The sequence below is a fragment of the Metabacillus lacus genome, from assembly GCF_009674805.1.
In the GTDB taxonomy this organism is placed as follows: domain Bacteria; phylum Bacillota; class Bacilli; order Bacillales; family Bacillaceae; genus Metabacillus_C; species Metabacillus_C lacus.
The window spans coordinates 114,216-171,155 of the sequence record NZ_WKKI01000001.1 but is presented as its reverse complement, the minus strand read 5'-3'; the positions used below and the strand labels follow the sequence as shown (position 1 = coordinate 171,155).

Sequence of the window (56,940 nt, the reverse complement as noted above, 5' to 3'; positions counted from 1 at the left end):
GCAAATCAGGAAACAATGATAGGGGGAAAAGAGCTTGGCTTATCTTCTTATCCGTCCTTTAACAGCCCTGTCGAAATTGCAGAAAATTTGCAGTCAGCAGGGATTGATATTGCAGGAGTAGCCAACAATCATACTCTTGACCGCGGAGAAAAAGCCGTGCAGGCTGGTTTGGCACATTATGATCGTATTGGGCTGCCATATGTAGGAGCCTATAAAAACGAAATCGATGCAAACACAAGTAGAATCATAGGGGCAAATGGCATAGATTTTGGATTTTTGTCATATACCTATGGCACGAATGGCATTCCGGTTCCTGCCGGAAAAGAGTACTTGGTGAATATCATTTCCTTTGAAAAGATGAGAAGAGATATAGAAAATATAAGAAAAGAAGCAGATGTCACTGTTGTCAGCATGCACTGGGGAGTTGAGTATGAGCGTCTGCCTAACGAAGAGCAGAAAAAACTCGCCTCTTTTGCCGCTGCACAAGGTGCAGATATAATCATTGGCCACCATCCTCATGTTCTTCAGCCAATAGAATGGATAGAACAAAAGAATGGACGGAAGAGCCTGGTCATTTATTCTCTTGGAAACTTTCTATCAGGACAAAAAGGGTTATATAAGAATATAGGAGGGATCTTTTCCTTATCAGTTACTAAAAATGAAACTGGACGCACTCAGAATATTACCATTCACAGCCCCCGCTTTCTGCCGACAATCGTTACTAATCAAAATGGAGCAGATTTTAAAGTCCTCCCGCTGAGAGAAGTGGATTTGATAAGAAATGACGAAATTCTTTCCCACATGTATCAATGGCTAAAAAAGTAGAAAGGACACTGCTTGAACAGTGTCCTTTCTGATTAAAGCCCTAAAGATATATACTTTACTTCCAAGTATTCATCCATTCCCTGTGTACCGCCTTCTCTCCCCAGTCCGCTTTCCTTCATTCCCCCAAATGGAGCCTGAGGTGTTGACGGCATTCCATCGTTCAATCCGACAATGCCATACTCCAGCTTTTCAACCAGCTGAATTCCTTGCGTAATGTTTTCAGTATACACATAGGCTGCCAGGCCATATGGAGAGTTGTTGGCACGTTCTACTGCCTCCTCCATGGTATGAAAACGAGTAAGCGGTGCCAGGGGTCCAAACGTTTCTTCATTCATGCACAGCATATCATCTTTTGCTCCATCAACAATCACAGGGTTGATATAATAGCCCTGTAAATGATCAGGAACGCTTGGACCTTCAATGATCTTTGCACCCTTTTCCTTTGCATCAGCAATGTGTTCCTGTACCTTTTTAAGCGCATCTTCATCAATAAGAGGGCCAATTGTCACATCTTCTTCAAGCCCATTTCCTATCTTTAATTTTTGAAACTCATTCATGAACTTCTCCAGAAACTGGTCATATACGGAATCATGGATATAAGCTCTGTTTGTACAAACACAAGTCTGCCCCGCGTTTCTAAATTTAGATGCCGCAAGCCCCTTTGCTGCCTTATCAAGATCTGCATCTTTCCATACAATAAAAGGAGCATGCCCGCCTAGTTCAAGCGACAATTTTTTCATCGTTTCCGCTGAGCCTTCCATCAGCTTTTTGCCAACTTCTGTTGATCCTGTAAATGACAATTTCTTCACTCTGGCATCCTTTAGCCAAGTCTTGCTGATATCGCTTGAAGATCCGGCGATGATATTTATAACGCCTTTTGGTATACCCGCTTTTTCTGCAAGCTCTGCCAGCTTCAATGCAGTTAATGGCGTAGAAGATGCCGGTTTAATGACTACTGTACAGCCTGCTGCAAGCGCTGGACCCACTTTTCTTGTTATCATGGCTGCAGGAAAGTTCCAAGGAGTAATGGCCGCCACTACACCCACTGGCTGTTTTATAACAAAGAGGCGTTTATCAGCAGAAGACGCCGGGATAGTTTCACCGTATATTCTTTTTCCTTCTTCTGCATACCATTTAATAAATCCATTGGCATATGTTACTTCTCCCACAGCCTCTTTTAATGGTTTTCCCTGTTCCTCTGTCATAAGACGACCGATATCTTCTGTATGTGCTTTGATTAATTCATGCCACTTTTCAAGATATTCAGCTCTTTCATAAGCTGTAAGCGAAGACCATTTTGAAAGGGCCTGATAAGCAGCATCAACAGCAGCTTGTGCTTCTTTGGTCCCTCCCTTAGAAACTTCCGCAATCACCTCTTTTGTAGCAGGATTTTCAACGTTTATTTTTTCTTCTGATTCTACCCAATCACCGTTTATATAGTTATTCCATGTTTTCAAATTCTTCGCCTCCCTATCCATTACATTCACCTCCTGAGAGTGTAATAAACTTCTTGAGATAAATCGTTTATTCCTTCTCAACAGAGGGAAATCCCTTTAATAAGCTACGAAAAGGAGCTGAATACTATGAATAAAAAATTTCTGCTGAGTTCAGGTATTACAATCGCAGGACTGCTGGCAATATCTGAATTTATTAAATTTAAAAAAGCTGTTCAAAAGACAGAGCAGGAAGATGAAAAGTATTGGTGAAAAGGGCTGTCTAAGCCCTTTTTTATATTGCGAGGAAATGTTAATCAATTCGTGACACGTCGTTAGTTGAAGTGTAATGGTTCACAAATTTATTTTATAGGACTTGTAACACTCTAAATAATTCAATAGTATCTTTGATTAAGTCTGACTACTTTCCATGCAGACGACGACCTTCCCATTGGCGTTTCCTTCACCAAGATAACGAATCGCTTCCTCCGTTTAATTTAACGAGAAAGATTTACCAATAAAAGGTGCACATTTTCCAGCAATGAAAAGTTCTTTTAAAAAGTTTTGATCCTTTTTGTTTGGTTTATGAATAAGGATTGTCATTTTCTTATTTTCTGTTTTTGAAATCATCGGTCCGAGAAGCACTAACTGCAGAATGAGGGACGTAGTGCCTCCAATCATCACATATATTCCTTTTGGATTTAGTGCCCGTTTGTAATCAAAGATTGACCGGCTACCTGCCACATCAAGTATTAAATCATAGGACTGTCCTTTTTTGGTAAAATCCTCTTCGCTGTAATCAATCACATAATCAGCACCGAGAAATGTGAGTGTATCTAATTTTTCTTACTGTCCACACAAGTGACTTCGGCGCCGTGTAATTTGGCAATTTGCAACGCAAAAGTTTCAACGCCGCCTCCTGCAACATTAATTAACACCGACTTAGCTTTGTGAATCAGTCCTTTATCGCAAAGTCCCTGCAGTGCGAGAACTCCCCAGTGAACTACTCACTATTTTATTTTAACGGATTTTGTAGCGGGAGCTGTTTAGTTCCTTGATGAAAGCAACTCTTTTACGGGGTCTGCAAAAGATACAATATAATGAGAAATAACAAAAGAGCATTTGAAATCAAATGCTCTTTTTAGTGTTATTTCATCCATTATTTATAAAGTATAAGGTTTGAAAATGTTTTAAACCAACTGTCCTAAGAATTCGGAAATGTCAATATTCAAAGCCTTGGCTACTCTTTGGCCGTATTCTGCATCTGCTCTAAAGAAGTTGCAAATGACAAGCAGCTGTGTACGCTCATTAACATCTTTTAAGTCAGCAGCAAGATTGCTGATTAGATTGTCTTTTTCCTCTTGTGAGAATGAGCGGTAGCGTTCACCCGCTTGTTTAAAATCATTTGGCTTTTCAATCTTTTCTCTTGTAATAAAGCCTTGAGGCAAAGGCTGCACACTGTCACGGTATTGAGGAGCAGGTGCCGGCTCAGCGGCATGGCGGCTAGGCTCATAATTGATTGTTGAAGGCTGCTGCTTAGTCTGCATCAAGCCGTCTCTCTGGTTATTACGTACAGGCGCAAATGGACAATTAACCGGAATCTGCAGATAATTGGCACCTAAACGGTGACGCTGTGTATCTGGGTAAGAAAACAATCTTCCCTGAAGCAGCTTATCTTCTGAAGCTTCAATTCCAGGCACGAGGGCACTTGGAGAGAAAGCAGATTGCTCTACTTCTGCGAAAAAGTTTTCCGGGTTGCGGTTCAGCGACATTGTTCCTGCTTTTTGCAGCGGATACACATCTTCAGGCCACACTTTGGTAGGATCACAAGGATCAAAATCAAGGGAATCATACTCTTGGAGCGGCATAATTTGAACAAAAAGCTCCCATTGCGGAAAGTTTTCTTTATCGATCGCTTCCCTTAAATCTTTTGTTGCATGGTTAAATTCGTCTTTTTGAATCTCAGCAGCCTGAGCTGCAGTCAAGTTTCTTACACCTTGAACAGGTTTCCAATGATACTTCACGTAAACAACTTCATTGTACTCATTTACCCACTTAAAGGTATGTACTCCAGAACCATCCATTTCACGGTAGTTGGCAGGTGTGCCATAATCACTGAACAGCCAAGTCAGCATATGAGTGGATTCTGGTGTTAAAGACATAAAGTCCCAGTATCTATCAGGATCTTGAGCATTTGTATCTGGTGCAGGTTTTAAAGAATGAACCATATCTGGAAACTTCATAGCATCTCTTATAAAGAATACAGGAAGATTGTTGCCGACCAAATCATAATTTCCTTCTTGTGTATAAAACTTTACAGCAAAACCGCGAGGATCACGAAGAGTTTCTGGAGATCCTGATGCGTTGATAACAGTGGAAAACCTGACAAACACAGGTGTTTCTTTCCCTGCTTCACTTAAAAATTCAGCTTTGGTAAATTGACTCATGGAATTTTCGGTTCTAAACACACCGTATGCTCCCGCTCCTCGCGCGTGAACGACTCTTTCGGGAATTCGCTCTCTGTCAAAATGAGCAAGTTTCTCAAGTAAATGATAATCTTCCAGGAGAGTCGGTCCTCTCTGGCCGGCAGTTCTGGAATTTTGGTTATCCCCTACTGGTACTCCTTGATTCGTAGTTAAATGATGATGTTTGATGTTATGGTCCATTTTATCTCCCCCTATTTCTATGTAAAAAGCTTATATTGATAATTATATTCAATTCAACTTTATAGTCAATACTTATTTATAATAATTATTAATAAATAATTTGTATCCTTTTTTATAACAGGAACCATTTATCATTCTTGTACACCTATACTGTATTCTAAAAAAAAGAGACCGAATCGGTCCCTTTTATAAGATGCAGCAGTGTTTTTTGATTGAAGAATTTTTAAAAAGCAAAATAAAAAGGCACCTGTATAAAACAGGTGCCTTGCGTATTGAGGCGAAAAACCGTACGCCACATTCGTACGTGCCATAAGGCATGTTTTCCGGCTTACACAATTCAGCTCATCGCTTAATTACTATACCACAAAAGAAAATTTAAGGCAACCTTTTTATATAGTATCATGAAAAGACTATCATAACGCCTTACCCTCTGTTTATGAAATGCTGCTGTCGGGAATAGAGCTGTAATTTATTGTGATGAAGAAACGGGGTGCATTACATGTATACAGAAGAAATAGCAGACATTCTTGCTGCGATCGAAAAAGTTGAAAATCGTATACTCTATTTGAGTTCAGAAGATGAAGAAATTCAGACACTTGCTATACAGCTTTTTGACATAGACTCTATTGATAAAGGCCAGGTAGGCTGCAGAGTCAGCAAAGATGGTACTCTTTTATTTGGGAAAGAGGACGGAGAATGGCAGGAAAGCTGGTTTGTAATTGGAACAGTATTGGGTTCTGATTCGCAAGAAGATGAACCTATCTTCGCAGACGTGACTGATCCTCAGTATCCAATTTTTAATGGAATAAAAACTGCAGAAAAATGGGAAGGGTTTTTGCTATTTTCCTCCCTTGAAGAATTTTTAGGCAGCCTGGAATAGGAATAAAAGGGGCTGCTGTCGATATGCAGATATCAATATTTCACTGGTGAAACGCTCCCATCCTTAATGAGTTTCATCTCTCAGTTAGCGCACTCTTAATCAGTTAATTGCCTAATAAGCAGGGGGATATACCCTATAGAAAAGGTTACACTATAAATGCTCTTCTATAAAAAAAGAGCTACTAACGCGAACCAGGGGGACTGATGATGAATACAATGCGTGAAGGTTTTATTCCTACTGCGCTTGGTACTGCAGTTACGGCTGCCGGTTATGCAATGAAGCAGAACAGGGGCTCTAACAAAATGATCGCAAACACAATCTTTGGATTTGGTTTAGCACATGTAGTACTAGGAGTTATCGACCTGGTTGAGCATCGCCGTTAGTAAGCACAAAGGGAAAGTCTACAGCAAGTAAAAGCAATTTCCCCTAAGGCGATTGCCCGGGGGAATTGCTATAGACTTTTCAGTGTAAATCAATTATGTTTACTGAATAAAGGGATACTTTTCCACCCATAAGCGCTCCACCAGTTTTTGCCTTCCTATTACCACTTCTTCCTCAGTGATTAGCTCGGCACCATGTGATATATAAAAATTTTTACCAGGGTTTTCCTTGAACACCCATACAAACATATTGGGCACTTCTGCATTTTTTAGAAAAGTGCACAATTCAAAAAGTAATTTCTTACCTACTCCCTTTCTCTGAAAATGCTCTAAAAGGTAAATTGCATATAATTCACCTTTATATGTTAGTATGTTATCATCTCGAGAAACACCGCCGCTAATATAGCCTATAATTCCTTCTGACTCATCTTCAGCAACAAACGTCCGGGAATTTGCACTTGAAGCTGACAGTATTTTATTCCATTTCTCTTCCTGTTGCTGCTGATTCATAGTCTCCAGAAACTCTTTAGAAATTAGTCCTTTATAAGATGATTGCCAGCTTACAATATTAACTCTTGCTATGCTGCAGGCATCCTTTACTTCAGCAGCTCTTATCAACAATTTTTTTCCCTCTTTCTATATTTAGTGTCCCGCTTCTTTTGCAGAAAAAATGATTTTAAGCCTGTCTAATTTAATTCTACTTACAATAGTAAGGTTTATTTTCAAGGTTGATATTTAAATTCAGTGTTCACGAATGGTTTTTCATTTCGTCTACCTTTATAATGAAATTAGTATGTAAAAGGAGCTGAGAACATGGATATCTTAGTCGACCAGAAAGCAGCACAGTGGTATAAGAAGGAAATGCACCTGAAGGAACGTGCCCATCTGCGTTTTTTTGCAAGATATGGGGGCTGCAGCACAGTACAGCAAGGCTTTTCACTTGGAGTGCAAAATGAAAATCCAGTAAATGCTGGTGTAAGCAGGGAGCAGCACGGCATTACATTTTTTATAGAAGAAAGTGACTTGTGGTATTTTGATAACAATGACTTGGTTGTGAATTTCGATGAAGAGGCTGACGAGCCCAGCTTTTCCTATCAACATCCCGCTTCTTAGATAATAAATTTCCACCGGGAACACTTTCCAGCTTGGAAGGCAATCCCGGTGCTTTGCAATTCAGCCGGCCGGTCATTAATTAATTCGAAATCTTTTCATCATTTCTTCCTTTTTATAAGCAGACAATATCTCCAGCTGTTTTTCCCCGAACAAATCAAAATGCGGATATTCAGGATGATTATCAATCCATTTTGGGTCCAAGCCAAAGCGTGTGCCCCATTCCTCCAGCTTTTCAACATCACAGCAACCTACTTTTGTCACACAGTGAGCATCAGGGAACCTTTCATCTAACCAGTAATGAGTGAGAATTGCTATTTCACCTTTTTTGGCTGTTTTCTTCCACTTTTTTAATTCTGTTCTATTAATGCCGAAAGCCATTAATTTTCCTTCTTTTTGGCATCTTCATAAGCTTTATGCCATTGAGGATAGTGTCTGCGGAACTGTATCGGTTTAAAGTTATCTTTTTTCACACATACATGAACAGAAGTTCCAGCAGCTGCAATTTCGCCATTTTCTTTCATTATTTCATATCCATAGACAACCTTGAAACCATTATAGCTTTCCACCCATGTATGTACCAGCCCGGTATCACCATAAGTTAGCGGTTTTTTATAGCTGATTTGAAGATCTACTACCGGGGAGATGATCCCTTCTTTTTCCATTTCTGCGTAGGAAAATCCAAGCTCCTGAATCAGAGCCGTTCTGCCAACTTCCATCCAAACCAGATAGTTAGCGTGATAGACAACTCCCATTTGATCTGTTTCTGCATATCTTACTTCAATTTCCTTTTTTGAAATCAGCATAGCTGCTCTCCTTTCTTACAACTTCTCATATCTATATTAGCATATGAAGATGTTGAGCGCCCCCTGCAGCGCCCAGCTGACAAATTGAAGGCTGTTGAACAGAATCCCTTTATATTCACCACTAAGAACGATATAGTTTGCATGCTGATATAACATTCTTACAACAAAAAAAACCAGGAAATCTCCTGGTTTATTGATATCCATTTTCTCTTGCAGCTGCTTCATCCCTTATTTCATTCCTCATTGACTGGATGGACTCTTCTCTTCTGCGATTTTTTGACTGTATTTGTTCCCGTTCTTCAGCAGAAGCAAATTGAAGGGTTTCATGCGATTCTTCAATATTTTCAATGGTGTTTTGAACCATATCCTGAAGTTTTTCGACATTATCAGAACGATCATCAGGTTTAGGCTGGCTGTATTTTTGGCTGCTCATGACAAATTCCCTCCTGCAATGTTTTCTCTGCTTATAGAAAGTTAAAGTAGACCTGCTGTCTTGTTGAACATGAAACAGCTTTACTCTCCTTTAGTCTGGAGAACCTGAGGCTGTTGGTTACTTTTAGTTTGCATTTGCTTACCTTTATTTCCGCCAAAACCGCGCGGCTTTGTGCCGATATGGTTAGGTGCAAAATGACTTTGTTTATTATTGGAATTAGTCACTTTCATCCCCTCCTCAACTCATAGGTTAGCCCTTTTTGGCAGTTATCATAAGAGAAAGAATATGGGAGAATTAAGAGAGCTTTTCTATCAGCTTTTCCTCCAGTCTCTCTTCCAGCCTGTTCAAAAAGTCTTCATCTTTCATCAATTCTTTCTTGTTTTCCAAAACAAGCTCTTCAAATGTTCGTTTTTTTATTTTTCTCATGCCCGCACCTCCTTATCTCTTCTATTAATGTCCAAATTTAGTGAAAATTATTACAAAGGGCAAAAGTTTTGTTTCATTTAATGGCTATAAAAAAAAGAGCCATGATCACTCTGGCTCTTACAGCTGCAGTAAATTTTTCATGATGTCGTATGTCATTCCCCCAACATATTTACTTTCTATAATCCCATCTTCATTAAGGACATATGTAGTCGGGTAATTGAAAATTTGATAATCTGCATTAATCCCTTCATTATCCAGTACAACCGGAAAAGTTAGCTCCAGGTCGTTCACAAACTGAGATACGTTTTCTCTGCTGGATTCACTGCTGGTAAAGTTAACAGCGAGAACAACGACAGATTCTCCGTAACCTTCATGAATTTTCTCCATGGCAGGCATTTCCTCCCTGCACGGCGGACACCATGTAGCCCAAAAATTTAACAGCACTTTTTTTCCCTTCAAGTCAGAAAGGGTGACAGTCTCACCCCTAATGGTTTCCAATGTGAAATCAGGAGCTGCATTTCCGCTTTCAAGTCCAATAACCGGTTCTTTAAACTGAAACTCCCATACAGCATAACCCAGTAAAAAAACAAGCAATGAAATCGCAAGTACTTTTTTCATATTTCCTCCAAGAAAGTAAATTACTACAGCATATGTTTCAGTACCATACAATAGGACAGCTTTTGCTTGTTTCATTGTACAAAATTCCGCCGCAAATGAACAGACATCATATAAAAGAGGGATGCATGTGCATCCCTCTTCGTCATTAAGACTGCAGTTTGTTACGAATAACCATAGGCAGAATACCACCATGACGGTAGTAGTCAATTTCCACTTCACTGTCAAAGCGGACAAGCACTTCAAACTCAGTGATTGTTCCATCTTCTGCTGTTGCACGGACCTTCACAAAATCACGCGGCTTGACAGATTCGTCAACCTGAACTTCAAGGCGCTCTTTTCCATTCAAACCGAAAGTATCAGCATTTTCTCCTTGTTTAAACTGCAGCGGCAATACGCCCATGAGTACAAGGTTACTTCTGTGAATACGCTCAAAGCTTTCTGCAATAACAGTTTTAATGCCAAGAAGGTTTGTTCCCTTTGCTGCCCAGTCACGCGAGCTTCCCATACCGTAATCTTTCCCGGCAAGAATTGCAAGGCCGGTACCCTGCTCTTTGTACTTCATACAAGCATCAAAAATGCTTGTTACTTCACCAGTCGGCCAGAAAGTCGTATAGCCGCCTTCTGTTCCTGGAGCAATCTGATTGCGAATCCGGATGTTTGCAAAAGTTCCGCGCATCATAACTTCATGATTACCGCGGCGGGATCCGTAAGAGTTGAACTCCCTTGGTGTAACACCCTTCTCCTGAAGATACAGGCCTGCAGGTGTATCTTTACCAATTGAGCCTGCAGGAGAAATATGGTCTGTTGTAACAGAGTCACCGAATTTCCCAACTACTCTTAAGCCTGCCAGCGGTTCAACTGTTCCCGGCTCAGGAGAAAGGCCCTCAAAATAAGGCGGGCTTTGAATATAGGTAGAGTCATTGTCCCACACATACAGCGCTTCATCAGTTGTTTCAATCGCATTCCATTTTTCATTATCATCAAAAACAGTATCGTACTCTTTTCTGAACAATTCTGGAGTAACCGTTTGTTTCACTACTTTAAGAATCTCTTCTCTTTCAGGCCAGATATCCTTGAAGTACACGTCATTTCCTTCGCTGTCTTTGCCAAGAGAATCGTTTGCAAGATCAATGTCAACTGTACCGGCCAATGCATAAGCAACCACTAGAGGAGGTGAAGCAAGATAGTTACCCTTTACAAGCGGGTGAATCCGCCCCTCAAAGTTTCTGTTTCCTGAAAGAACAGATGTGACCAGCAGATCTGCTTCAGCTACTGCCTTTTCAATTTCCTCTGCCAAAGGGCCGGAATTTCCGATACATGTTGTACAACCGTAACCAACTGTATTGAAACCGAGTTTTTCAAGATAAGGCATTAATCCTGAGTTGTTCAGGTAGCCTGTAACTACTTTAGAGCCAGGAGCAAGTGAAGTTTTTACATAGCCTGGAACTTGAAGGCCCTTTTCAACTGCTTTTTTAGCTACAAGCCCTGCTCCTACAAGTACATAAGGATTTGAAGTATTTGTGCAGCTTGTAATCGCTGCAATGGCGATAGCCCCTGTTTTCATTTTCACTGATTTGCCGTCTGCAAAATCAACGGCAATTTCCTTATTTATATCCGTTGGATCAAGTCCGAAGCCTTGATTGCCAAAAGGAGCAGAAAGGTGTTTATGGAAAGATTCTTTCATCATTGAAAGCGGAATCAAATCCTGAGGTCTTTTTGGACCGGAAAGATTTGGTTCGATTTCTGCCAAATCCAGTTCTACCACGTCAGTAAAAACAGGATCTTGAGAACCGGCAGTATAGAAAAGGCTGTTTTCTTTGCTGTAAGATTCTACAAGAGAAATCAAGTCTTCAGAACGTCCGGTTAAACGCATGTAATCCAACGTTTCTTCATCAACTGGGAAGAACCCGCAGGTTGCTCCATATTCCGGAGCCATGTTTGCAATTGTTGCACGATCAGCAAGCGGCAGCTCTGAAATACCAGGTCCGAAAAATTCTACAAACTTTCCTACCACACCTTTTTGGCGGAGCACTTGAGTTACTTTCAGGGCAAGGTCAGTAGCGGTTGTACCTTTGGCAAGGCTTCCAGTCAGTTTAACACCTACTACTTCAGGCACAGGGAAATATGACGGCTGGCCAAGCATCCCGGCTTCTGCTTCAATACCTCCGACACCCCAGCCCAGAACGCCTATTCCATTAATCATAGTAGTATGAGAATCTGTTCCTACTAGTGAATCAGGATAAGCAAGCAGCTCTCCATCTTTTTCTGCAGCATGAACTACATCAGCCAGATATTCAAGGTTTACCTGATGAACGATTCCTGTAGCCGGCGGGACAGCGCGGTAATTATCAAACGCTTTCTTTGCCCAGTTTAAAAATTTGTACCTTTCTGCGTTTCTTTCAAATTCAAGTTCCATATTAAATTGCAGTGCATCCTGAGTCCCAGCTCTGTCAACCTGAACGGAGTGATCAATAACCAAATCAACGGGAATTTCAGGATTAATTTTATCCGGGTCTCCTCCCATTTCAGACATTGCCTGACGGAGCGAAGCTAAATCAACAACCGCTGGTACACCTGTGAAATCCTGCAGGATAACACGGGAAGGCTTGAAAGGAACATCAATTTCTTTTACTTCTTTCGTGCCCCATTTAGCAAGATTTTCAACATGTTCCTTTTTAATCACAAACCCGTCCAATTGACGCAGGACAGATTCTAAAAGAACTTTAATGGAATAAGGCAAGCGTGTCACTTGGCCGATTCCTGCATCTTCTAATGCTTTTAATGAATAATAATTATAAGTTTTGCCGTTCAGCTCAAATTGCTTTCGAGCTTGAAACACATCATGGTCTTTCACCTGTTGATTGGACATTTTAATTTCCCCCTTAAACATTCTAACGGACATAGCCGGAAGACGGGTTTCTCCCACCATAAATTCTACACAATTTAATCTTAATACAACTTTATACATAAGTAAATATCAATGATGTTATTAAAGTTCATAAGTTTCCCTTATAGATTTAAACATTTAATATTTTTTTAAAATACAAAAATCTTTGACAACTCCAAAGAAATGCTTCACATGAAATAAAGTGAACCTGCAGACACTATAGACTGTGGGAGAAAATGAAACAAAAGCGTAGCTGACCACTTACTTTAGAGATAAACAAAAACGCTGAAGTTACAAAACAACATTGAGTTGTAAACAATTAATAAAAACCAACCATCAAACTATAGAGGTGATACATCATGACTAACAAGAACACAGGCAAGGACATGAGAAAGAATGCACCAAAGGGAAACCAGGGAAGCCAGCCTGAACCTCTCAGCGGATCAAAAAAAGTAAAAAACAGAAACCACTCCCGTCAAAAGCAGCACTCGGGCCATGACCTATAGAAAAGCGGAAGGCGCCCGTTCAGCCCTGACAAGCATAAGACGAGCCGGAATGAAGGTTGTTCTTTAACCTTCAGGCCGGATTGACTTATGACCTCGAAGGGCTGGCGCCTGGAGCTGGACAACCCGAAAAGCGGAAGGCGCCCATTCAGCTGCGACAAGCATAAGACGAGCATCTCTAAAAGGCGCTCTTTGCCTTTTTGAGAGGATTGGCTTATGACCTCGAGCAGCTGGCGCCTGCAGCTGGACAATGTAGAAAAGCGGAACCGGCCTGCTCAGCCGCGACAAGCATAAGATGGCTTGGCCGTAAGGGCGCTCTTTGCCCTTATGGCCAAGACAGCTTATGACCTCGAGCGGCTGGCCGGTGGAGCTGGACAATGTAGAAAACACAATCCAAGGAAGTCATGCAAAGAGCGCACCATATCCCGTGCTAATACATGCCTATCCGCCGTCCTGTCCTGTTTCTAGGAGTACAAGACATCTAGTGAATAAAGTGCTGTTTTTATTTTTCGGCACAAGTAACAGCTCTGCAGGTTTGTGATATTTTGATCCTTTTTCACAATACCCTTTTTCTGTGCATAATATAGCTTAGAATTGGTAAATGGGGGATCATCTTGGACAAACGGAAATATTCCATGCCATCTGATCTTGAATGCTTTGAGGAATGGGTTGAACAGTTTTTTGAAGACCCTTTTACAAGTGCACTGGATGAGTATTCTTTTCGAATTGATTTATTTGAAACGAGCACGACTTATATTATTGAAGCAGAAATTTCATCTGCCAAACTTTGTGACATACAGGTAAGGCAAAAGGGAAAACAGCTTTTTATTCTAGTGAACCAAAATCAGCACTTGTCAGAAAGATATGTTGAATTGCCATTCACATTAAGCAGCAAGCATATTTATGGAACATACCAAAATGGAATACTAGAAATTGTAATCGACAAGGAAAACGATGTAGGAAGTACACCTGAAACAATAACTATAGATGCAGCAGAACAAGGATGAGCATTTCGCTCATCCTTGTTTATAGTATCTACCCAAATAGGAAGCTGTTTAAAAACCGTGAATTGTCATCCCGCCATCAACAAACAGCGTTTGTCCTGTAATATAGCTTGCTGCATCAGAAGCCAAAAATACTGCCGGACCGACAAGCTCAGGCAGCCGGCCAATTCTCTTCAGAGGCGTGACAGATAAAATTTCATCTACATATTCTGAATTTGATAGCAGCTCTTTCGTTAAAGGAGTTTCAAAATACCAAGGTCCGATTGAATTCACCTGAATCTTATGTACTCCCCATTCAAATGCGAGAACCTTAGTCATTTGAATCATCGCAGCTTTTGCGGAGGCATATACAACTCCAGTCCGCAGAGCAGTATGTCCTGCTACGGAAGAAATATTAATAATTCTTCCACCCTCCCCTTTTCCTTTCATCACTGTACCAGCTGCCTGTGAAACCATAAACGCAGATTTGATGTTTGTCTGCATAATCGTATCCCATTCGGCTTCCGTAACATGAAAAGCTGGTGTCCTGATATTTATACCGGCATTATTAACGAGTATGTCAATGGTTCCAGCTTGTTGATGCAAAGTGTTTATAGCAGAATCAATATCTTCTTTTTTTGTAACATCTCCAGGAAGAATATATGCCTTTTGTCCTTTTTCTTCAATGACAGCGGCGACCTCTAATAAATCCTTTTCTGTTCTAGACATCAAGCCCACGTCTGCCCCTGCTTCTGCAAAGCCAATCGCAAGCGCCCTTCCAATTCCTCTTCCTGCACCTGTAATACAAGCTACTTTTCCTTTTAAGCTGAAAGACGGCAGCAGCATTGTTGTTCCCCCTTTTCTCCATTCAATCTATTTTCATCTTACCATAACCATTGTTAGTGATGGTTTAAGAGAGCTTAGAACGGGTAGCGTAACTTTGAAAGGGGGATCCTCGATGGAATGGTACACACTGGTCTACGCACTGGGATTTATTTTTGTACATTTGTATTCAAAGTACCTTACTTTTCTTCATACAATTCCACGCAGCAAGCTGTTATCCATTGCAGGCGGGATTTCTGTAGCTTATGTGTTCATTCACTTGCTGCCTGAACTGAATATGCATCAGCAGCAGATTGATGACAGACTGAACGATGGATGGATGAACTTTCTCAATCATCATATTTACATCGTAGCAATGGCTGGGCTTGCCTCCTTTTACGGACTGGAAAGAATGGTGAAGGTTTCTAAGAAAATCAGTAAGAACAGTGACGAATACGCACGGGTATTCTGGATACATATTATTTCATTTACGATTTATAATGCTTTGATAGGCTATCTCCTTGTACGTGGAGAAAATGAAGGTTTTTTTGAAATGGCTCTTTATTTTATTGCATTGTCAGTTCATTTTCTTTCAAATGACAACAGTCTAAGAGAATCACATGAACATGTGTACGACCATAAGGGCAGATGGATTTTAGCTGGTGCCATATTGTTCGGCTGGCTGATTGGCGTTACAGTAGAAGTGAATGAACTAATATTATCTTTTCTATTTGCCTTTCTCGCAGGAGGTATCGTTCTGAATGTGTTGAAAGAAGAACTGCCTGAGGAAAAAGAAAGCCATTTCGGTGCTTTTTTCCTTGGATCAGCTGCCTATTCAATTATTCTTATCCTTCTATAAATAGGAAAACAGCTTATACACCATAGTTATCCTGTACATAAGATATGAAGAGAATCTTATTGTGAGGGGATTACATTTGGGAGTTTACATTAAGAGTTTATTCATCAATCACATATCCGGCGGTGTCGTTCATTTTGGAAATGCTGTAAGAGTAGGAAATATAGAAACTTCAAAATCTGCTTCAGCCTTTGAAGAAAACGGCGGTACACCTGCAATTGAAAATCCCACTGGAGAAATAGAATTATCAATCAATATTCCAGCTGCTGATACAGCATTGAATCAATAAAAGAAAACCGGCAAGCAAGTTTTGCCGGTTATTTTGTTTTATCAGCCTTGTGAGTTTGTACACTAATTGTTATTTTTTTCATTTCTTTGTTCCCGCAATTTTTGCATGTTCCGTTCTCTGTCTCTAGATTCATACAATAATCGCAGTAATAATGAAGTATTGACATTCTTAAACACCCTTTTCCTTCTCATTTCCGGGACTTCAGTTATATGGTGAAATTTAACAGAATTTTGGCAAGATAAAAATGCATCATTAGCTAAAGCTATTAATGAGGTGAGAATCTTGCTGAATGTCATGATGTTTTTTCTTCTTTTTATTTGGGGTCCTATTTTTCTGTTAATGATTTATATGCATTATATTCCGGTAGATGAGGTTTGTTTCCTAGAAAAGGACAATGGGTTAACAAATTTAGAAAAGAAGGTTTATAACTACTTACTATTCAAAGGTCATTATGTAGAAACATCCATATACTGTGATTTCTACAGAATACCTGTAGCGCTGCCCTTCCAGAAAATTGCAGTCATGTCTTTTACTATTCATCCAGATGCAGAAAGAGAGCGTAAAGCTAAAGCTAAAGCGGTTAGAAGAAACGGCTGGACTTTATTCTTAATTCCAGACATCAAGAATAATAAGTTCCCAAGACTTTTGAAAGAACTGGACAGCATCATATTCCAAAAAACAATTAGGTAACTGTCATACCCTCTTATTTGAAGTCATATGATTTCATACAAATAGAGAGGAGAATGACAATGGCGTACTATGGAACGAAGGGCTGGTATATTCAGGAATTGAAGAAGCAGGGCATAAGCAAACACCCTGTCGAGAGACGAAAGCTGGAACTGTACAAAACTTATATCCTGCGAAATTTACTACATCAAAACACAAAGAAAAATAACGATTAACTGCCTCAAGAACAGCTTCTAACAGCTGTTCTTTTTTAAAACTGTAATATGTCACTCACTTATTTTTTTTGAGCAAAATTAGCATTTATATACGAAATGTGTCGGACTGAACTCGATATATGATTATTAGGAAGTGCTAAGCTGCAATCAGCTATTTTCAACTTTTTATCGCTGCTGTATAATAATGGGTAGATTGTAGTTGGGGGGATCATCATGCTATCAGGATGGTTTTTATGGTTTATCCTTTTCTGGGTAGTTTTTTTAGCAGCGATGCTGGGAATAGGAGGCTTTTTTATGTTCCGCAAATTTTTGAAAAGGCTGCCAAAAGAGGATGGCAGGTCTGATTTGGATTGGCAGGATCACTATATTCAGCTTACACTGCACTTATGGAATAATGAGGAGAAACAGCTGCTGAATGAACTGGTATCACCTGTTCCGGAGCTTTTCAGAGATGTAGCAAAAGCTAAGATTGCTGGTAAAATAGGTGAACTTGCATATGTTGAAAATGCCAAAAATATTACTCAGGATCTGGTTATCAGAGGCTATATTATGGCAACACCAAAACGAGATCACAAATTTCTGATTAAACGGCTAAAAGAAAAAAATATAGACTACTCACAATATCATGCGCTTTTTTAGATTGGTATTTTTAATTAAGGCTCATAGCAAATGTTATGCAGATAAGTATAACCTTTACAATTATAAAAAAGGCTCAGGACTAAATCCTGAACCTTTTTTTATATAGTTCTTCTCAGTACATTACTACGTTGCCTGAATATGAGGCGGCTTAATCTGGTGATGAAGCTTTCGAAAGGATAGGTACATGGCAATTCTCCACGGAACAATCATGCCAAAGGCCAGTATCCAAAACATCCCGCTCAGTACTCCAACATCTATGGATTCACTAAGATAAAACTTTCCAATAACTCTGACTGCCAGCAGCCCTATAAGTATAAATGCAAATGCCTTTGACCTTTTGAGATAAATCTCTTCACCTTTGATTTCAAATTTGGAAGTTTTAATAAGCAGAATAGAGAATATCATGCCGACTGTAATGGCTTCCAAAAATTCTAAAGGCGTAACACGAAACATTGGATGAAAAAACATCAACGCTCCTGTACTCATAAAGATAGGCGGCAATATGATCTTTTTTGCAGTTGCAGGCTTCCTCGAAGCCTTCATTCTTACAAACAAAGCTAAAGACCCCATGAGTACCGCCATGAAAGAAGTGGCAATGACCATCATTTTATCTTCACCCTCTTGCTTTTAGGATCTCTCTATATTATATACTAATTACAGCATACAAAAAACCATTTAAAAAATTTTTCCAAATGGTCTTTACGAATAGCTCAACACTCTTTGAACTGCTTCTATTACTCTGTCCTCTTCAAAAGGCTTCATGATAAAATCTTTGGCTCCTGCTTCTATAGCTTCAACAACAACTTTCTGCTGTCCGAGCGCTGAGCACATAATGATTTTAGCAGTAGAATGCACTTTTTTAATTTCCCGCAATGCTTCTAAGCCGTTCTTTTCAGGCATGGTGATATCCATAGTAACAAGGTCAGGCAGTAACGTATTGAACAGGTGGACAGCCTCATTACCATTTTCAGCTTCTCCTACTACCTCGTATCCAGCAGCGGTTAGTATATTAGTTAACGTCATTCTCATAAATTTAGCATCGTCTACAATTAAAATTCTTGCCATGAGAATTCCTCCCCCGAATCACTCAGACCAAATTATTAATTTTATTATACCAAATATCCCAACAAAGAATAGTCCTTTTGACTCAAATATTCAAATCAAATGTGCTTTTAGAACTAAAATCCTGTAAATCCGCCGAAAAGATCGGAAAAGATGATAATGAATTTTGTCATCCAGTCAAAAAACAATACAATACCCATAAAGATCATCAGGGTACCGCCTGCTTTCATTATAAAAGCACTGTTTCTTTTAATCCATTGAAGACTTCCAAGAAAGAAGGAAAGGATAAAAAATGGAATAGAAAAGCCAAGAGAATATGCTACCATATACAGCATACCTGAACCAGGATTAACAGCGGCCATGCTAATGACTGCGGCGAGAATTGGCCCTGTACAAGGGGTCCATCCTGCTGCGAAAGCCATTCCAATGAGTACAGATCCTGCAATGCCTGATGGCCGGCTTTTAATATCAATTCTTCTTTCTTTCATGAAGAAGGAGGGCTGGAATACGCCAAGTACCATGAAACCAAAAAAGATAATGAATATAGCTCCGAGCTGCCGAATCAAATCCTGATATTGAATAAAAAACTGCCCGATAAAAGAAGCTCCAAAGCCCATTGCTATGAAGATGATCGAAAATCCTGCTAGAAAGAATGCAGTATGAAGAAGGCTTCTCTTTTTCAACATTGCATTTTCATTTTTTATTTCACTTACCGAAACCCCTGTTATATAGGATAAAAAGGCAGGGTAAAGCGGCAGGCAGCAAGGTGAAATAAATGATAAAAACCCCGCACCAAATGCCAAGAAGATATTCAAATCTGCCATGGGTCTTCCTCCTAAAAATCCAAAATCCAATTCTATTATAGTTTATCAAAGCTATTATAAATATTGTGTCTAAAATATGTCTTTTCTCTAACAATATGACTAATTGTATGCTCTATTTAGAAAAAACATTTATAATGATTATACAAAAATAGTAAATTAATTTGTCATCAAATGGATTTTTTTTCAAAATCATGATAGTATTTAGGTACATCTTTTCACTATCTTAACAGGAAAGGACAAATGGCCGTGTCTAACTCAAAACAAGAGCTCATAAAAAGAATTGAATGCAAAAGAGCACAGCTTATTGAAACAGTTGGAAAAAATGGTTTGTCCTCTTCCATTACCATTCAATACAGCCAAGAGCTTGATTGCTTAATAAATGAATATCAAACCTCATTTAATACATCGAAATTGTTCACTGTTGCTGGATCTCTATCCAGTTAAAAGAGCCCTTTACTGAGGCTCTTCTTTATTTTCAACTCAATCTTCTCTCATTGCTTGCGAACTGTCATTTGAATATAATCACAAAAATAAAAAAGATATTCTATGTGAGATAATGTATCGTTTTGAAAAAAATTATTTAATGAAAAAACCACCTTCCTGCTAATCTTGCTGCAGTAAAAGTGGTTTTTAAGCACATTGTAAAAAGGTTAAGCAATCCAGCACAAGTAAGTGATAAGTGATGGGAAGTAACCTCAATACCAGTTATATACCCTTTTAAGAAACAATCAAGATCCATAGGATAAAACCCTCTTGCAAGGGCTTTTGGATGAAGCTTACTTAACTTGTTTGTTCATTGCACTCATCATTTGGTTGATTTTCTTTTGTGACGGTTTCATGCCCATTTGCATCATCATCATTTTTAACATTTGTTCGTTAATTGGCGGATTTTTCTTTAGGTAACTCATCATATATTTGCGAGCTATGAAAAATCCTAGCGCCACACCAGCGAGTAAAGCCAGAATGCCAACTAGAATAACAATCCATGTATCCATGTTACTTCCTCCTTCGGGTTGTCTATACTACAGTGTACTAAACCAAAGGATATTATACAACATTTGCTTTGTATTTTCCTATATTTCAGACAAAATTTCTTTCCTTTAAAGGCTTCAGCCATCCATAGCGGTTATTTTGAAAATCCATTGCCAGAAAACAAGAATCAAATTTTCTAAGCAGCTCAAAAAAGATGGTTTCAGCTTCATAGCTGCCATTTGTGGACAACTCTATATGTCTGTCTTTTAGTATGAGTGTAGAACTGCCCCGATTGCCGGGGAGTACAAGTTTATGAACGTTGTTTACACAGCTGTATTCCTTTCGAAAGGACAATTGCATAGTCAGCAATTGTTTTAGCTGATTTTCAGGAATGGGTTTTGTAATATAGTACACCTGCCGCTCTATCAGTTGAAAAAAATTAAAGAGATTGTTTTTCCAAAGATAATCTTTAAAAAGCTGATACATTTTAGATTCTCTTCCATAATAGTGTGTTGCAAATTCCTCTTCTATTAAATATATATAATACGTTCTATTCATGAGTTTGCCTCCAGAAGGTCATATTTTTCATTATTATATCGAATTGGCAGAAAAAGAATTGTCTGAAGGCGGAAAAATGAAACACTAATTTTGTCGAAATTCCATAATAATTTTTTGCAAAAAAAAGAGAGAACCTGCCCGGTTCTCTCGAAAACATCTTATTTAGAAAGCATAGCTTTTACTTTAGCTGCAACATTGTCAGCTGTGAAGCCGTACTCTTTCATAATTTTTTCCCCAGGTGCAGACGCTCCGAAAGTTCTAATGCCAAGAACCTCTCCTTCATCACCTGTATAACGCTCCCAGCCAAGCGGGGAAGCCATTTCAATGCCTAAGCGTTTTTTAACTGATTTAGGAAGAACACTATCTTTGTATTCTTGAGACTGCTTTTCAAAACGATCCCATGCCGGCATACTTACAACCGCAACATGGATGTCTTCTGCAGCCAGCTGAGCCTGTGCTTCAATAGCCAGTCCAACTTCAGAACCAGTTGCAAGCAGCAATGCATCAGCAGTTTCTTTTCCAGCTGCTGAAACAATATAAGCTCCTTTTTCCACTCCTTCACGAACAGTCTCAGGAGAGTTATTAATTGTTTTAAGATTTTGTCTTGTAAGCACAAGAGCAGTCGGGTTGGATCGTGAAGTAACCGCTAGTCTCCAGGCTTCAGCAGTTTCGTTCCCGTCAGCAGGTCTGATAACAGACAAATTCGGCATAGAACGAAGGGATGGAAGCTGCTCAACCGGCTCGTGAGTCGGTCCGTCTTCACCTACTGCAATGCTGTCATGAGTAAATACATAGGTGACCGGCAGATTCATAAGTGCCGCAAGACGGATAGCAGGACGCAAGTAATCAGAGAAAACAAAGAATGTACCTGCAAATACTTTCAATCCGCCATGAAGAGCCATACCGTTTAATGCTGCCCCCATTGCAAATTCGCGGACACCAAACCAGATATTGCGCTGGCTGTAATCATTTCTGGTGAAGTCTCCAGATCCTTTAATCGTTGTTTTGTTAGAGCCTGCAAGATCAGCAGATCCACCAAAGAAATAAGGAACTTTGTTTGCGATTGCATTTAAGACTTCTCCTGAAGAAGCACGTGTAGCAAGGCTCTTGCCTTCTTCATATACAGGAATCTCAGCATCCCAATCAGCAGGAAGTTCTCCATCTATAGCCAATGTAAGCTGCTTAGCAAGATCTGGATATTCTTTTTCATATTCTGCAAAGAGAGAATTCCATTCTTGTTCCTTCTTCTCTCCTGCTTCTTTAATTGTTTCTTGAAAATGGCTGTACACTTCATCAGGTACATGAAAGTCTTTATCAAAAGTCCACTTGTAAGCTTCCTTTGTCAGCTTAATCTCATCGATTCCAAGCGGAGCTCCGTGAACATCAGACTTACCTGCGAGATTCGGTGATCCAAAGCCGATTGTTGTTTTCACTTCTATTAAAGTTGGTCTTTCATCCTGTTTTGCAGCTTCAAGAGCAGCGGCAATTTCTTCAAGGTTGTTTCCGTCCTCTACACGGATGACCTGCCAGTTCATAGCTGTGAAACGGTCCTCAACATTCTCAGAAAAGGACTGATGAAGCTCACCGTCAAGTGAAATATCATTAGAATCATACAGGACAACTAAACGGCCAAGCTGCAAATGCCCAGCAAGAGAAGCTGCTTCTGATGAAATACCTTCCATTAAGTCACCGTCACCGCAGATTGCATAAGTAAAATGGTCAACAACATTAAAATTTTCTTTATTATATGTATCTGCAAGATGACGCTCAGCCATTGCCATACCAACAGCCATAGCAACTCCCTGACCAAGCGGACCTGTAGTAGCATCTACTCCTGCTGTATGTCCATATTCAGGGTGACCAGGTGTTTTGCTTCCCCACTGTCTGAATGATTTAAGATCCTCCATTGAAAGATCGTAGCCGGAAAGATGAAGCAAACTATACAAAAGCATAGATCCATGACCTGCAGATAATACAAATCTGTCTCTATTGAACCAGTTAGGATTGGATGGATTATGATTCATAAACTTTGTCCAAAGCTTATAAGCCATAGGAGCAGATCCCATCGGCATCCCAGGATGGCCGGAATTAGCTTTTTCAATAGCATCAATAGATAATGTTCTTATGGTAGCAATGGATAAATCTTCAATTGTATGTGACATATAAATATACCACCTTTCTCATATATTATTACTTCCTTATAATATCTTTCCATTGAGATAAGTACAACCATTTTGGCTTTAGATCGCCTTAATTTTCTTCTTTCTGCCTCTTTTACTATCCCCATACTAATGGCAATAATCCATAAAAGCTGCTAGAATCCAGAGAAGTGATATGCATGATCATACAGAAGCACACCTTTTTATGCATCAACTGCACTCAAGTGAAAAAAAGATACTCTCAGGCAGAAAGTATCTTAATTAATGAAGATTATTCTTTTTATCATCTTTTAATTTTTGAGGAGTAACATCATTTCCTTCTGGATCAACGACAGTGACTCCACGGAGAGTGTTTTTCATAGAACCCCTGAAAGCTTTTAAATACTCCTGCCTAAGCTGCTGCTGCTCGGCTTTTTCCCTTGCCGAAAGCCCTTCAGATCTGGCCTTTTTACTCAAGATGTTTATTCTGTTGATTTTTTCTTTAGGAAGCATATATGCCCGGCCCCTTCTCAGTGTTTGAAGCTATGGTACTAAAAATTAAAGTGAAACGCAAACAATACACCTATGCGTCCACCTTCTGCACATCAACATACTCTTTATATCTTCTGTGCACTGTGGCCTTAGAAACATCATAACCAAAACCCCTTAATGTTGCAGCAATCTCAGCGAAAGTTAATTTGTTTCCTCTGAGCCGGACAATTTCTTCAATTGGAACAGTCTTTTTCTCTTTTCCGCTGTTAATATGCTGCCTGCTCAAATTTTTCTGAGGCCTGAACCCTTTAGAAACGGCCCTCTTCATGCCTCTTTTAATTTTAAGATTATGTATTTTCCGCTGATACTCTTCTACAATGCTGACGATATCAAGCACCATAGTGTCCGCTTCAGACAGTGAGAGTTCACCGCTTTGGGCTACAGTGTAAATTTTGACATCTTCTTTTATAATACAGTGGAGAATGGCTATTCTTGCATTTCCTCTTCCAAGCCTCGTTTCATCCTGAATCAGGACTGCATCAATATCTCTTTTCTTAATGATATCCAGGAGCTTCATCATTCCTTCGCGGTCTATCTCATAGCCGCTCGCCTGTTCAGATATAACTTCCTCTACCTTCATTCCCCAGATTTCTGCAAGCTTCTTCAGTTCCTCTTCCTGCCTTGCAAGGGAGGTTTTTTGTTCTGTTTTTGCAGTACTTACCCTGCAATATATAATAGCTTTCACATTCAGTTCCCCTGTTCCTCTCCTGCCAGGTACTGGTGAATGTCTGATTTTTCTACAGGAATAAACACTTTGTCACCAGGCTTGATGGCAGGCGATTGCAAATTGTTCTTGCTTTGTACCCATGCAACAAAATCTACGGTTGACAGCCTGTGCTCGCCCTCATATTTTTTTGAAAGTTTCCAAAGTGAATCCCCCTCAGATATCTCCACCTCAACATAGCGGTCTATATTTTCTGAAGCTCCGGTATAGGCTAAAGCAAAAACACCCGAAATTGCAAGCATAATGAACATAAAGCTGAAAACTGCTGTTTCTTTCTTCATTGTTTACACCCCACAGAATATTTGTTCGCATTTAATAATCTGATTATAGGGCGAACAAATGTTTTCTGTCAACTTGTTTTTTCGAACTTATGTTTGTATCTGCAGGAAAATCATGCTATAATACTCTTAAATTACTTGTTTCGAGGTGCAGAGCATGATAAAACTTTCTAAAAGACAGCAGGATATCCTGAATTTTATTAAAGAAGAAGTAAAAGGCAAAGGCTATCCCCCATCTGTTCGTGAAATTGGGGAAGCAGTCGGACTAGCTTCAAGTTCAACTGTGCATGGTCATCTCGCCCGCCTGGAGAGCAAAGGCCTTATTCGAAGAGATCCAACAAAACCAAGAGCAATTGAAATTCTTGAACAAGAGTCTGGCTCTTCTATTCCAAAAAGCAATGTGATTAACATTCCCCTAATAGGTAAGGTAACTGCCGGGGTTCCGATTACAGCCGTTGAAAACATTGAGGAATATTTTCCCCTTCCGGACCGCTATGGAGCTTCTGAGGAAAATATTTTCATGCTTGAGATTATGGGAGACAGTATGATAGAGGCGGGAATTCTTAACGGAGACCTTGTTATTGTTAAACAGCAGCAGACTGCAAATAATGGAGACATCATTGTGGCCATGACGGAAGACGATGAAGCAACTGTTAAAAGATTTTTCAAGGAAAAAGATTTTATCAGGCTGCAGCCTGAAAACTCTACAATGGAACCTATTATCCTGCGGAATGTCAGTATCCTTGGCAAGGTGATCGGTGTATACAGAGCTATTCACTAAAGAGCTGATTGTGTCAGCTCTTTTTTATTTTGGTTATACACTTCTAAAAAATGGGTATTGTAGTCTCAAAAACTGAGAGGACTTAGTCTATGAACCTATCTCATCAGATATCTAATGATCTGCAGATTACTGAAGTACACAGCCAGTTTGTCTTTCCTTTCTCGCTTCAGTTGAATAAACACGAAAAGGCAGCTGAAAGCCTGCAGCAGAATGGTTTTGAGTTTTTTAAACTGAGTAAAGAAGAACATGAAGACAAATTCTATCCTGATGATATCAGAGTCTCCCATACACATATAGAACAATATTTCCTCCCTCATATTGAAAGAATACTTTTTCCGAAATTATATCAGCTAAACAGCATTAACAGATATTCCAAAGAATTCAAAGAGCCTGTTACCCTCATGACCAATAAGAACAGAAATCTGATCTACGAACTCACGCTCGACTCTATCGATCTGCTGTTGTGCCCTTTTGAGGTAGGCTTTATTACATTAAAAACGTCTATGAAGGTTCAGGATCACAAGCTGATACACGCACTGGACTTTTTAGACCATTTCCGGGTACTGGAGCCAAAGGTAGCCGAAGAGAAAGGAATAGAACTTCAATACTGCGGCAAAACGTTTGAGACACTCCAGGACTTTATTTTCGGGGAGCTTTGCCCTTTCATTGTTCCTTACATGCTGAAGGACAGGCACAGTTCACCTTACTTTGGAAGCCTGCCTTATTTTATTGACGAACGCATGTATACGATCAATTATATAAAAGTACCTAAGGATACAATTGTAGAAAATTCCCATCTGTTCAGAATTGGCCAAATTAACGGGTTTGATAAAGAAGGAAGGCTGTTAATTGCCGCTAACAATCCACACTACATAAAAAAGTATGTAGAAAAACATCTTTACGAAAGATGGGCACCTTATACTCATTATATAATTAGTGATCATACCTTTACTTGTCTAAGTCAAGATGCAGAGCGGAGCAGTCTGCTGGTTTCTGAGATGTACGGGCAGCATTATTATAAGCTGATACTTCATCTCTTTTATAAAGTTGTCTTACTCAAGTTATCTTTTGAATATTCCAAGCTGTATATTGAAAAAAAGAGGACAGATATTGAGCCGTTAATCTCCTCAATTACCAACTTCTCTGCTAAATATTTCTTTTACGAAATCAGCAGCAAAACAGAGGGACATGAAATTGCAAGAATGCTTGCACACACTTTCAATATTCAACCTATCTATGAAGAAGTAAAAAAAACTTTGCAGTCACTATATCAGAATCAGAGGAATTTAGGAGATCAGAAGAACAATAATCTACTGTTTATCCTAACGATATATACAGTTATATCTGGCATATATGGAATGAATCTGGTGATTGAGGAATGGAGCGGAAACATTAACTGGAGAAATGTGCTAACCTACTCTATATTTGAATACATCGCCTTGATTGTAGCCATTTCAGGAATTGTGGTCAGCGGTATCCTTGGCATAACAGCTTTGACAAAAATGTATAAAGAAAAAGTTAAAAACAAATTTAAAGGTTTCGAATAGCTGCATCCTTGTACCAAATGCATAAATCCTCCTTTCAAATTTGTCCTTCATCGACTTTATGATAAACGACGAAACTCCGCTTATTCAGAAAAAACGACGAAAATGGACTGAAATAAACGAAGGGTTTCCGACTATGCAGCCAAAAAATCCTTAAATGTAGGACTTTCAGCAGCTTAAGCGGAATTCGCCCCCTTATTTTCCCTATAAAAAGGCCTATTCTAAATTTATTCGGAATTTTTTTGATAGGGTGGGAGCTGCCTTATAAGTGGCACTATACAGATAAACTGCATCAAAATTTCTACAAGAAAAATGCCTCGGCTCTAGAATGATAGAGCCAAGGCCGTTTTCTTGTTTTTCTGGCAGTTCATAACTGATCCAGAATATACTTTCTCAATACATTGTCATGTACTGCTCGCGTTCCCATGGGTGAACCTGTGTGCGGAACATATCCCATTCGATTTCTTTTGCTTCCACAAAGTGTTCGAATAAGTGTTCGCCAAGCGCATTTACAATGACTTCATCAGCTTTTAGTTTTTCTAAAGCCCCTGCAAGTGTTGCTGGAAGATCTTCAATGCCTGCTTCTTCACGCTCTTCTTTTGACATCACATAAATGTTGCGGTCAATTGGCTTAGGTGCAGACAGTTTGTTTTTCACTCCGTCAAGCCCTGCAGCAAGAAGCACTGACATTGCAAGATAAGGATTTGCTGCTGGATCCACACTTCTTACCTCTACACGTGTGCTGATGCCGCGGGAAGCCGGAATACGGATAAGCGGGCTGCGGTTTCTTGCAGACCAGGCAACATAGCAAGGTGCTTCGTAACCGGGAACAAGACGCTTGTAAGAGTTTACTGTAGGATTTGTTACTGCAGTAAATGCTGAAGCATGCTTAATGATGCCAGCGATGAAATGTCTTGCTGTTTCGCTTAACTCAAGGTCTCCGCTCTCATCGTAGAATGAATTTTTCCCATCAGCAAATAATGACAAGTTACAGTGCATACCGGAACCATTCACGCCGAACAAAGGTTTTGGCATGAAAGTTGCATGAAGTCCGTGTTTGCGGGCAATTGTTTTTACAACAAGCTTGAAAGTTTGAATATCATCACAAGCTCTGATTGCACTAGCATACTTAAAGTCTATTTCATGCTGTCCTGGTGCAACCTCATGGTGAGATGCCTCAATTTCAAAGCCCATCTCCTCAAGTTCAAGCACAATGTCGCGGCGGCAGTTTTCACCAAGATCAGTCGGAGCAAGGTCGAAATATCCGCCCTTATCATTCAGCTCAAGGGTAGGTTCTCCGGCGGAATCCAGTTTAAACAAGAAGAATTCAGGCTCTGGACCTACATTGAAATCTGAGAAGCCCAGGTCTTCCATTTCTTTCAGCATGCGTTTTAAATTATTTCGAGGGTCACCATTAAATGGTGTGCCGTCTGGATTATAAATGTCACAGATAAATCGGGCTACTCTCCCTTTTTCAGAAGTCCAAGGGAAGATAACAAATGTATTAATATCAGGGAACAGATACATATCAGATTCTTCAATGCGTACAAATCCTTCAATTGAAGATCCGTCAAACATCATTTTATTATCCAATGCTTTTTCCAGCTGACTCACAGGAATCTCAACGTTTTTAATTGTACCCAGGATGTCTGTGAACTGAAGGCGGATATATTTCACATTTTCTTCTTCTACCAAGCGTCGAATATCGTCTTTTGTGTATTTAGCCATTTTGTTTTTCCTCCCAAAAGTTTTGTATATAGACTAGTGAAAAAACCTAGACATATCTCCTTGTCTCAAAGTAGCGCGCTGAAACTTTCCTGCTTGCTGAAGCTCTGCTTTCAGCAGTTTTCTTAATTGCTCATCAGTTAAATCAGGCTTATTTGCAGATGTTTCTTTTACAGAATCCGCCACTTTTTGAATCAGCTGATTTCGGTCAAAAATCTGACGTATTCCTGCAAGGTTAACTCCTTGTTCAATCAGGCTTTTAATTTCCAGTAACTTATCAACATCGTTAAAACTGAACATTCTCCGATTGCCTTCTGTTCTGGCAGGGGTAATCAGATTGTTTTCTTCATAATATCGGATTTGCCTTGCAGTAAGCTCTGTCAGCTGCATGACTATTCCGATCGGGAAAAGAGGCATTGAGCGTCGAATATTATCACTCATCATTTTCCCTCCTTAGTTTGATAATTCTATTATATTCTATGTAAGAAAAAGTGTCAAACAAATGTTAGGAAAGTTAACAATAAATTTATTTGTTGAGATACTCTCCTTATCTTTGGATGTATTCCCCAAGAAGACACCATATCAGCCATAGAAAAAAGGGAGGATTTCCTCCCTTTCTTATATATTTAACAATTTTCTCTGAAGTAAAACATCTAAAGCAGAACAAACAGCAATCTTTACATGTGTATAAGTTAATCCGCCTTGTACATATGCAGTATAAGGAGGACGAAGAGGACCGTCAGCTGTTAGTTCAATGCTTGCACCCTGAATAAACGTACCTGCGGCCATTATGACATCATCTTCATATCCAGGCATGTAACTCGGGTAAGGCGTTACATAAGAATTGATTGGAGAAAAAGCTTGAATTCCCTGGCAGAAAGCAATCATACGTTCTGGATCGTCAAACTGAACTGACTGAATCAAATCTGTTCTTTCGCTGTTCCACGAGGGCTGGGCATTTAATCCTGCTTCTTCAAGAAGCGCTGCAGTAAAAACAGCACCTTTTAAGGCTTCACTCACAACGTGCGGAGCCAGGAAAAACCCTTGGTACATTTCGAGCAGGCTGTACAGGGAGGCTCCAGCTTCTGAGCCGATACCAGGAGAAGTCATTCTGTAGGAGCATGCTTCAACAAGCTCTTTTCTTCCTACAATGTAGCCTCCAGTTTTCGCCAGTCCGCCTCCGGGATTTTTAATAAGCGAACCTGCCATTAAGTCTGCTCCTGCATGGCATGGTTCTCTTTCTTCAACAAACTCGCCGTAGCAGTTGTCCACAAAAACGACAACATCTTCCTTGATTTCTTTCACAAACTTCACCATGTCTTCTATTTCCGACACAGTAAATGATGGTCTTTCTGCATAACCCTTGGAACGCTGAATGCCAATCATTTTTGTTTTAGGCGAAATTGCTTTTCTGATTTCTTCAAAATCAGGTCTTCCTTCCGGAGTTAAGTCTACAGTCCGGTAACCAATCTGAAACTCTTTCAGGGAACCAACACCGTTTCCTCTAATTCCTACAATCTCCTCCAGCGTGTCATATGGTTTTCCGGTAATGTAAATCAATTCATCGCCGGGTCTCAGCACGCCAAAAAGAGCAATTGATATCGCATGTGTTCCTGAGATAATCTGCGGCCTGACGAGCCCTGCTTCTCCTCCGAATACTTCAGCATAGATGCTTTCAAGTGTATCTCTGCCGGCATCGTCATAACCGTATCCCGTAGACGGCAGCAGATGAGTATCACTGACTTTATGCTTTCTGTAACTCTTTAAAACTCTTGAGGTGTTTATTTCTGCTGTTGCATTCACCTTTTGATGAAGACTTGCAATTTTACTTTCTGCTTTCTCGGCAAGTGCAGCAATTTCTTCACAGTTGTGCAATTCTGTATACATGTTATTTCCCTTTCTGGCTGTATTTCTCAATGTCTCCTGCTATTGAATGGGATGAGAAGACGCTCCCACGTACATTGTAGACATCCTCTTCTTCTACAAATTTCAGTTCTTCAACAATTGTATCTGTTCTTAACTGTGAAAGAAGCTTTCCTTCTGCAGGAGGAATTTTTACTGAGTAGTTTTCCATTTCTTTTTTGAGATAGTACTGAATTTTCCCCTTCAGACGGTCTACATCCTCTTTTTGGTAAGCACTGATTTGGATGAACTCGCTTCTCGGTGACGGCACAAAATTCAGGGATTGCTCATCTTGTTTATTATAAACAGTCAAAATTGGAATAGAGGCTGCATCCAATTCTTCCAAAAGAGTATAAACAGTTTTTTCATGATTTTCATAATCTTCATTAGAGCTGTCTACTATATGCAGAATAAAGTCAGCTTCTTTCACTTCCTCCAAAGTGGATCTGAAAGCTGCTACCAGCGTAGTTGGGAGGTCCTGAATAAACCCTACGGTATCTGTCAGCAGCGCTTGATATCCTGATGGAAGAATTGTCTTTCTTGTCATCGGGTCCAATGTAGCAAACAGCAGATTTTCTTCAAAGCTCTCCGCTTCTGTCAGCCTGTTGAACAGCGTAGATTTTCCGGCATTTGTATATCCCACCAAAGCAATTTGAAAAGCTCTGTTCCTTTTTCTCCGCTCTCTGTATCTTGTGCGGTGATTCACAATTTGAAGAAGCTGCTGATGTATTTCGTACACTCTCGTTCTGATGTGTCTTCTGTCAGTCTCCAGCTGCGTTTCCCCTGGGCCTCTCGTTCCAATACCCGCACCCTGCCGGGATAAATTAATTCCCTGCCCGGAAAGGCGGGGCAGCAGGTAATTCAGCTGTGCAAGCTCTACCTGCAGCTTCCCTTCTTTCGTTCTGGCACGCTGTGCAAAAATGTCCAGAATCAGCTGAGTCCGATCGATAATCCGGGCATCCAGTTCAGAAGATAAATTTCTAAGCTGGCTGGGAGATAGTTCATCATTGAAAATGATGACATCTGCTTCTGTTTCTTCCAACACATTACAGAGCTCTTCCAGTTTTCCTTTTCCTATGTATGTGGCTGAATGAACTCTATCCCTTTTTTGCGAAAAAACCATTCGTACCGTTCCGTTGGCTGTTTTTGTCAGCGAGGCCAATTCATTCATACTGTTTTCAAAATGCTCGTCCGTATTGTACGGCAGCTGGCAGCCCACCAGCAGGACTACTTCAGATGTTTGTTGGTCTATATTATTCAATAGATACTCCTGCCTTTTTCTATGGATTATTTCCCTTATCATAACAAAGTTTCTCCAGATTCACTAATTTGTGAATTTATCAAAAAAAGTATTGATTTAAAGTCCTTCAGCCGCTAAAATCTATACGTTAACAACTGTGTAATTTCACTAAAGGGGATATGTTATGACGTGGGATGTACTGAGCATAATCGGTACCATCGCTTTTGCAGTCAGCGGTGCAATTGTGGCAATGGAAGAAGAATACGATATATTAGGCGTTTATATATTAGGCATTGTTACCGCTTTTGGCGGTGGGGCTATCAGAAATTTACTGATCGGCGTTCCAATTTCTGCGCTCTGGGAGCAGAGTGTATTGTTTCAAATTGCATTATTTGCAATGACGACCGTGTTTTTGTTTCCTCAAAGGCTTTTAAAGCATTGGAGAAAATGGGGAAACCTTACTGATGCAATCGGACTGGGCGCATTTGCCATTCAAGGTGCGCTTTATGCTTCAGAAATGGGCCACCCTGTCAGCGCAGTAGTGGTGGCAGCTGTATTGACAGGAAGCGGAGGCGGCATTGTCCGCGACCTTCTTGCAGGGAGAAAACCGTTAGTTCTAAGAGAAGAGATTTATGCAGCATGGGCCATTTTAGCCGGCTTGGCAATTGGTTTTGGAGTCGTCACTTCTTCAGTTGGCTATTTTACTTTGTTTGCCTTCGTTGTGTTGTTTAGGGTTCTCTCTTACACATATAAATGGAAACTGCCGAACAAGCCTGTCCGTTTCTCAGACAGATCTCTATAAAGGAATATAAAAATCCGTCCCTGATTTTCCAGCTGTTTAGCCGGGCCAGCGGCGGATTTTTTGATAGGACTATTGCCGAACATCAGAAGTACTCTTACTCTTTTAAAACAAGATCACGGCTTTGAATAGTCACCAAGTCTTCCCTGTGATATTGATTGGCCAAAAGCAGCCGCATTGCCTGAGATCTGATCGATTTTTCAATGATGTTTCTGACAAACCTGCCGTTGCTGAATTTAGAAGGACTCGTAGTGCTTTTTACTGCCATCAGGTGATCTTTCAGCTTATTGCAGGCATCCCTGCTAAATTGATATTCTCTTTCACTCATCATCATGTTTGAAATTTCCATGAGCTGCTCTACTGTATAATCAGGAAAATCGATGACGAGCGGAAAACGAGACTGCAGTCCGGGATTCAAAGATAGGAAGTGGTCCATTTCCTTAGAGTAGCCTGCAAGAATCAGAATAAATTCATGCTGTTTATCCTCCATGTGCTTCACAAGCGTATCAATCGCTTCTTTTCCAAAATCCTTTTCCCCGCCCCTCGCAAGAGAGTAGGCTTCATCAATAAACAAAATCCCTCCAATTGATTTTTTAATCAGATCTCTTGTCTTTTGTGCAGTATGCCCAATATATTCTCCGACTAAGTCTGCTCTTTCCGCTTCAATAAGATGGCCTTTAGACAAGACATTCATTTGGTGAAAAAGCTTGCCAATCAAACGTGCCACTGTTGTTTTTCCGGTTCCCGGATTGCCTTTAAACATCATATGAAGCGCTTGCTTTCCAGCCTTCAGTCCCTGTTCTTCCCTTTTTTTGTTCACGAACAGCCAGGCATATATTTCTTTTATATTTCTTTTCATTTCATCCATTCCAACAAGGGAGGAAAGCTCAGATTCAATTTCCTGAAGAATGGCATGCTTATTATCCGCTTTTGGTATGGTTAAGTTGTAGCCCTCAGATTCAGCTGCGTCAATCACAGCTTTTTTCTGCCCGTTGAGAATAATGTTGATTTGTCCGTTGTTCTTATAAGTGACAGCCTGATCCAAGTAAACCACCTCTCAATCTTCCTTTTAGATATATGTAAAAAATATGATATCGTGACAATTGCCTAATTTCCTGCCGGGCACGATAAGCAGTTTTTGCCGCTTTCCCTCACATCTTGTTGAATTCTGCGCTTTCCCAAGAAATAATATCTCATTTTATATAGTTTATTCCTGTATTTCAGTGTACAAACCATAAAATTAAAGAAAAAAGGGTATTCATCGGGGAGTTGAAAGCACTGTTCCTTCATACATAAGATAAGCATTGCTTACAGTGATTTAGAAGTTAGCGAATAGCAGCTTTTCATAATTCCAAGGAAGAATTGGTGAGGCTCTTGAAAAACAACATAAAAAAAAGCCGGACACTTCCGGCTTTCAGTATGCTCCTGTAAAGGAAATAACTATTCCAATTCCAGCTGTACGTTTTTTTGCGGAGCAAAGGTTGAAATAGCATGCTTATAAATAAGCTGCTGTTTCCCTTCTGTTTCCAGCAATACCGTAAAATTATCAAACCCTTTTACAAGCCCTCTCAATTGAAAGCCATTGAGCAGAAAGACAGTCACAAAAGCGCCGTCCTTTCTGAGCTGGTTAAGGAATTGGTCCTGAATGTTAATTGTTTGTTTCATTGTTTCGTCCTCCTCTTTTCTCTATAGCTAAATAATTCGCTTAAAGTGACAGCTTTCCTGCCACATATGTAAAAATATCATCTGCCGTTTCATCAATGGAAACAGGCGGGGTGATATCATACCATTGTACATCCATCTTATTGCGAAACCAAGTAAATTGCCGTTTGGCATATCTTCTGGAGTTTTGTTTAAGCTGATCCACAGCTTCCTGAAGCTCAATTGTGCCATCAAAATATCCAAAAAGCTCTTTATAGCCAATTGCCTTGGCAGACTGGCTGCTGCGAAGACCTCTTCTCAGCATCATTTCCACCTCTTGTAACAGTCCTTCCCCCATCATCAAATCAATGCGCCGGTTGATTCTTTCATACAGATTATCCCGTTCCATCGATAGTCCAACAATTGCATTTTCATACCGCTGATGCTGTTCCTGCTGATCCAGATATTCTGTCATCGTGATGCCTGTACAATGGTAAATTTCAAGTGCTCTTACAAGGCGTCTGGTATTGTTAGGATGAATGCGTTCAGCTGACTGAGGATCAATGTCCATCAGTTTTTTATAAAGCTCTGACGCGCCATGGTTGGAAATATATTCCTCGAGCGCAGTGCGGTACTTTTGGTCAGAAGGAATATCAGCAAATCTGTAGTCAAAAAGAACAGATTGTATGTATAAGCCAGTCCCACCTACGATAAAGGGCAGCTTTCCTCTGGAAGCAATCTCATCAATCAGTTTCCTTGCTCTACTCTGAAACTCTGCAGCTGAAAATTCTTCATGAGGCTCTTTAATATCAATAAGATGGTGAGGAATGCCTTCCATTTCCTCAGACTTTATCTTAGCCGTTCCTATATCAAGCTCTCTATAAATCTGCATAGAGTCACCGCTGATAATTTCCGCATTCAGTTTTTTTGCAAGCTGTATACTCATGTTTGTTTTTCCGACTGCAGTGGGTCCAATCAGTACTGCAACCTTTTGCTTGTTTACATTCAAAGACAATCACTCTTTCAATTTACTCCTGATCATTATAACATTAGCGGAGATAAACACCTATTTATTATATCCTTCCCTTTTGAAAATTAAACCTAATAATTCGGCGGATAAAAGCCAAGCGGGCTGCCTGTTCTCCCTTCATACTTGTGATCATGTCTTGGTCTCTCCACATTGCTGTAAACGACCCCTCCGAACACGATTGGGAGCGGACTGGTGTAGTTATAATAAACCCTTCCAGACACTCCATGATAATGGGAACCGTCAGCCAGTGGGATGGCAGGTCCAGTTTCACCATAATACCTATGATAGTGCTCCCTTTCAAAGCTCGTCAGCCCATTATAAAAATGTGTGTGGCGATCATAGCTGCTCCCGTTAACAGGCTTCGTAAATCCGTTAACAAGATGCTGGTGGTTTTCTTCTATTGTAGAGGGTACAGCAAATCCATGTGTATGTACTCTAGGCTGTTCCCACCAATTACCCGGTACTGGCATACCCGCACTCCTCTCTGACTCTTCTCTTATCCTAGATGTATGTGCAAAAAAAGAAAAAATGCCCTGCTGCACGCAGGACATGTCACATAACTCTTTTAAACATTTTTTCCATCTCATAAGTGGAAAAGTGAACAATAATTGGTCTTCCATGAGGACAAGTAAATGGATCTTCACTGCTTCTTAATGTTTCCAGTAGAGCAAAAATCTCGTCGTTTCTTAAGTGATGATTTGCTTTAATAGAAGCTTTGCAGCTCATCATAATGGCAGCTTCTTCACGCAGCTTATGCAGGCTGATGCTTCTCTCTGTAATTACCTGCTGAAGGATATCGGTAATAATGCTCTCCTCTTCTCCTTTTGGGAACCACTGAGGGTGCGATCTTATCAAATAGCTGCCGCCGCCGAAAGGCTCAGGAAAAATCCCTACCTTTTCCAGTTCCTCCCTATTCTCTTCAATGGCAGCAGCTTCATTGCTGGAATAATCAAAGGTTAAGGGAACAAGGAGCTCCTGTACTTCCATACTCACATCGGCCACTTTATTTTTAAAATATTCGTAGTAAATTCTCTCTTGCGCTGCATGCTGATCTATTAAATATAAACCATTTTCATTTTGTGCAAGAATATATGTTCCGTGCATCTGCCCGATAGGATACAATGGCGGTATTCGCACAGAAGGAGAAAATGTCTCACTTTGAAGCTCCTCCTGAAAGTTTCCCAAGTCTGAAAGCAGAACAGACTCCTCACTCTCAAACGAGCCAATCGCAGCAGATGTCTCTTCCGCAACACTCTCAGCTTCTTCTGCCCTAGATATATAGTCGTTTTCGGCAATCAGAACAGAATGAGACTCAGCCTCCAGTTCCGGTTCCGCCTGTTTTTGTTCAGGGGTGCTGTATGGCTCCTTTATCAGCTGGGAAGAAGGGACATGTTCAAAGCTGAAGTGCTGCTGTTCTTGTTGGCTGACTTCTTTCAGCTTCACTATTTTAGCAGACACTTCAGGAATCAGCTGCCTGCTTTTAAAGACTGCTTGTATTTCATTTGTCAGCAATTGGTTCAACTCAGCTTCTTTGCTTAATCTGACTTCAAGTTTTGAAGGGTGAACATTCACATCAACTAAAATCGGATCCATCTCTATCTCCAATACTGCAATCGGATAACGGCCGATTGGAAGCAATGTGTGATAACCTTGCTGAATCGCTTTGGATAAAGAATAGTTTCTGACATAACGGCCATTAATCATAATAGACATGTAATTTCTCGACGCTCTGGTCATTTCCGGCAATGAAAGATAGCCGTTAATCCGGAAATCCAGTGACTCAGCTGAAAAAGCCACCATTTTCTTTGCTGTATTCAGGCCATAAATAGATGCAAGTACCTGCTTGACATCTCCATTTCCATTGGTATATGAAATCTGTTTTCCGTTATGAACCAGGCGAAAAGATATATGGGGATTTGATAGTGCTATTCTATTCATAACATCTGTTATGTTGCCAAGCTCTGTAGATACAGATTTCATATATTTTAATCTGGCAGGAGTATTGAAAAACAAATTGGTCACAGTAATATCTGTCCCTTTTCTGCTGGCAGCTGGTTCATGAGTAAGAATTTTTCCGCCTTCAAGGACAAGTTTTGTTCCATGCCCGTCGCCTGTTCCAGTCTTCATCTCAAGACATGATACAGACGCTATACTGGGAAGGGCTTCCCCTCTGAAACCAAGGGTCCGGATACGAAACAGATCGTTTTCATCTTTGATTTTACTGGTTGCATGACGATGAAAGGCATTCAGACAATCCTCAGGAAGGATGCCATCTCCATTATCAATTACCCGAATCTTCCCAAGTCCGGCTTCTTCTATATCAACTTCAATGATGGTACTGGCAGCATCAATTGAATTTTCCAGAAGCTCTTTAACAACTGAAGCCGGCCTTTCAACTACTTCACCTGCGGCAATTTTGTTAGAAAGCTGATCATCCAGCCGAAGTATGCTGGCCATGGCAGTCCCTCCTACTTTTTCAGTTTCTTTTGTATTCTATATAACTCGTTCATTGCCTCAAGCGGATTCATCTCAAGGATATTCAGTTCCCGAATTTCTTTCAGCAGCTGCATTTCCTTTTTAGAAGGTGCTTTTTCCTGCTTTCCTTCTTCTTCATGAAAAAAAGAAAGCTGCTCTTTTTCAGGGTAAATCGTTTGTGGAGCTGAAACATCAGATTGCTCCCTGGTAATCGATGCTCCGGCAGCTTCAAACTTGGAAAGAAGCTTTTTCGCCCTTTGGATCAGCTGCTCTGGAAGTTCTGCAAGCTCTGCGACATGTATTCCATAGCTTTTGTCAGCAGCACCCCTATCTACTTTATGAAGAAAAACAACCTTCCCTTGGTCCTCCACTGCCTTCACATGAACATTCTCTAAACCTGACAGCTTTTTTTCCAATATCGTTAATTCGTGATAATGAGTGGAAAAAAGAGTTTTTGCACCTATTTCTTTGTGTACATATTCAATAATAGCCTGCGCCAGTGCCATGCCGTCATATGTCGACGTTCCCCGTCCGATTTCATCGAAAAGAATTAAACTTCTGCTGGTTGCATGAGCAAGTGCATTGCGGGCTTCGAGCATTTCTACCATAAATGTGCTTTGACCTGAGATCAAATCATCTGCTGCACCAATTCTTGTGAAAATTTGGTCAAAAACAGGCAGATAAGCTTCTTTAGCTGGAACAAAACAACCGATTTGTGCAAGAATCGCCGTTAAAGCAATCTGTCTCATATAAGTGCTCTTTCCTGACATATTAGGCCCTGTAATGAGCAGCAGATTTCTTTCAGCATTCATTAAGCAATTGTTTGGTACATATTCCTGGCTGTCCATCACTTTTTCAACCACAGGGTGGCGTCCGTCAATCAGGCGGATTTCATCAGCAGTAAACTGAGGCTTGCAATAATGCCTTTTATCACTGACAGTTGCAAAGCACTGCAAGACATCCAGTTCACTGATTGTTTTTGCCAGCGACTGAAGTCTGCTGATAAATGTTTTTACTTTTTCTCTCAGCTGAAGAAATAATTGATGTTCCAGTTCTGCCATCTTTTCTTCAGCTTCCAGAATCAATGCTTCTTTCTCTTTTAACTCAGGTGTAATGAATCTTTCCGCATTAGCCAGAGTTTGTTTTCGTTCATAACGTCCCTCAGGAAGATGTGGCAGGTTTGCTCTGCTAACTTCTATATAATAGCCAAACACTTTGTTGTAGCCGATTTTCAAACTTTTTATCCCTGTAGATTGCCGCTCACGCTGTTCCAGCTGAACCATCCATGTTTTACCGTTTTTGCTCGCATTTCGATAGATGTCCAGCTGTTCATCAAAACCGTCCCTGATTATATTTCCTTCTTTAATAGAAATAGGCGGATGCTCTGCTAATGCATCAGAAAGAAGCACCGTCAGCTCTTCGCATGGGTCCAGCTTTTCTGCATGCCGGGCTGCATCAGGATGTTTTAACGAGCCGACAAGCTCTCTTATAGAAGGAATTTGCTCAAGAGACCTTCTCAGCTGTGTTAAATCACGCGCATTTACGTTCCCAAAAGCCACCCTGCCTGCAAGCCTTTCAAGATCATAAACTTCCTTCAGTTTTTCACGTAAATCTTCTTTTTCAAAATAGCTGTTCATAAACGTTTCGACTGTATTCAGCCGCTTGTCTATCTCAACAGGATCGAGCAGCGGCTTGTCTATCCACTGCTTCAGCATTCTAGCACCCATGCTTGTCTTTGTTTCATCCAGAAGCCAAAGAAGCGACCCTTTCTTATCTTTAGAACGGATTGTCTCTGTGAGCTCAAGGTTCCTTTTAGAATACAAATCTATTTTCATATGCTGCTGCAGCTTATATTCTTTCACTTTTTGCAAATGCTGAAGATTGCGCATCTGAGTTTTTTTCAAATAATGATACAGCCTTGAAAAAGCCTTTCGCAGCAATGGATCCGAAATATGTTCTGCGTAAGATATGATTTCTTCTGTCAATTCGTCTTCATCAGACACGGATACGGCAACTGCACAGCGCTTTTGCAATTGTTCCAGTATGATGTCTGAAAACCCAGATGAAATGACAATTTCTTTTGCACCTACAGCATAGATTTCAGTTACTGTTTCATCTATTGAAGCAAGCTTTACGACAGTGTTTTCACCTGTAGTCAAATCTGTCAGTGCAAGTGCAAAGTGCTTCTCTTCTCTTTCCAGAGAAGAGAGGTAATTGTTTTCATTCTCCTTTAACGACTTTCCCTCCATAACCGTACCAGGTGTGATTAACTGCACTACCTCTCTTTTAACGACACCTTTAGCTTGTTTTGGATCTTCTGTTTGTTCACAAATTGCAACCTTATACCCTTTTTCAATTAATCTTTCAATATATGCAGCAGCAGCATGATACGGCACCCCGCACATCGGAATTCGATCCTGCGAGCCTCCGTCCCTGCTGGTAAGTGTAATTTCAAGCTCTTTGGAAGCCTTAAGGGCGTCATCAAAGAACATTTCATAAAAATCCCCTAAGCGGAAAAATAAAAAGGCATCCTGATACTCTGCCTTGATTGATAAATATTGTTGTATCATTGGTGTATAACCACTCATAGATATCCCCCGTATATGTATAGCTCTTTATTTCAGCCTCCATTATATCATACATTCGGTTAGGTTCAGGATGGGAGAACTTTCATAAAGTTTTTATTTCTCCTTGCCGTATTCTGTAAGACTGGTCATCTCCAACTTTCTCCACTATGTCTGATCTCCGTTCAAAAGCCCTTATGGATAAGAAAAAAACTAGGAAGATATTTCTCCCTAGTTTTTGTCACTCTTCTACATCACCAATGATGTAATCAGGATCAAGTTCTTTTAATTCTTCATCAATATCCTCATACCAATGATCTTCGTCCTCTTCCTTGTATCCCTCTGGATGTACATAAAGCGCAACACAAACCTTCGTTTCCCCAATCACTTCACAAAGTATTTCACGCTCTGCATGAACAATCACTTTGTTGCCGTTTGGAGAAATGGTCACTTCAAGGCAGTTAGGCTGCTGCAAAACCTTTGCAATAACTTCATATTCATCATCAAGATAGTCATTGTCCCGATATTTCAGTTTTACCACGTCAACATATTTTACTTTTTCTGTTACTACTTCTGTTTTGGTGTTGTCTGCGTATGAATACCAAACGTTAATATCGTAAGTACCTTCCACTTCCACTGTTTTCCCATCTTTGTGGGCGTCATATTTATGGTTGATAATCCAGCCGCCTAAAATGCTCGTTGGTTTTTGTGACGGCGATATCGTGTGCGTGCATTGCGTAAACTTTTTACCTTTCGCAACTACAGCCTTTGTAATAATTTCTCTGTATTCAGACATCCGCGCATACCCTCCTCAATCAATCTCATTTAATCCTATGCTGGGCTAGTTATGTTTGTGCCAACATTTTATAATACAGAAAGACGTGAGAACTCCCTTATATAAAATCTGTATAGTCCAGTCTATGCTTATTCTTTTAAATAATTGCCTATAAAATCGAAAAAGCCTGCAAAATGAATGAGGCTGGTTAACAGAGTATTCAATTGCAGTAAGATGATGAGGGCAGATTGATGAACTGGAAGTTCACAGTTTTCCTGCCTGGAATGATCATTTCTCTTCTAAAACAGTTCTGCCTGCTTAGCAAAAAAAAGAGAGCCCTCCATACATGGGCACTCTTTTCACTTAAAATATCTTAAATTAGGAACAGCTCGAACCAGAAGTGCTTTTTACCTTTGATCCTGTCTCGCCAGTCAGGAGATCACCTTCTGTTGTACGAATGATTTCATCTGTAACATGATTTGAAATTGTATGAGAAACAAGCTGAAGTAAATCATTCACCTCTACTTGAGACTCCTGAAATTCCTGAATGATCGGCAGCTCATTCAGCTCTTCCTGAATTTTATCAATTTTTTCTTCTACTTGCTGAAGGGCTTTCTCTTTGCCATAGTGCTTAAAGTTGACAGCCTGTTTTTGCAGGCTTTTTATACTTGCAACTTTCTCGCGAATTTTTTGATTATCGTTAATTTGTGCTTCAGCTCTTTTAAAAAATTCTACCTCTTTTGTTTCAGAGATCATCTGAGCAAGTTCTCTTGCCCGTGAAACAATTTCTTCTTTCGTATAAGAACCCATCCTATTTCACCTCTGCTGCTGCTTCAACCATCTCTCCATTGAGTGACCAGGTTTTTGCTTTAGTAATTTTAACTTTCACAATTTTACCAATTGCCGATTTCGGGGCAATAAAGTTAACAAGCTTGCTTTTTTCAGTGTAGCCGGCTAGTACATGTGGATTATTCTTGCTTTCCCCTTCCACTAATACTTCGACAACCCTGCCCTCATATTCCTGCATTTTCTGAGCGGAAGTTTCATTAACAAGCGCATTTAATCTTTGCAGGCGTTCTTTCTTTACTTCCAACGGAACATTGTCAGTCATTTTTGCTGCCGGTGTGCCTTCCCGCGGAGAGTAGATAAATGTATAAGCACTGTCAAAACCTACTTCTCTGTACAGTGACATCGTCTCTTCAAACTGCTCTTCTGTTTCATTTGGGAAACCAACAATAATATCTGTTGTTAATGAAGCATTAGGCATTGCTTTCTTGATTTTTGCAACAAGCTCCAAATATTGTTCACGGCTGTATTTTCTCGCCATCAGCTTTAGTACGGAAGAGCTTCCTGATTGAACAGGCAGATGGATATGATCGAGAAGATTTCCGCCTTTTCCAAGCACCTCAATCAACCTGTCATCAAAATCTCTTGGATGGCTAGTTGTAAAACGAATTCTGGGAATGTCTATTTTGCTCAGCTCATCCATCAAGTCTCCAAGTCCATACATTAGGTCATCAAAATCTTTGCCGTATGCATTGACATTTTGGCCAAGAAGAGTGATTTCCTGATATCCTTGAGCTGCAAGCTGCCTGACTTCGTGAATGATTTCCTCAGGTCTTCTGCTTCTCTCTTTTCCACGTGTATAGGGAACGATACAGTAGGTGCAAAACTTGTCGCAGCCGTACATAATATTTACCCAGCCTTTGATGCTGCCTTTTCTGACACGGGGAAGATTTTCAATAACGTCCCCTTCTTTAGACCATACTTCTACAACCATTTCTTTGGACATATAAGCATCTTGTAAAATGTGAGGCAGACGGTGAATATTATGTGTGCCAAAAATCATATCAACATGCTGATGTTTTTGAAGAATACGGTTTACGACTGATTCCTCTTGTGACATACAGCCGCAGACACCAATTAGCAGTCCAGGTTTTTCAAGTTTTAGAGGTTTCAGATGACCTAGCTCACCGAACACTTTATTTTCAGCATTTTCACGAATTGCACATGTATTTAACAACACCACATCAGCATCTTGAACAGAGTCTGTTGCTTCATAGCCTAATGCAGAAAAAATGCCGGCCATTACTTCTGTATCATGTTCATTCATTTGGCACCCGTAGGTACGGATATAGAATTTCCGGCCGTTCCCCATACCTCTGAACTCTTCCGGAATTGAAAAATCGTTTTGATACTGCACTTCTTCCTTACCGCGTTTTTTTGCATCTTTTAATGAAGGAGGCATATAAACAGCCTGAAAGTACTTACTGTAATCCTTTTCGGATTTTCTGTCCGCAGAATTCACATTTGTGCTTTCAAGTCTTTGCTTTTCATTCATTGGGCATTCTCCTTTCAAAAACTCCAAATCTTTCATAGCAATAATTAACGTTCACAATTTTATAGTATATCTCTTTTATCGAATCAGTACAATCTTTGATTGAAGTAAACGAGGGGCCGGCTGTTATGCCATTGCATACAGGAAAAGAGAGGCTGCCCTCTCTTCTCTGACTACGAAATGATATTCAGCTCTTTGGCTGTTTTCTCTATAATATTAAGCGCTTCTTGTAGATCTTCCTTTGAATGCTCAGCAGTGACAATTGTTCTTACACGTGCCTGTCCTCTGCTAACGGTTGGAAAAGCAATTCCCTGTGCAAATACACCGTTTTTTCTCAATAAATCAGAAAACTGATGTGACAATGCTTCATCTCCAACAATAATTGGTGTTATCGGCGTTTCACTGTTTCCTGTTTGAAAGCCCAGTTCCACAAGACCTTTTTTGAAGAATTCAGTGTTATCCCAAAGCTTTTCAATCAGTTCAGGCTCTTCCAGCAGCACATCTATAGCTTCTATGCAGGCTTCTGTGACAGCTGGGGGATGAGATGTACTGAACAGGAATGGACGGCCTTTGTGAATCAGATAATCAATTAAAGTTCTTGTGCTGGCAACATAGCCTCCAAGCACACCAATTGCCTTGCTCAATGTTCCGACCTGAATATGAACTCTTCCATCAAGGCCAAAGTGGTTAACTGTGCCCCGGCCGTTTTCTCCCAATACACCGGATGCATGCGCATCATCCACCATAATTAACGCATCATATTTTTCAGCAAGCTCTACTATTTCCGGGAGAGGTGCAATATTTCCATCCATTGAAAATACACCGTCAGTCACAATCAGTCTCACTCTATAATCTTTAGATTCCTTCAGCGCTCTTTCCAAATCTTCCATATCAACATGATTGTATACTTTGCGGGCAGCCTTGGTCAGGCGGATTCCATCAATGATGCTGGCATGATTCAATGCGTCTGAAATCACCACATCGTCTTTTGTTAAAATTGCAGAAAGAACACCTTGATTCGTTGTAAAACCAGACTGAAAAACAAGAGAAGCTTCTGTATGCTTAAACTTTGCCAGTTTTTCTTCCAGTTCTTCATGCATAGAAAAGGTTCCGGCAATGGTTCTCACAGAACCTGTTCCTGCTCCATATTTCTCAACGGATTTCAGCGCTGCTTGTCTTAGGCGGGGGTGAGATGTCAATCCAAGATAGTTATTAGATGAAAGCTGAATAAGCTCCTTGCCGCCGATTGTTACTCTGGATCCCTGATCAGATTCAAGCGGGACCAGTGTTCGAAACGTGCCTTCTTCCTTCATTTCATCTAGTTCAGCCTGTAAATATTCAAAACCTTTCACAGTAAAACCTCCCATATTCTTTATTAAGGATGCAGAACTACTTTACCGCATTTTCCTTCAATCATTAAATCAAACCCCTTTGCGAAGTCTTCCAGGGGAAAATGATGGGTAATTAACGGTGTGACGTCCACCTGGCCGGATTTCAACAGGCTGGATACCTGCTGCCAGGTTTCATACATTTTTCTCCCTGTGATACCTTGAACCGTAATTCCTTTAAAAACCACGTCATTGGTAATGTCGATACTGACTGGCCTGACAGGGAGGCTTAAGATCGAAACGCGTCCTCCATTCGTCACCATTTTAAAGCCCTGGTCCATTGCCACAGGATGGCCTGACATTTCACAAACAACATCAACACCGTTTCCGTCCGTCAGCTGATGAATGACCTCCAGCGGATTCTGCTCTTTTGAATTCACTACCGCAGTTGCACCCATTTCCTTGGCAAGGTTCAAACGGTAATCGTTTAAATCAAGAGCAATTACCTGTGCAGCTCCTGCTGCTCTTGCTACACCAACAGCCATTATCCCAATTGGACCACAGCCAATTACAGCAACTGTTTTTCCTGCTACATCCCCTGCCAGAACTGTGTGAACTGCATTCCCCATCGGTTCCTGCACGGATGCTACATCAAACGGCATATCGCTTGGATTTTTCCATAGATTCACAGCTGGTAATGCTACATACTCTGCAAAACAGCCATGAGTATCTACACCAATAATTTTTGTGTTTTTACATATATGATATTGACCTGATAAACACTGCGGGCACTCGTAGCATACTAGGTGAGTTTCTGCTGAAACAAAATCACCAACCTTGACATTGGTCACTTTAGATCCTGTCTCAACCACTTCTCCGGCAAATTCATGACCAAATATATAAGGAGGATTCACCCTGCTTTCTGACCACTCATCCCACGAATATATATGAACATCCGTCCCGCAAATGGATGTTGCCTTCACTTTTATTAATACTTCATGCTCTTCAATATAAGGAATATCGACCATTTGCATTTCAGCGCCATAACCTCGCTGATGCTTCACTATCGCCTTCATTTTTCCATTCACAGCGTACACTCCCAATCGTTCCATATTACCTATCTATTAAGATATTATCATCGTATATTATTATTGTAAAGTCCGTGTCCTCCTGAAATGGACACCTGCTTGCAATGGAAAGAACCCGTTTAAAAAAGGTTTTTATCATGCTGCCAACTGCCATATAGAGTATTGTTTCTGACAATGAATGTTTCTGCATCTTCGCTTTTTTCTCGACCGGCATGCTTTGTTGATATGCTGGAAATGCCCGCCCTGTACTTTTATGAAAAGCACATATGTACCTCTTTCATAGGATGGACAAACCATGAATAAACTTTACTATTGAGAAATCTCTTTCTAATTATCAGAGCGGGGCTGGTGTCATGAAAGCTTTTTTAAGAAAAAACGGTTTTGTGCTTTCCGGAGGGCTTATTCAGGGAGCGGGGATGGGCATTTTTTTATTTCCACACAGCATTCCTTCCGGAGGAGCCGGAGGGCTTGCAGTATTGTTACACTATTGGTTTTCGATCAGCATGGGGTTAGCTTTGTGGATTGTTAATTTTTCTATGCTGCTGATTGCCATCAGGTATCTTGGCAATAGGTGTACTTTATGGACCATGCTTGCAGTTTCCATAACTTCCCTGGCAGTAGTGGTTTTGCAGCAATGTGTATCTCTGCCGCTGAATCATGTGTGGATAGATCTCCCGCTCGGTTCTTTATTTTTAGGGACTGGGGTTGGGCTGTTAATGAGGCAGGGCGTATCTAACGGCGGAGTCGGCGTTCTTGCACTTATCATATCCACATCGAGAAACTCTCTGCCTGGAAAGCCCTTATTTTGGATCAACAGTTGTATCTTTCTGCTCACCGCATTTATTATCAGATGGGACATTCTCTTCCTGGCCCTGCTCTCTCAATGGATTTCAACAAAAATGGTCGATGTCATCTATCGGCTGGACATGTGGTCAATAAGCAGCACTTTCTGGAGAAGGAAATCATAACATTATCAGCCAGCAGCCAAGGTCTTGTCACGTAGTTCATGTATTGTGCGGCTGCCGGCTGTTATCCTTTGCTTACATGTAATTATAGCGTAGGGGCTTTCCTTTTTTATGATGACCTTCTTTATCACCAACCCTGATCATGGTCAAACAAAGCAAGCCTACGATCAGTGTTAAAGCAGCAATCGACAGGAACATACCGGTCCTGGACCATTCGATTAAGCGAGTGAATACAGGGGGTCCGACGGCAACACCTATAAATCTTACAGATCCATATAAAGACGTAACAAATCCTCTTCTTTCCTTCCCGACAGATCCGGTAATCAAACTGTTGATGCAGGGAAGAATCAGCCCGGTTCCCACGCTGCTGATTGCCAGCACCCCGAGGAACGGAAGGAGGTTTTTTGTTAGGACTAAAGCTGAATATGATATCGTCATAAATAAAAAGCCAAGAACTATTAGCCTTTTCATCCGTGTAAAATTTTTGCCGATTTTCGCTCCCGTAATGTAGGAAGTGCTAACCATGACAAGCAGCGGGATGGCTAGAATCAGGCCTTTTGCTACACCATCAATAGCATATGTCTGTTCTATAAAATCTGATAAATAAAACAAAATGCCAAACAGTGTAAATAAACAAGTAGCACCTGCAAGATACGTGACTGACAGCCACCTGCCTTCATATTTAAAGACACTCAAAATTCCCCTGGCATATTTTCTAAATGGAGGAGGAGCCTGCTTGTGCCTCTTTTCTTTTATAAAGATCCAAGTCAGCAAGATGGATACGATACAAAAAATCGGAAATGCAAAAAACACTGCATACCAGACAACCAAGCCAAGCAAAGAGCCGATGATGGGCGAAAGTACTTTTCCAAGACCATTTGATGCTTCTACAATCCCCAGCACCCTGCTCTGCTCGCCTCCCTTAAACAAATCACCCGTTAGTGCCATGGCAATTGGAGCTGTGCCTGCCGCTCCTATTCCCTGCAAAACTCTCCCTATAAGTATCCACACATAGGGCTCTGCAAATGATGCTGAAGCGATTCCTGCCAGTATTCCGCCAATGCCGTAAATAACTAGTGCCGGAAGAATGATGATTTTCCTTGAAAAGCGGTCAGATAAATATCCTAATATGGGTATAAAGAGAGCTGCTGCTATGGAGAATACAGTGATTGTCATACTGACTTGAAGCTGAGTTATATGTAAAGCTTGCTTCATCTGGGGAAAGATCGGAATCAGCATACTGTTCCCAAGTGTCATGATGAGAGGGATGGATCCAATAGCTGCAATTGACATTCCTTTATTTTTTGCCATAAAACGAGCCTCCGGCTGATTATTTAATGTTTACAGGAGGCAATACAAGCCATCCTTTTTCCTTTTGAATTACAAGCAGCTTTTCCTCGTACTCTGCTCTCTGAACATAAAACTCTCCGAACAAAGAAGAGATGTCTTCTCTGACTGAAGAAGCTGCTGCAGCAGTTTGAAACATCTTTCCTGCCACAAGCTCCTTTTGCATCATTGCGGCAATTTCAGGATCATTGAATCTGGCACCTGCAGGAATATCTTCAACTGCTACATTCGGTCTGTCTGGAGGAGCAGGGGGAAGCCTGATCCCGCTTTCTTTAAGAATAGCTTCTACTTGCTGTGCTTCCTGTGTTACACAGTTTTCCATTACATCTTCCAAAAATATCTTAAGGGAAGGGTCTCCGCAATGATTAGAAAACACCTGCAGAGTTACAAGTAAGCACTTGCTATCGAGCAGATGTGCCCACAAATGATATACTTCCCCTGAGTGCAGCGGCTGTTCTTCCGGTTTTCCACTGAATATGGCCATCTCGGCACCTCCTGTAAATTACTTTCTCATCCTATTTTGCTTCAACTTTGTTTTCTTATGTAAAACAGGCAGAACATAGCAGAAATGGGAAACTTACAGCACATTAAAAAGAGTGAAATGCAACAAAAATAAAACCCTGCCGTTTAGCGGCAGGGTTACTGTATTAACATTTCAATGCTGCATGTAAAAACCGCATGAACATCTCAGCTTGCCTTCACAATCATCGTAAACTAAAAGATTATTTTATTCACAAAATTTTGATATAAAATTTTATGAACCACTTCAGCAGAGTAACTTTTAACTAAGGCGTTTGTGATATGATGATAATCCTGAAAGCCGCTAACATGTTCAATCGTTTCAGTAATACCGTCAAAATCCGATCCTAAACCAACAGAGTTCTCGCCGCCAAGAGACAACACATAATCGACGTGAGACAGAAGGTCTTTTACTGCAGCCCTTCTTTCAGGAGCTGTAAAAGCAGGTACAAAAGTAATTCCAATCATGCTGTTTTTTTGAACACACGCTGTAATCTGCCCGTCACGCAGATTGCGCGGGTGAGGACAGAGAGTGTAGGCATTAGAGTGAGTCGCCACTGGAAAGTCTGCTTCCTCTATCACGTCCCAGAAGCTTTTCTCATTCAAGTGAGATAAGTCTGTCCATACTTTAAGCATATTCAATTTTCGGACAGCTTCCACTCCCAGAGAGGATAATCCTGCATTTCTGCTTTCCAATGCTCCGTCAGCAAGAAGGTTTCCATTATTCCACGTAAGTCCAAAGCTTCTGACACCTAAATGATAAAAGGTTTCCAGTAAGTTGATGTTTCCTTGAAGGCAATCACAGCCCTCCAGTGTAAGAATTGCTCCTATTTCTCCGTCTTTCATTCCTTCTATGTCTTCCTTGCTTTTGATATGTACAAAACGATCATACTTTTTAAGAATTACTTCATGAAAAAGATTAATTTGCGAAAGTGCAGCAATTAATTTTTCGCTTCCTGACAGCTCTGAGGGAACAAAAACTGCAAAGCATTGGATAATGCCAAAGCTGCTGTTCTGAAGCTTCTGAATTGAGGTCTGCAGAAATGGATCCCCATATTCATCCATACCTGGATATTTCCATAGCTTATATAATAAATCACAATGGGCGTCAAAAATCTTCATCGTTACACCTCGGTTATGGTAGTGTTTAAAAGGTTAGTGGCTGCCCTGCTGGACAGATCATGTCCTTAGTGAGCATTTCTGTACAAGAAATGCAAACAGAGACAACTTAACCTGCCTTTCATTCGTTTTGGAGGAAAAAATAACCTGCTTGCTTTCGCAAACAGGTTTTATCATTTCATCGAGGCTCCACTATCAGTTTAATGGCAGTCCGCTCTTCGCCGTCTATTTGAATATCTGTAAATGCAGGAATGCAAATCAAATCGACTCCGCTGGGGGCAACAAATCCTCTTGCAATTGCCACAGCCTTGACTGCCTGGTTAAGTGCGCCAGCTCCAATCGCCTGTATTTCAGCAGCACCGCGTTCCCTTAATACACCTGCTAAAGCACCAGCAACAGAGTTTGGATTAGATTTAGCTGAAACTTTCAAAATTTCCACCTATAGCTCCCCCTTATTCTTACTGAAAATCGTTAGTATACATTGTAACAACCATTGTTAGAAAGCGTTTGAGACCCTATCCCCTATAGGTCTAAACTGTTTTTCATGTTCCCATTGATACTATATTCAGTGAAAAGGAGCAGTATTCCTGCATGTACATAGTTTTTTTCAAAAAATTACAAAAAATGTTTATTCAAAAAAGTGGTGATCATCGTTAATTAGCAGTCTTTGTATCTTTTTTGCTCTTCCAGATTGTTTATCTACCTGAATAAGCACCGCACTTAGCTGCGCTCTGCCTTCTGCAACCTCGAACCTTACAGGCAGGCTTGTGAGAAAACGTTTGATAACCATATCTTTTTCTACACCCAGTATTCCATCATAGGGTCCAGTCATGCCTGCATCGGTAATATAAGCCGTTCCTTTTTCCAGAATTCGTTCATCTGCAGTCTGAACATGGGTGTGTGTTCCGACGACTGCTGAAACTTTTCCATCCAGAAACCAGCCCATAGCTTGTTTCTCACTGGTTGCTTCTGCATGAAAATCAACAAAAATGAGCGGGGTCCTTTTTGCAGCTTCCTCAACCAATTCTTCCGCCTTACGGAAAGGACAGTCAATTGGAGCAAGAAAAGTCCGACCCTGAAGATTAATGACAGCAATTTCTTTCCCATTAGTTTTGATGTAGTGAATGCCTCTGCCCGGAGTTCCTTCCGGGAAGTTTGCAGGGCGGATCATATTCGGTGCAGAATCAATGAAATCAAAAATTTCTTTCTTATCCCAAGTGTGATTTCCCATTGTAATGATATCTGCCCCTAATTCCAATATTTCATGGTAAAGCTTTTCAGTTAATCCCTTACCATTGGCAGCATTTTCTCCATTTACGATCGTCAGGTCAGGCCTGTACTTAGATTTTAACTTTGAAAGATACTGTTTCAGCATATCTCTTCCGGGAGATCCTACAATATCTCCAACAAATAAAATGTTCATTGTCTATCCTTCCTTCTCCTATATGTAGTTCCTCTTGCATTCTAACACGTCAAGTCTACAAAAAAAAGAAAGTGGTGCAAGTCTGCACCACCCACTTTATTTTGCATATTCAACTGCACGTGTTTCTCTAATCACTGTCACTTTAATGTGTCCAGGATAGTCAAGCTCTTCTTCAATTCGTTTTCGAATGTCACGGGCAAGCCTGTGCGCCTTTAAATCATCTATGGAATCAGGCTTAACCATAATCCGAACTTCGCGTCCTGCTTGAATAGCGAAGGATTTTTCAACACCTTCATAGGATTCTGAAATTTCTTCCAGCTTTTCAAGACGGCGAATATAATTTTCAAGCGTCTCACTTCGGGCACCAGGCCGTGCTGCGGATAACGCATCAGCAGCTGCGACCAATACTGCGATGACAGAAGCAGGCTCTTTATCGCCGTGATGAGAAGCAATGCTGTTAATGACTACCGGATGCTCCTTATACTTCGTAGCAAGCTCTACGCCAATCTCAACATGGGAGCCTTCAACCTCGTGGTCAATTGCTTTACCGATGTCATGGAGAAGACCTGCACGCCTTGCTAATGTCGCATCTTCACCAAGCTCAGCTGCCATGAGGCCTGAAAGGTATGAAACCTCCATGGAGTGTTTCAGTACATTTTGACCATAGCTGGTTCTGAATTTTAAACGGCCAAGAATTTTAATGAGGTCCGGATGCAGTCCGTGAACGCCAACTTCAAAGGTTGTCTGCTCACCAACCTCACGGATATACTCGTCCACTTCACGGCGTGATTTTTCAACCATTTCTTCAATACGTGCGGGATGAATCCGTCCGTCCTGAACCAGTTTATCAAGCGCAATCCGCGCAGTTTCCCTGCGGATAGGATCAAAGCCGGACAAAATAACTGCTTCAGGTGTATCATCAATGATTAAATCAATTCCGGTAAGAGTTTCAAGCGTTCGGATATTTCTTCCTTCTCTTCCAATAATGCGGCCTTTCATCTCATCATTTGGCAAATTCACAACCGATACAGTTGTTTCAGCTACGTGGTCTGCCGCACAACGCTGGATGGCTAAAGACAGAATTTCTTTCGCCTTTTTATCCGCTTCTTCTTTTGCACGATTTTCAGTTTCTTTCAGCATGACAGCAATATCATGGGAAAGCTCTTTTTCTTCTCTATCAAGGATGATTTGTTTCGCTTCATCTCTAGTCAAGCCAGAAATACGTTCCAATTCAGCTTGCTGTCTGCGTACCATCTCTTCCATCTTGCTTTCCATGTCTTCAATATGTTGTTGTCTTTCATTCAGAGAATCTTCCTTTTTATCCAGAAGAGAATCACGTTTATTTAACGTATCATCCTTCCGATCCAAATTCTCTTCTCTTTGCAGGATGCGATTTTCCTGCTTTTGAAGCTCGTTGCGTCTCTCACGAACTTCTTGTTCAGCTTCAATTCGCAATTTGTGAATTTCGTCTTTCGCTTCTAAGAGAGCTTCTTTTTTAGCTGCTTCAGCATCGCGCCTTGCATCTTCTAGAATCTGCTCAGCAGCGTTTCTCGCTCCGGCAATCTTTGCTTCGGCAATAGACTTACGAACAAAATAGCCAACAACTACACCGACGATCAGGCCAAGCAAAACGGAGATGATTGTAGTAATGGGTTCCATCTTTCCACCTCCTCTTGCTATGAACTTTTCACTGCAGAATGAATGTCGGCATGTACATTGTTTCAGGTACTCAATATACAGCACAGGTTTGGTCATACTCTTATACATTTGCAATTTCAGTAGCCAGTTTTTTCAGACAAGCCAGGCCTGGTATTTTCATTTTAAGAATTATAACAAGTATGGACAGTATTTAGAAAATGAAACCAAGCATGAAGCTAAAACTGAAAAATCTGAGTGAACTTTTTACAGTGCTTTTTAAAAAAAGTACATATAAAAATGTAAAATATACATGTTAATTGTAAAGCTGTGGATTTTCATTGTCAAGCATATAAGAAAACCCTGACAAAAGGCATTATAAAGGCAAAAAAAAAAGAGAGGGGCATACCCCTGCTCTTTTCCACTGCTAACGATTAAAAATTCAATTCTTCCTGTTCATCATCATCGACTGGCGGCTCTGCCACTTCTTCATCAAGTCCGAATTCAGCTCGGATTTTTTTCTGAATCTCCAGACGAACTTCAGGGTTTTCTTTTAAGAACTGCTTCGCGTTCTCACGCCCTTGTCCTAAACGCTCCTCATTATAGGAATACCAGGAACCGCTTTTCTGGACGATATCAACCTCGGTACCAAGGTCAATAATCTCACCTTCCTTTGAGATTCCTTCACCGTACATAATGTCAACTTCCGCAACACGGAACGGAGGAGCAACTTTATTTTTAACGACTTTTATTTTTGTTTTATTTCCGACAATATCATTTCCTTGCTTCAACTGCTCCGCACGTCTAACCTCTAAACGGACAGAAGAGTAGAATTTAAGTGCACGGCCGCCCGGAGTTGTTTCCGGATTACCGAACATAACACCTACTTTTTCACGGATCTGGTTAATAAAGACTGCAATTGTTTTAGATTTATTGATTGCACCTGAAAGCTTACGAAGTGCCTGTGACATGAGTCGGGCTTGAAGTCCAACGTGTGCATCTCCCATTTCCCCTTCAATCTCGGCTTTAGGCACAAGGGCAGCAACAGAGTCAACAACAATAATATCTACAGCACCGCTTCGTACAAGCGCCTCTGCTATTTCAAGCGCCTGTTCGCCTGTATCCGGCTGGGAAAGAAGAAGTTCATCAATGTTAACGCCAAGTTTTTGAGCATAAACAGGGTCTAAAGCATGCTCCGCATCAATAAAAGCTGCTTGTCCCCCCTGCTGCTGTACTTCAGCAATCGCATGAAGAGCAACAGTTGTTTTACCGGAGCTTTCCGGCCCGTAAACTTCAATAATTCTTCCGCGGGGATATCCGCCGATTCCCAGTGCTGAATCAAGAGTAAGCGAACCGCTGGAAACAGTAGAAACCTTGCGATCAGTTTGTTCACCCAGTTTCATTATGGAGCCTTTTCCAAATTGTTTTTCTATTTGTTTTAACGCCATATCTAGCGCTGCCTGACGGTCAGTCATATTGTTGCCTCCTTTAATATCTCTAAATATATCATACTATGAGAACAGGTTTTTTGCAAGAAAAAAGCGAACATTCATTCGTTTTTTTCGCTTGTAATTTTTGAATATTTCCTAAAAGTGTTTTTCAATTTTCTATCTGTAAAACATCTGAAATCGTACTGATAAAAAAGTTTTGCTTAATGAGAATTTAAGAGGTTGAGCAAGTGGTGCAGACCGTATTTTACGGTTCTTTTCCTGATTCCGTCCCTTGAGCCTGCCAGCTGCAGAAAATGGGATTCTGTAGGATGATCCCTGCGTGCAATAGCCATATAAACCGTTCCTACCGGATGGCCTTCCATCATGGATGGTCCTGCAACTCCGGTAAAGCTTATGCCATAATCGCTGTTAGTGAGATTTCGGATGTTTTCCGCCATTTCAATCGCGCACTGTTCGCTGACTGCGCCGTCATTTTCGAGCGTTTTTTCTGCTACTTTTAATAGATTGGACTTTACTTCATTGGTATAGCAGACGATGCTGCCCATCAATACTTTTGAAGTGCCGCTTTCAGCAGTCAGCTGCTCCGAAAACAGTCCGCCAGTCAAGCTTTCTGCTGCTGAAATGGTCAGGTTCCTTTCCATCATTTTGTGCATAAATTCCTGTTGAAGTGTTGTATTATCGTAACCGTAAAAATATTTGCCGGCTCGTTTGTTAATCTTTTCTTCCAATTCATTCAGAAGCTGAATGGCAGCCGTTTCACTTTCATGCCTGGCTGTCAGGCGGAGAGTGACTTCGCCATTAGAGGCAAGAGGTGCAATTGTCGGGTTCTTCTGGCTGTCTATCAGGTCTTCTATGTCGGTTTCCAGCTGTGATTCACCAATGCCGAAATAACGCAGCACTCTCGAAATAATCTTTTCCTGTATGCCGAACATTTCCAGAAACCATCCCTTGCCGTAATTAAGAAACATAGGATTCATTTCACTTGGAGGCCCGGGAAGAAGCATATAATACTTATCACCCGCTGTCAGCGCCATACCGGGAGCCATACCAAATTCATTTTTCAATACATCAGCACCTTTAATAACAAGAGCCTGCTTTTTATTATTGTCGGTCATATGCCTTTTTGTTCTTGAAAAATAATCTTCAATATAAGACATAGCCTCCAGATCCGTGACAAGCTCGGTGTCCAGAATGGTGGCGATTGTATCTTTGGTAAGATCATCCTTAGTAGGTCCCAGCCCTCCGGTAAATACAATAATATTGGACCTGCTTTGTGCATTCTTTACAGCCTCTTTCAGCCTTTCAGTGTTATCTCCCACAACTGTATGATAATAAACATTAATTCCAAGCTCAGCAAGCTGCTTAGATAAAAACTGGGCATTTGTGTTAGCAATCTGGCCCAGCAGCAGCTCGGAACCTACAGCAATAATCTCTGCTTTAGTTTCCAAATAAGAAACCCCCTTATCCACTTTACTTTGATGTTAAAAAAGCCTGCTTGTTTTTTGCAAAATAGTCCCATCCGGAATAAGCTGTAAGTAATACCGCTGCCCACAGAGCAAGATCTGCGAAAGGAAAATTAATAAGCGCAAACGGCAGATTATGAAGCAGAAGTGCTGAAACAGCGATAATTTGCACCCAGGTTTTTATTTTCCCAAGCATATTGGCTGCAACGACTTCCCCCTCGCCTGCTAATATGAGACGCAGTCCAGTTACCGCAAACTCCCTGCTGATAATGAGAATAACCATCCATGAAGGAGCGAGCCCAAACTCCACAAGAATAATTAACGCAGCAGATACAAGAAGTTTATCTGCAAGAGGATCAAGAAACTTCCCAAGGTTGGTGACAAGATTAAGCTTTCTCGCATAATACCCGTCCACCCAGTCCGTAACTGAAGCAAAGATAAAAAGGAGCGCACCGATAAAATGTGCCACTGGCAGCGTTTCGCCTCCAATATTTAATTCTCCCCAGTTTTGATACATAATTACCATAAAAATAGGAATAAGCAAAATTCTAGATAGTGTAATCTTATTAGGTAAATTCATTCTATTTCCTCCACAACTTTTAATACCCCGTTCTTCATAAATGAATCTCAATATAATCAAGAAAAGTCATCTTTTAGATGACTTTTACTCTTTACTATAAATGATCTTAATATTCTGCGGCCTGGTTTTGTCTGAGCCAAGCTCAACCGGCTGGCCATTTACCTTTAAAGCGGTAGCAGCAGTGTTTCCGATTCGAACAGTAATTTCTTCTTCTGCGGAAAGATCAAACGTCTGGGGAGCCCCTTCACGGACTGTGTCACCGAAAAAGCTTGTGCCTTTGCCATTTTTCACGCCTACCCAGGTACTGTCAGTAGAAGAGATTTCAAGCTGAAACTCCTCAGTGCCAGAAAGAGTATATGTTACTGCAGTTGCTGCCGTTTCCTCAGCTGTCAGCTGCTGTTGTGCAGGTGCTTCAGCATCTTCTTCAGCACCTTCTTCATCAGCCTGTGGAGGCACAGCCTCTTCATTTTCCCCTTGTGAATCTTCAGTGTCCCCCGCAGGCTCTTCTTCTTCGTTCAAAGGTGTATATTCTGACTGTGCAGGATCATTATCCTGTTCAATCCCTGATTGATTTTGCTGATTATTATTATTGCCGCTAATGAAAAGAATATAAGCAACAATAACTGCAGCAATGACAAGGAC

62 protein-coding genes and 1 pseudogene (2 of these 63 running past the window's edge) are annotated in these 56,940 nt (G+C 40.7%); 17 read left to right on the top strand and 46 right to left on the bottom strand.

Annotated features, from left to right (window positions below; all coding sequences use genetic code 11):
- A protein-coding gene (locus GJU40_RS00905; protein ID WP_170289286.1) for a CapA family protein crosses the window boundary here: on the top strand, positions 1–825 show its 3' portion. It extends 288 nt beyond the left edge of the window; 825 of the gene's 1,113 nt are visible here — the last part of the coding sequence; its start codon lies off the left edge, out of view; it ends in the stop codon at positions 823–825.
- A gap of 32 nt (positions 826–857) precedes the next feature.
- Here GJU40_RS00905 and GJU40_RS00900 read toward each other — a convergent pair whose 3' ends face one another.
- Complete coding sequence (locus tag GJU40_RS00900; RefSeq protein ID WP_154305847.1) at positions 858–2,303, bottom strand: NAD-dependent succinate-semialdehyde dehydrogenase; 1,446 nt, start codon at positions 2,301–2,303, stop codon at positions 858–860.
- 105 nt (positions 2,304–2,408) lie between these two features.
- Here GJU40_RS00900 and GJU40_RS21180 point away from each other — a divergent pair, with 105 nt between their 5' ends.
- Positions 2,409–2,531 (top strand): hypothetical protein, encoded by a 123-nt coding sequence (locus tag GJU40_RS21180; protein ID WP_281350650.1) that lies wholly within the window; start codon positions 2,409–2,411, stop codon positions 2,529–2,531.
- A gap of 219 nt (positions 2,532–2,750) precedes the next feature.
- On the opposite strand, the pseudogene GJU40_RS00895 reads toward GJU40_RS21180, so the two are convergent.
- Together GJU40_RS00895 and GJU40_RS00890 are read right to left on the bottom strand one after the other, a co-directional pair.
- A pseudogene (locus tag GJU40_RS00895) lies at positions 2,751–3,068 on the bottom strand (zinc-binding dehydrogenase); the annotation flags it as partial.
- 380 nt (positions 3,069–3,448) lie between these two features.
- A complete protein-coding gene (locus GJU40_RS00890; RefSeq protein ID WP_154305845.1) occupies positions 3,449–4,924 on the bottom strand; it encodes a catalase in 1,476 nt (491 codons plus the stop codon).
- A gap of 499 nt (positions 4,925–5,423) precedes the next feature.
- On the opposite strand from GJU40_RS00890, the gene GJU40_RS00880 reads away from it, so the two are divergent.
- Together GJU40_RS00880 and GJU40_RS00875 are read left to right on the top strand one after the other, a co-directional pair.
- The gene (locus tag GJU40_RS00880; protein WP_154305843.1) at positions 5,424–5,804 is read left to right on the top strand and encodes a hypothetical protein; all 381 of its coding nucleotides are present in this window, start codon (positions 5,424–5,426) and stop codon (positions 5,802–5,804) included.
- A 206-nt stretch (positions 5,805–6,010) separates the two neighbouring features.
- Positions 6,011–6,187 carry an asparagine synthase gene (locus GJU40_RS00875; protein ID WP_154305932.1) on the top strand — a complete coding sequence of 59 codons (177 nt, stop codon included), beginning with the start codon at positions 6,011–6,013 and terminating at the stop codon, positions 6,185–6,187.
- Between the two features lie 99 nt (positions 6,188–6,286).
- Here the strand turns inward: GJU40_RS00875 and GJU40_RS00870 are convergent, their stop codons facing one another.
- Complete coding sequence (locus GJU40_RS00870; protein ID WP_154305842.1) at positions 6,287–6,805, bottom strand: GNAT family N-acetyltransferase; 519 nt, start codon at positions 6,803–6,805, stop codon at positions 6,287–6,289.
- Positions 6,806–6,997: 192 nt separating this feature from the next.
- Here GJU40_RS00870 and GJU40_RS00865 point away from each other — a divergent pair, with 192 nt between their 5' ends.
- On the top strand, positions 6,998–7,297 hold the full coding sequence (locus GJU40_RS00865; protein ID WP_154305841.1) for a HesB/YadR/YfhF family protein: 300 nt from the start codon (positions 6,998–7,000) through the stop codon (positions 7,295–7,297).
- A 75-nt stretch (positions 7,298–7,372) separates the two neighbouring features.
- Here the strand turns inward: GJU40_RS00865 and GJU40_RS00860 are convergent, their stop codons facing one another.
- The 7 genes from GJU40_RS00860 to acnA form a co-directional block, all read right to left on the bottom strand.
- Positions 7,373–7,675 carry a hypothetical protein gene (locus GJU40_RS00860; RefSeq protein ID WP_154305840.1) on the bottom strand — a complete coding sequence of 101 codons (303 nt, stop codon included), beginning with the start codon at positions 7,673–7,675 and terminating at the stop codon, positions 7,373–7,375.
- Complete coding sequence (locus tag GJU40_RS00855) at positions 7,675–8,100, bottom strand: acyl-CoA thioesterase (protein ID WP_154305839.1); 426 nt, start codon at positions 8,098–8,100, stop codon at positions 7,675–7,677. Before GJU40_RS00855 ends, GJU40_RS00860 begins: the two co-directional genes overlap by 1 nt.
- A gap of 190 nt (positions 8,101–8,290) precedes the next feature.
- The gene (tlp, locus tag GJU40_RS00845) at positions 8,291–8,533 is read right to left on the bottom strand and encodes a small acid-soluble spore protein Tlp (protein ID WP_154305837.1); all 243 of its coding nucleotides are present in this window, start codon (positions 8,531–8,533) and stop codon (positions 8,291–8,293) included.
- An 80-nt stretch (positions 8,534–8,613) separates the two neighbouring features.
- On the bottom strand, positions 8,614–8,763 hold the full coding sequence (locus GJU40_RS00840) for an acid-soluble spore protein N (RefSeq protein WP_154305836.1): 150 nt from the start codon (positions 8,761–8,763) through the stop codon (positions 8,614–8,616).
- Between the two features lie 64 nt (positions 8,764–8,827).
- The gene (locus GJU40_RS00835; protein ID WP_154305835.1) at positions 8,828–8,959 is read right to left on the bottom strand and encodes an FbpB family small basic protein; all 132 of its coding nucleotides are present in this window, start codon (positions 8,957–8,959) and stop codon (positions 8,828–8,830) included.
- Between the two features lie 117 nt (positions 8,960–9,076).
- Positions 9,077–9,577, bottom strand: a complete 501-nt coding sequence (locus GJU40_RS00830; protein ID WP_154305931.1) for a TlpA family protein disulfide reductase — start codon at positions 9,575–9,577, stop codon at positions 9,077–9,079.
- Between the two features lie 145 nt (positions 9,578–9,722).
- The gene (gene acnA / locus GJU40_RS00825; RefSeq protein ID WP_154305834.1) at positions 9,723–12,446 is read right to left on the bottom strand and encodes an aconitate hydratase AcnA; all 2,724 of its coding nucleotides are present in this window, start codon (positions 12,444–12,446) and stop codon (positions 9,723–9,725) included.
- Between the two features lie 377 nt (positions 12,447–12,823).
- Between acnA and GJU40_RS00820 the strand changes: the two genes are divergently transcribed.
- Positions 12,824–12,970, top strand: a complete 147-nt coding sequence (locus GJU40_RS00820) for a small acid-soluble spore protein P (protein ID WP_154305833.1) — start codon at positions 12,824–12,826, stop codon at positions 12,968–12,970.
- Positions 12,971–13,581: 611 nt separating this feature from the next.
- The gene (locus GJU40_RS00810; RefSeq protein WP_154305831.1) at positions 13,582–13,974 is read left to right on the top strand and encodes an Hsp20/alpha crystallin family protein; all 393 of its coding nucleotides are present in this window, start codon (positions 13,582–13,584) and stop codon (positions 13,972–13,974) included.
- Positions 13,975–14,022: 48 nt separating this feature from the next.
- Here GJU40_RS00810 and GJU40_RS00805 read toward each other — a convergent pair whose 3' ends face one another.
- On the bottom strand, positions 14,023–14,796 hold the full coding sequence (locus GJU40_RS00805) for an SDR family NAD(P)-dependent oxidoreductase (RefSeq protein WP_154305830.1): 774 nt from the start codon (positions 14,794–14,796) through the stop codon (positions 14,023–14,025).
- 112 nt (positions 14,797–14,908) lie between these two features.
- Between GJU40_RS00805 and GJU40_RS00800 the strand changes: the two genes are divergently transcribed.
- From GJU40_RS00800 to GJU40_RS00780, 5 genes are all read left to right on the top strand, one after another.
- Complete coding sequence (locus tag GJU40_RS00800) at positions 14,909–15,631, top strand: hypothetical protein (protein ID WP_154305829.1); 723 nt, start codon at positions 14,909–14,911, stop codon at positions 15,629–15,631.
- 76 nt (positions 15,632–15,707) lie between these two features.
- Positions 15,708–15,917, top strand: a complete 210-nt coding sequence (locus GJU40_RS00795; protein WP_154305828.1) for a hypothetical protein — start codon at positions 15,708–15,710, stop codon at positions 15,915–15,917.
- Positions 15,918–16,199: 282 nt separating this feature from the next.
- Positions 16,200–16,607 carry a hypothetical protein gene (locus GJU40_RS00790; protein ID WP_170289285.1) on the top strand — a complete coding sequence of 136 codons (408 nt, stop codon included), beginning with the start codon at positions 16,200–16,202 and terminating at the stop codon, positions 16,605–16,607.
- A 59-nt stretch (positions 16,608–16,666) separates the two neighbouring features.
- Positions 16,667–16,819 carry a YflJ family protein gene (locus GJU40_RS00785; protein ID WP_154305826.1) on the top strand — a complete coding sequence of 51 codons (153 nt, stop codon included), beginning with the start codon at positions 16,667–16,669 and terminating at the stop codon, positions 16,817–16,819.
- Between the two features lie 213 nt (positions 16,820–17,032).
- Positions 17,033–17,458, top strand: coding sequence for a DUF2621 domain-containing protein (locus GJU40_RS00780; RefSeq protein ID WP_154305825.1), 426 nt, complete (start codon positions 17,033–17,035; stop codon positions 17,456–17,458).
- Positions 17,459–17,581: 123 nt separating this feature from the next.
- Here GJU40_RS00780 and GJU40_RS00775 read toward each other — a convergent pair whose 3' ends face one another.
- The 3 genes from GJU40_RS00775 to GJU40_RS00765 form a co-directional block, all read right to left on the bottom strand.
- On the bottom strand, positions 17,582–18,064 hold the full coding sequence (locus GJU40_RS00775; RefSeq protein WP_154305824.1) for a CcdC family protein: 483 nt from the start codon (positions 18,062–18,064) through the stop codon (positions 17,582–17,584).
- 93 nt (positions 18,065–18,157) lie between these two features.
- Positions 18,158–18,523: a response regulator gene (locus tag GJU40_RS00770; RefSeq protein WP_154305823.1), complete on the bottom strand. Its 366-nt coding sequence runs from the start codon at positions 18,521–18,523 to the stop codon at positions 18,158–18,160.
- Between the two features lie 113 nt (positions 18,524–18,636).
- On the bottom strand, positions 18,637–19,344 hold the full coding sequence (locus tag GJU40_RS00765) for a cytochrome c biogenesis CcdA family protein (RefSeq protein ID WP_154305822.1): 708 nt from the start codon (positions 19,342–19,344) through the stop codon (positions 18,637–18,639).
- Between the two features lie 246 nt (positions 19,345–19,590).
- Here GJU40_RS00765 and GJU40_RS00760 point away from each other — a divergent pair, with 246 nt between their 5' ends.
- Positions 19,591–19,788: a Spo0E family sporulation regulatory protein-aspartic acid phosphatase gene (locus tag GJU40_RS00760; RefSeq protein WP_343031323.1), complete on the top strand. Its 198-nt coding sequence runs from the start codon at positions 19,591–19,593 to the stop codon at positions 19,786–19,788.
- Positions 19,789–20,120: 332 nt separating this feature from the next.
- Here the strand turns inward: GJU40_RS00760 and GJU40_RS00755 are convergent, their stop codons facing one another.
- The 6 genes from GJU40_RS00755 to yneA all read right to left on the bottom strand — a co-directional run bounded on the left by GJU40_RS00755 (position 20,121) and on the right by yneA (position 24,569).
- Entirely contained in the window at positions 20,121–20,339 is a 219-nt protein-coding gene (locus GJU40_RS00755) for a YneF family protein (RefSeq protein WP_154305820.1), read from the bottom strand.
- Between the two features lie 85 nt (positions 20,340–20,424).
- A complete protein-coding gene (gene sirA, locus GJU40_RS00750; RefSeq protein WP_154305819.1) occupies positions 20,425–20,874 on the bottom strand; it encodes a sporulation inhibitor of replication protein SirA in 450 nt (149 codons plus the stop codon).
- A gap of 158 nt (positions 20,875–21,032) precedes the next feature.
- Positions 21,033–23,036, bottom strand: coding sequence for a transketolase (tkt, locus tag GJU40_RS00745; protein WP_154305818.1), 2,004 nt, complete (start codon positions 23,034–23,036; stop codon positions 21,033–21,035).
- A gap of 258 nt (positions 23,037–23,294) precedes the next feature.
- Complete coding sequence (locus tag GJU40_RS00740) at positions 23,295–23,525, bottom strand: DUF896 domain-containing protein (protein WP_154305817.1); 231 nt, start codon at positions 23,523–23,525, stop codon at positions 23,295–23,297.
- Positions 23,526–23,595: 70 nt separating this feature from the next.
- Entirely contained in the window at positions 23,596–24,249 is a 654-nt protein-coding gene (locus tag GJU40_RS00735; RefSeq protein ID WP_343031322.1) for a YneB family resolvase-like protein, read from the bottom strand.
- A 2-nt stretch (positions 24,250–24,251) separates the two neighbouring features.
- Positions 24,252–24,569, bottom strand: coding sequence for a cell division suppressor protein YneA (gene yneA / locus GJU40_RS00730; RefSeq protein WP_154305815.1), 318 nt, complete (start codon positions 24,567–24,569; stop codon positions 24,252–24,254).
- A gap of 154 nt (positions 24,570–24,723) precedes the next feature.
- On the opposite strand from yneA, the gene lexA reads away from it, so the two are divergent.
- Positions 24,724–25,347 (top strand): transcriptional repressor LexA, encoded by a 624-nt coding sequence (gene lexA / locus GJU40_RS00725; protein ID WP_154305814.1) that lies wholly within the window; start codon positions 24,724–24,726, stop codon positions 25,345–25,347.
- 89 nt (positions 25,348–25,436) lie between these two features.
- Positions 25,437–26,894 (top strand): hypothetical protein, encoded by a 1,458-nt coding sequence (locus tag GJU40_RS00720; protein ID WP_154305813.1) that lies wholly within the window; start codon positions 25,437–25,439, stop codon positions 26,892–26,894.
- Positions 26,895–27,284: 390 nt separating this feature from the next.
- Here the strand turns inward: GJU40_RS00720 and glnA are convergent, their stop codons facing one another.
- The 4 genes from glnA to hflX all read right to left on the bottom strand — a co-directional run bounded on the left by glnA (position 27,285) and on the right by hflX (position 31,779).
- Positions 27,285–28,619, bottom strand: coding sequence for a type I glutamate--ammonia ligase (gene glnA, locus GJU40_RS00715; RefSeq protein ID WP_154305812.1), 1,335 nt, complete (start codon positions 28,617–28,619; stop codon positions 27,285–27,287).
- Positions 28,620–28,652: 33 nt separating this feature from the next.
- Positions 28,653–29,057 carry a MerR family transcriptional regulator gene (locus GJU40_RS00710; RefSeq protein WP_154305930.1) on the bottom strand — a complete coding sequence of 135 codons (405 nt, stop codon included), beginning with the start codon at positions 29,055–29,057 and terminating at the stop codon, positions 28,653–28,655.
- A gap of 177 nt (positions 29,058–29,234) precedes the next feature.
- The gene (locus tag GJU40_RS00705; protein ID WP_154305811.1) at positions 29,235–30,503 is read right to left on the bottom strand and encodes a methionine gamma-lyase family protein; all 1,269 of its coding nucleotides are present in this window, start codon (positions 30,501–30,503) and stop codon (positions 29,235–29,237) included.
- Between the two features lies 1 nt (position 30,504).
- Positions 30,505–31,779 (bottom strand): GTPase HflX, encoded by a 1,275-nt coding sequence (gene hflX / locus GJU40_RS00700; protein WP_246188231.1) that lies wholly within the window; start codon positions 31,777–31,779, stop codon positions 30,505–30,507.
- A gap of 163 nt (positions 31,780–31,942) precedes the next feature.
- Between hflX and GJU40_RS00695 the strand changes: the two genes are divergently transcribed.
- Positions 31,943–32,560 (top strand): trimeric intracellular cation channel family protein, encoded by a 618-nt coding sequence (locus GJU40_RS00695; protein ID WP_154305809.1) that lies wholly within the window; start codon positions 31,943–31,945, stop codon positions 32,558–32,560.
- A gap of 94 nt (positions 32,561–32,654) precedes the next feature.
- On the opposite strand, the gene spoVK is transcribed toward GJU40_RS00695, so the two are convergent.
- The 11 genes from spoVK to tdh form a co-directional block, all read right to left on the bottom strand.
- The gene (gene spoVK / locus GJU40_RS00690; protein ID WP_154305929.1) at positions 32,655–33,602 is read right to left on the bottom strand and encodes a stage V sporulation protein K; all 948 of its coding nucleotides are present in this window, start codon (positions 33,600–33,602) and stop codon (positions 32,655–32,657) included.
- Positions 33,603–33,997: 395 nt separating this feature from the next.
- Positions 33,998–34,222 carry an RNA chaperone Hfq gene (gene hfq, locus GJU40_RS00685; RefSeq protein ID WP_154305808.1) on the bottom strand — a complete coding sequence of 75 codons (225 nt, stop codon included), beginning with the start codon at positions 34,220–34,222 and terminating at the stop codon, positions 33,998–34,000.
- A 40-nt stretch (positions 34,223–34,262) separates the two neighbouring features.
- Entirely contained in the window at positions 34,263–35,207 is a 945-nt protein-coding gene (miaA, locus tag GJU40_RS00680) for a tRNA (adenosine(37)-N6)-dimethylallyltransferase MiaA (RefSeq protein ID WP_154305807.1), read from the bottom strand.
- Positions 35,208–35,299: 92 nt separating this feature from the next.
- Complete coding sequence (locus tag GJU40_RS00675) at positions 35,300–35,698, bottom strand: YmaF family protein (RefSeq protein WP_154305806.1); 399 nt, start codon at positions 35,696–35,698, stop codon at positions 35,300–35,302.
- Positions 35,699–35,780: 82 nt separating this feature from the next.
- Positions 35,781–37,685, bottom strand: a complete 1,905-nt coding sequence (mutL, locus tag GJU40_RS00670) for a DNA mismatch repair endonuclease MutL (RefSeq protein WP_154305805.1) — start codon at positions 37,683–37,685, stop codon at positions 35,781–35,783.
- An 11-nt stretch (positions 37,686–37,696) separates the two neighbouring features.
- The gene (gene mutS, locus GJU40_RS00665) at positions 37,697–40,291 is read right to left on the bottom strand and encodes a DNA mismatch repair protein MutS (protein ID WP_154305804.1); all 2,595 of its coding nucleotides are present in this window, start codon (positions 40,289–40,291) and stop codon (positions 37,697–37,699) included.
- A 217-nt stretch (positions 40,292–40,508) separates the two neighbouring features.
- Positions 40,509–41,063 (bottom strand): outer spore coat protein CotE, encoded by a 555-nt coding sequence (locus tag GJU40_RS00660; RefSeq protein ID WP_154305803.1) that lies wholly within the window; start codon positions 41,061–41,063, stop codon positions 40,509–40,511.
- A gap of 357 nt (positions 41,064–41,420) precedes the next feature.
- Positions 41,421–41,852 carry a YlbF/YmcA family competence regulator gene (locus GJU40_RS00655; RefSeq protein ID WP_154305802.1) on the bottom strand — a complete coding sequence of 144 codons (432 nt, stop codon included), beginning with the start codon at positions 41,850–41,852 and terminating at the stop codon, positions 41,421–41,423.
- 1 nt (position 41,853) lies between these two features.
- Positions 41,854–43,383 carry a tRNA (N6-isopentenyl adenosine(37)-C2)-methylthiotransferase MiaB gene (gene miaB / locus GJU40_RS00650; RefSeq protein WP_154305801.1) on the bottom strand — a complete coding sequence of 510 codons (1,530 nt, stop codon included), beginning with the start codon at positions 43,381–43,383 and terminating at the stop codon, positions 41,854–41,856.
- Between the two features lie 170 nt (positions 43,384–43,553).
- The gene (locus GJU40_RS00645; protein WP_154305800.1) at positions 43,554–44,747 is read right to left on the bottom strand and encodes a glycine C-acetyltransferase; all 1,194 of its coding nucleotides are present in this window, start codon (positions 44,745–44,747) and stop codon (positions 43,554–43,556) included.
- Positions 44,748–44,755: 8 nt separating this feature from the next.
- A complete protein-coding gene (gene tdh, locus GJU40_RS00640; protein WP_343031321.1) occupies positions 44,756–45,796 on the bottom strand; it encodes an L-threonine 3-dehydrogenase in 1,041 nt (346 codons plus the stop codon).
- A gap of 353 nt (positions 45,797–46,149) precedes the next feature.
- Between tdh and GJU40_RS00635 the strand changes: the two genes are divergently transcribed.
- Entirely contained in the window at positions 46,150–46,764 is a 615-nt protein-coding gene (locus GJU40_RS00635) for a YitT family protein (RefSeq protein WP_154305798.1), read from the top strand.
- Positions 46,765–46,836: 72 nt separating this feature from the next.
- Here GJU40_RS00635 and GJU40_RS00630 read toward each other — a convergent pair whose 3' ends face one another.
- The 10 genes from GJU40_RS00630 to GJU40_RS00585 form a co-directional block, all read right to left on the bottom strand.
- Positions 46,837–48,072 carry an MFS transporter gene (locus GJU40_RS00630; protein WP_154305797.1) on the bottom strand — a complete coding sequence of 412 codons (1,236 nt, stop codon included), beginning with the start codon at positions 48,070–48,072 and terminating at the stop codon, positions 46,837–46,839.
- 19 nt (positions 48,073–48,091) lie between these two features.
- On the bottom strand, positions 48,092–48,592 hold the full coding sequence (locus GJU40_RS00625) for a DUF3231 family protein (RefSeq protein WP_154305796.1): 501 nt from the start codon (positions 48,590–48,592) through the stop codon (positions 48,092–48,094).
- 230 nt (positions 48,593–48,822) lie between these two features.
- Positions 48,823–49,749: a dipeptidase gene (locus GJU40_RS00620; protein ID WP_154305795.1), complete on the bottom strand. Its 927-nt coding sequence runs from the start codon at positions 49,747–49,749 to the stop codon at positions 48,823–48,825.
- A 175-nt stretch (positions 49,750–49,924) separates the two neighbouring features.
- On the bottom strand, positions 49,925–50,185 hold the full coding sequence (gene spoVS / locus GJU40_RS00615) for a stage V sporulation protein SpoVS (protein ID WP_003181955.1): 261 nt from the start codon (positions 50,183–50,185) through the stop codon (positions 49,925–49,927).
- Between the two features lie 189 nt (positions 50,186–50,374).
- Positions 50,375–51,169, bottom strand: a complete 795-nt coding sequence (locus tag GJU40_RS00610; protein ID WP_154305794.1) for a TIGR00282 family metallophosphoesterase — start codon at positions 51,167–51,169, stop codon at positions 50,375–50,377.
- 96 nt (positions 51,170–51,265) lie between these two features.
- Positions 51,266–52,828: a ribonuclease Y gene (rny, locus tag GJU40_RS00605; RefSeq protein WP_154305793.1), complete on the bottom strand. Its 1,563-nt coding sequence runs from the start codon at positions 52,826–52,828 to the stop codon at positions 51,266–51,268.
- Between the two features lie 410 nt (positions 52,829–53,238).
- Positions 53,239–54,279: a recombinase RecA gene (recA, locus tag GJU40_RS00600; protein WP_154305792.1), complete on the bottom strand. Its 1,041-nt coding sequence runs from the start codon at positions 54,277–54,279 to the stop codon at positions 53,239–53,241.
- Between the two features lie 176 nt (positions 54,280–54,455).
- Positions 54,456–55,703, bottom strand: coding sequence for a competence/damage-inducible protein A (locus GJU40_RS00595; protein WP_154305791.1), 1,248 nt, complete (start codon positions 55,701–55,703; stop codon positions 54,456–54,458).
- Positions 55,704–55,725: 22 nt separating this feature from the next.
- Positions 55,726–56,298, bottom strand: coding sequence for a CDP-diacylglycerol--glycerol-3-phosphate 3-phosphatidyltransferase (gene pgsA / locus GJU40_RS00590; RefSeq protein WP_154305790.1), 573 nt, complete (start codon positions 56,296–56,298; stop codon positions 55,726–55,728).
- Positions 56,299–56,382: 84 nt separating this feature from the next.
- Positions 56,383–56,940: the 3' portion of a helix-turn-helix domain-containing protein gene (locus GJU40_RS00585; protein ID WP_154305789.1), read on the bottom strand. The gene runs 342 nt beyond the window's last position; the window shows 558 of its 900 coding nt (coding positions 343–900); its start codon lies off the right edge, out of view; the stop codon is at positions 56,383–56,385.

Excerpts from the sequence above, each read along its gene's own strand:
- GJU40_RS00900 (WP_154305847.1), bottom strand. The coding sequence starts at position 2,303 with ATGGATAGGGAGGCGAAGAATTTGAAAACATGGAATAACTATATAAAC.
- GJU40_RS21180 (WP_281350650.1), top strand. The coding sequence starts at position 2,409 with ATGAATAAAAAATTTCTGCTGAGTTCAGGTATTACAATCGCAGGACTG.
- GJU40_RS00890 (WP_154305845.1), bottom strand. The coding sequence starts at position 4,924 with ATGGACCATAACATCAAACATCATCATTTAACTACGAATCAAGGAGTA.
- GJU40_RS00880 (WP_154305843.1), top strand. The coding sequence starts at position 5,424 with ATGTATACAGAAGAAATAGCAGACATTCTTGCTGCGATCGAAAAAGTT.
- GJU40_RS00875 (WP_154305932.1), top strand. The coding sequence starts at position 6,011 with ATGAATACAATGCGTGAAGGTTTTATTCCTACTGCGCTTGGTACTGCA.
- GJU40_RS00865 (WP_154305841.1), top strand. The coding sequence starts at position 6,998 with ATGGATATCTTAGTCGACCAGAAAGCAGCACAGTGGTATAAGAAGGAA.
- GJU40_RS00860 (WP_154305840.1), bottom strand. The coding sequence starts at position 7,675 with ATGGCTTTCGGCATTAATAGAACAGAATTAAAAAAGTGGAAGAAAACA.
- GJU40_RS00855 (WP_154305839.1), bottom strand. The coding sequence starts at position 8,100 with ATGCTGATTTCAAAAAAGGAAATTGAAGTAAGATATGCAGAAACAGAT.
- tlp (WP_154305837.1), bottom strand. The coding sequence starts at position 8,533 with ATGAGCAGCCAAAAATACAGCCAGCCTAAACCTGATGATCGTTCTGAT.
- GJU40_RS00840 (WP_154305836.1), bottom strand. The coding sequence starts at position 8,763 with ATGAAAGTGACTAATTCCAATAATAAACAAAGTCATTTTGCACCTAAC.
- GJU40_RS00835 (WP_154305835.1), bottom strand. The coding sequence starts at position 8,959 with ATGAGAAAAATAAAAAAACGAACATTTGAAGAGCTTGTTTTGGAAAAC.
- GJU40_RS00830 (WP_154305931.1), bottom strand. The coding sequence starts at position 9,577 with ATGAAAAAAGTACTTGCGATTTCATTGCTTGTTTTTTTACTGGGTTAT.
- acnA (WP_154305834.1), bottom strand. The coding sequence starts at position 12,446 with ATGTCCAATCAACAGGTGAAAGACCATGATGTGTTTCAAGCTCGAAAG.
- GJU40_RS00820 (WP_154305833.1), top strand. The coding sequence starts at position 12,824 with ATGACTAACAAGAACACAGGCAAGGACATGAGAAAGAATGCACCAAAG.
- GJU40_RS00805 (WP_154305830.1), bottom strand. The coding sequence starts at position 14,796 with ATGCTGCTGCCGTCTTTCAGCTTAAAAGGAAAAGTAGCTTGTATTACA.
- GJU40_RS00800 (WP_154305829.1), top strand. The coding sequence starts at position 14,909 with ATGGAATGGTACACACTGGTCTACGCACTGGGATTTATTTTTGTACAT.
- GJU40_RS00785 (WP_154305826.1), top strand. The coding sequence starts at position 16,667 with ATGGCGTACTATGGAACGAAGGGCTGGTATATTCAGGAATTGAAGAAG.
- GJU40_RS00780 (WP_154305825.1), top strand. The coding sequence starts at position 17,033 with ATGCTATCAGGATGGTTTTTATGGTTTATCCTTTTCTGGGTAGTTTTT.
- GJU40_RS00775 (WP_154305824.1), bottom strand. The coding sequence starts at position 18,064 with ATGATGGTCATTGCCACTTCTTTCATGGCGGTACTCATGGGGTCTTTA.
- GJU40_RS00770 (WP_154305823.1), bottom strand. The coding sequence starts at position 18,523 with ATGGCAAGAATTTTAATTGTAGACGATGCTAAATTTATGAGAATGACG.
- GJU40_RS00765 (WP_154305822.1), bottom strand. The coding sequence starts at position 19,344 with ATGGCAGATTTGAATATCTTCTTGGCATTTGGTGCGGGGTTTTTATCA.
- GJU40_RS00755 (WP_154305820.1), bottom strand. The coding sequence starts at position 20,339 with ATGGATACATGGATTGTTATTCTAGTTGGCATTCTGGCTTTACTCGCT.
- sirA (WP_154305819.1), bottom strand. The coding sequence starts at position 20,874 with ATGAATAGAACGTATTATATATATTTAATAGAAGAGGAATTTGCAACA.
- tkt (WP_154305818.1), bottom strand. The coding sequence starts at position 23,036 with ATGTCACATACAATTGAAGATTTATCCATTGCTACCATAAGAACATTA.
- GJU40_RS00740 (WP_154305817.1), bottom strand. The coding sequence starts at position 23,525 with ATGCTTCCTAAAGAAAAAATCAACAGAATAAACATCTTGAGTAAAAAG.
- yneA (WP_154305815.1), bottom strand. The coding sequence starts at position 24,569 with ATGAAGAAAGAAACAGCAGTTTTCAGCTTTATGTTCATTATGCTTGCA.
- lexA (WP_154305814.1), top strand. The coding sequence starts at position 24,724 with ATGATAAAACTTTCTAAAAGACAGCAGGATATCCTGAATTTTATTAAA.
- GJU40_RS00720 (WP_154305813.1), top strand. The coding sequence starts at position 25,437 with ATGAACCTATCTCATCAGATATCTAATGATCTGCAGATTACTGAAGTA.
- glnA (WP_154305812.1), bottom strand. The coding sequence starts at position 28,619 with ATGGCTAAATACACAAAAGACGATATTCGACGCTTGGTAGAAGAAGAA.
- GJU40_RS00710 (WP_154305930.1), bottom strand. The coding sequence starts at position 29,057 with ATGAGTGATAATATTCGACGCTCAATGCCTCTTTTCCCGATCGGAATA.
- GJU40_RS00705 (WP_154305811.1), bottom strand. The coding sequence starts at position 30,503 with ATGTATACAGAATTGCACAACTGTGAAGAAATTGCTGCACTTGCCGAG.
- GJU40_RS00695 (WP_154305809.1), top strand. The coding sequence starts at position 31,943 with ATGACGTGGGATGTACTGAGCATAATCGGTACCATCGCTTTTGCAGTC.
- hfq (WP_154305808.1), bottom strand. The coding sequence starts at position 34,222 with ATGAAACAAACAATTAACATTCAGGACCAATTCCTTAACCAGCTCAGA.
- GJU40_RS00675 (WP_154305806.1), bottom strand. The coding sequence starts at position 35,698 with ATGCCAGTACCGGGTAATTGGTGGGAACAGCCTAGAGTACATACACAT.
- mutL (WP_154305805.1), bottom strand. The coding sequence starts at position 37,685 with ATGGCCAGCATACTTCGGCTGGATGATCAGCTTTCTAACAAAATTGCC.
- mutS (WP_154305804.1), bottom strand. The coding sequence starts at position 40,291 with ATGAGTGGTTATACACCAATGATACAACAATATTTATCAATCAAGGCA.
- GJU40_RS00660 (WP_154305803.1), bottom strand. The coding sequence starts at position 41,063 with ATGTCTGAATACAGAGAAATTATTACAAAGGCTGTAGTTGCGAAAGGT.
- GJU40_RS00655 (WP_154305802.1), bottom strand. The coding sequence starts at position 41,852 with ATGGGTTCTTATACGAAAGAAGAAATTGTTTCACGGGCAAGAGAACTT.
- miaB (WP_154305801.1), bottom strand. The coding sequence starts at position 43,383 with ATGAATGAAAAGCAAAGACTTGAAAGCACAAATGTGAATTCTGCGGAC.
- GJU40_RS00645 (WP_154305800.1), bottom strand. The coding sequence starts at position 44,747 with ATGGGAGGTTTTACTGTGAAAGGTTTTGAATATTTACAGGCTGAACTA.
- GJU40_RS00635 (WP_154305798.1), top strand. The coding sequence starts at position 46,150 with ATGAAAGCTTTTTTAAGAAAAAACGGTTTTGTGCTTTCCGGAGGGCTT.
- GJU40_RS00630 (WP_154305797.1), bottom strand. The coding sequence starts at position 48,072 with ATGGCAAAAAATAAAGGAATGTCAATTGCAGCTATTGGATCCATCCCT.
- GJU40_RS00625 (WP_154305796.1), bottom strand. The coding sequence starts at position 48,592 with ATGGCCATATTCAGTGGAAAACCGGAAGAACAGCCGCTGCACTCAGGG.
- GJU40_RS00620 (WP_154305795.1), bottom strand. The coding sequence starts at position 49,749 with ATGAAGATTTTTGACGCCCATTGTGATTTATTATATAAGCTATGGAAA.
- GJU40_RS00610 (WP_154305794.1), bottom strand. The coding sequence starts at position 51,169 with ATGAACATTTTATTTGTTGGAGATATTGTAGGATCTCCCGGAAGAGAT.
- rny (WP_154305793.1), bottom strand. The coding sequence starts at position 52,828 with ATGGAACCCATTACTACAATCATCTCCGTTTTGCTTGGCCTGATCGTC.
- recA (WP_154305792.1), bottom strand. The coding sequence starts at position 54,279 with ATGACTGACCGTCAGGCAGCGCTAGATATGGCGTTAAAACAAATAGAA.
- pgsA (WP_154305790.1), bottom strand. The coding sequence starts at position 56,298 with ATGAATTTACCTAATAAGATTACACTATCTAGAATTTTGCTTATTCCT.